The organism is Stenotrophomonas sp. Ker107b, assembly GCF_053847245.1.
In genome coordinates this window covers 535,344-590,962 of the sequence record NZ_JBSPHX010000002.1, presented here as the reverse complement: position 1 = coordinate 590,962, position 55,619 = coordinate 535,344, and the positions used below count along the sequence as shown (strand labels likewise).

Here is a 55,619-nt window from a genome sequence, read left to right as displayed (position 1 = left end):
CGCCGGCGCGGCGGGCGCGCGAGGTCAGCGTGGTGCACAGCGCGAAGGCGGCTTCCTTGTGCGGCGCGGTGATGTTGGCGCCCACGCCCCCTTCGGCGGCAAAAGCTTCCAGGGCTGCCAGGAACTCGCCCGGCGATGCCTCGATCGCACGGTAGTCCAGCGCCAGGCCTTCCTGCCGGCCGAACGTGGCATGGATGTGCGGCGACTGCGAATGCGCGATGGGCTGGCCGAATACGGCGTAACGGTCGGTCATGGGTTGTCCTGCTCCGGGCCTAGAATGGAACGCAAACCCCAACGGACGCGATGATGCGCATTCCATTGTCTCTGCTCGCGCTGAGCGCCAGTTTACTCTGCACACCCGCCGCGATGGCGCTTTCCGAATTCGGCATCGAGGGCATGGGCGTGGTCTCGACCAAGGCCAACGAAGCCCAGGCCACGATCGCGCCGGACGGCCAGCGCATCGTGTGGGCCAGCGACCGCGCCGGCGGACACGGGGGTTGGGACCTGTGGCAGGCGGTGCTGCGCGAGGGGCGCTGGCAGGACCCTGCCCCGCTCGCGCTCAACAGCGCCAACGACGAGCGCGACCCGTACTTCAGCCACGATGGCCGCTGGCTGTACTTCGCCTCCAACCGCAGCGGCGGCCAGGGCGGCTTCGATCTGTACCGTGCCCCGGTGACCGCCGACGGCACCCTCGGGACCGTGCAGGCCCTGCCGGCGCTCAACACCCGCGCCGACGAACGTGCACCTGCGCTGCGCCCGGATGGGCGCACGCTGCTGTTCTCACGCAACGGCAAGCAGACCCAGGGCGGCTTCGATCTGTATCTCGCTCCCGTGCAGGGCGAGGGATTCGGTACCGCGCAGGCCCTGCCGGCCCCGCTCAATACGGCCGCCGACGAACGTGGGGCGGCGTGGCTGGGCAATGACGGCGCACTGGCCTTCACCCGCGCAAGCGAGGGGCATTCGCAGGTCCTGCTGGCGAGCTGCGATCACGGCCAGGCGGCGGTGCCGCTGACGCTGTCGTTCAATACCGCCGACGGCCAGACCGGCGCGCCGGTGGTGGACGCGTCCAAGCCTTCGGAGATGGTCCTGGCTGGCATGGCACGCGCACCGCGTGCCGGCGGGCTGGATCTGTACCGGATCAAGGCGCCGTCAGCGCCGCGAGGTACCCGCTGCGGTTGACACTGCGGTCGCCGAAAGGCCGCCACGCGTGGCGTGGCGCTACCCGTGATCGTGCTGGCCGAGCGCTAGTGCGCCTGCAGCAGCTGCGCACGCAGCTGCTCGTACTGCGCTTCGCTGATATCGCCGTGATCCTTGCGCTGGTTCAATGCCGCCAGCTGCGCCTGCAAGGCGGGCGAAAGCTGCGCCTCACGGGCAATGCGCGCGGCGGCGGAGGGTTGCTCCGGTGCCTGCCGCGCGGCGCGGCGCACGCCACGGATCACCAGCCCGATCACCACGGCGAAGGCCAGCACACCGGCCGTCCAGGTCACCCACTGTAGCCATCCCATCGTCTGCATCATCGTCGTCCTGTATCGGGGTGGGCGCGTATTGTCAGCGCTCGCGCAGCCAACGCGCCACCTGCGGGGCGAAATAGGTCAGCACGCCATCGGCGCCGGCGCGCTTGAAGCCGATCAGCGATTCCATCACGCAGGCCCGCTCGTCCAGCCAGCCATTGGCGAAGGCGGCCTTCATCATCGCGTACTCGCCACTGACCTGATAGGCGAAGGTCGGCACGCCGAACTGCTGCTTCACCCGGCGCACCAGGTCCAGGTAGGGCATGCCCGGCTTGACCATCACCATGTCCGCGCCCTCTTCCAGGTCCAGCGCGATCTCACGCATGGCCTCGTCGCCGTTGGCCGGGTCCATCTGGTAGGTCTTCTTGTCCGCCTTGCCGAGGCCGGTGGAGCTGCCGACCGCGTCGCGGAACGGACCGTAGAACGCCGAGGCGTACTTGGCCGAGTAGGCCATGATCCGCACGTTGACGTGGCCGGCGGCATCCAGCGCACGGCGGATCGCACCGATGCGGCCATCCATCATGTCCGACGGCGAAATGATGTCCACGCCGGCTTCGGCGTGCGACAGCGACTGCTTGACCAGCGCCTCCACCGTGATGTCGTTGAGCACATAACCCTTGTCATCGATGATGCCGTCCTGGCCATGCGTGGTGTACGGATCCAGTGCGACATCGGTCATCACGCCCAGCTCGGGGAAACGCGACTTCAACGCGCGGATGGCGCGCTGTGCCAGACCGTTCTCGTCCCATGCCGCTGCCGCATCAAGCGACTTGCCGGCCGGATCGATCACCGGGAACAGGTCGATCACCGGAATGCCCAGTTCCAGCGCCTCTTCCGCCACCTTGAGCAGCTCGTCGATGGACAGCCGCTCCACGCCCGGCATCGAGGCCACCGGCGTGCGGCCGGCCAGCTCGTGCACGAACACCGGATAGATCAGGTCGTCGGTGGTCAGCGTGTTCTCGCGCATCAAACGACGCGAGAACTCGTCGTGACGCATGCGGCGGGGGCGATAGTCGGGGTGTGCCATGAGGAACTCCGGAACGGAATGCAGGAAGGAGTGCAGGAATTACTGCAGCAGGTACTGCCGCGGTTGCAGCGGCTCGGGCAGCGGCTGGACGCCCAGGCTGTCGAGCAGATCGATTTCGACGGTGCGCACCATCGCATCCAGCGGCAGGTCGTTGGATTCCAGCCCGAACGGCTCTTCCATCTCCTCGCCGAGCTGGTCCAGGCCGAAGAACGCATACGCCAGCACGGCCGAGACCACCGGCGTTGCCCAACCCAGCGAACTGGCCAGGCCGAAGGGCAGCAGCACGCAGAACAGCCACGCGCACCGGTGCAGCAGCAGCGTGTAGGCGAACGGCAGTGGCGTGGTCAGGATGCGCTCGCAACCGGCCTGGATGCTGGACAGCGCATGCAGGCGTGTTTCGAACTGCGTGTAGAGGTACGAATCAAGCTGACCGGCGCGCAGCGCCTGGGCGAGATCGGCAGCGATCATCGCCAACAGTTGATCCGGTGCATTGAGGCGCTGGCCGAACCGCGCGCGATCGGCCTCGGGTACCCACGGCAGCGCCGCCAGCGCCATGTCGCGGCCACGCAGGCGGGCGGCCAGCGCATGCGCGAAGCCGATGCACAGCCGGCACACGCGGTCGCGCAGCGCGGGATCGTCAACCAGCAGCGCCTGGCACAGGCGGGCCAGGCTGCGTGATTCATAGATCAGCTGGCCCCACAGCTTGCGGCCTTCCCACCAGCGCTCGAAGCAGGCGTTGTTGCGGAAGCTGAGGAAGATCGACAGCACCAGGCCCAGCAGCGTGAACGGTGCTACCGACACGCGCTCGATGCCCGGCGGATGCCACAGTTCGGCCAGGGCCGCGACCGCGATCGACAGCAGCAGGATCGCCACCACCTTCGGGGCCACCGCCGGAACGATGGAGCCGCGCAGGATGTAGAGCAGTTGCCAGCCGTGGGGACGAGGACGAATGATCATCGGTGCAGGGAGAGCGCCCGGACGGGCGTGGACCGCCGGCGGAGCCGGATGCGGCAGCCGGTCATTCTACGCCGATGGCACCGGGCGGCCGTGAGCTGCGACGGTCGGTCGCACCCGGGCCACGCACGGGCCGCTCAGATGGTGCCGCCACCCAGCCCGAGCCGGACGATACCCACCACCACCACGATGCCGTTGAGCACCAGCCCGGTCCAGGCCCGGCCGCGCTTGCTGGCGTGGGTGAACAGGATGCCGATGGCGGCAATCACCGCGCCCACCGCCGCGAACGGGATCAGGAACCAGTTGCCCCAGCCCAGCAGCGGGATCAGGGCCACAATCATCCAGAGCAGCGCGACGATGCCCCACAACAGACTGATCAATCCCATGCCCGGCTCCTTGAGGTGAATGCGTGGCCCACCATAGCGGTTCCCGGCGCAGGCGCAAGCGGCAGCGAGACGCCGTTGGCGGGGGCCTCACCGGGGCGGTGCTAGGGTGGGCTGGCAGGGGTTGGGACCGATTCAGTCGCCAGCGCCGATCATCCCAGCCATCACACACAGGGGTAACGCCATGAACATCCGATGCGCTGCATTGTTGGGCCTGGCGCTGCTCAGCGCCGGCTGCGCCAGCACCTCCAAGGTCATGCTCGGCCAGGCGCGTGCCCCGGTCGATCTGGCCACGGTGCAGATCTATTCCACGCCGCCGGCAGGGTCACAGGAAATCGCCCAGCTCGAATCGGCCAGTGCGGTCGGTTTCGGCACACAGGGCCAGACCGATGCCGCGGTCATGCGGCTCAAGCGTGAGGCCGCCGCCCTCGGTGCCAACGGCGTGATCCTGATGGGCGTGGGCTCCAGCGGCTCGCCAGTCGGCATGTCCGTCGGTGCGGGCAGCTACGGCTCGCACGTGGGCGGTGGCGTTGGCATCGGCATCCCGACCACGCAGAAGCGCGCGGCCGGTGTGGCCATCTGGGTCCCGAATCCGCCGCCGGCGCCGCGCCTGCCGACGCAGACGATCACGCCGCAGCGGTAACGAAGGCCGCGGTAGACCACGACCGTTGGTCGTGGCTGCTGGGATAGCGCACCGACCAACGGTCGGTGCCTACCGCAAACGCGTCAGCGCTTGGCCGCGCTTTTGTACTTCGGCACGAACACGTCGTTCACCGCCTTGGCCAGCTGGTCCGGCGGCAGCAGGCCCTGGTCGAGCAGGAAGTTGTTGAACGCCAGCCGGTCGAAACGATCACCCAGCGCCAGCTCGGTCTGCATGCGCAGTTCCAGAATGCGGGTGTAGCCGTAGAAGTAGCTGCCGGCCTGGCCGGGCATGCGCACCATGTAGCGGTCCAGTTCCTGGGTCGCCATCGCCTTGGACAGGCCGACCTCATCGATCAGCACGCGCTCGGCATTGGCACGGTCGATCTGGCCGAGGTTGAGCATCGGGTCCAGCATCGCGCGCGCGGCCCGCAGCAGGCGGAACTGCAGCGCGATCAGCTGACCGTCCAGCGGCTCGTACGGCACCATCTCCGCTTCGGCATACAGCGCCCAGCCTTCCACGTTGACCGAATTGAAGGCGAACATCGTGCGGGCCAGCGAGATGCCGCGCTCGACCATCGCGGTGAACTGCAGTTCGTGGCCCGGGCGGCCTTCATGCGCGCTCAGCGTCCAGGCGGCCGAGCCGAAGTTGAAATCGTCGTACTGCGCGGCCTTGTCGCCGGCGGCCGGGTTGCCCAGCGGCAACACGAAGGTGCCCTGCTGCCCGGTATTGCCGACCAGCGGCGCCGGCAGGAAATGCGGTGCCGGCGAGGCGGCGCTTTCCGCCGCCGAGCCGAGGCGCATCTGCATCGGGCGCTGCGGCACATCGACGATCTTTTCCTTGCGGATGATCGGGTCGATCGCATCGATCACGCCGCGGTAGTGGTGCTCGAGCTGATCGTCGGGAATCTTGTCGCCCTTGAGCGCACGCACCACCGCCACCGGGTCGGTGCTGTCGGTGACCTTCAGGCCCTTGGCCTGCACCACCAGCGGCGCCAGCTGGCGCATCGCCGAGCGGGTTTCCATGAATTCCAGCTGGGCCCGCTGCATCAGCAGCGCCGGGGCGATGTCGATGCCCACGCGCTTGAGCTGGTAGGCATACAGCGGCTCGGGCAGGCGCGCATCGGTGCGGGCCTTGGGCAGCACCTCGCGGCGGGTCCAGTCGCGGTACTCGCGCAGCTGGCTGGCAATGGTCTGCAGCGCCTGCTCGGCGCCGGCCACCTTGTACTTGCCGAACAGCTGCTCGATGCCGGTGATGTAGGTGTCCACGTTGGCCAGCGACTGCTCGACTTCGATCTTCGTCGGCTGCAGCAGGGTCTTGTCGCCCAGGCGCTCTTCATAGCGCTGACGCGACAGCGTGGTGACCGGCTGCGTGCCCGGGGCAAGCCCGGCGTAGGCCTTCAGGCGATCCAGCGCCTTGGCGCGGCGCTCGGCGGGCACCTGGTCGGACAGCAGCAGGTTGAGGCCGCTGAACACCGTCTGCGGGGTGTCGCTCCACGGCAGCAGGTACTTCTCGTTGAGTTCGCTGCCTTCGATGTTCTGGTTGGCGGCGGCGATCATGATCGCCAGGTCCTGGCGGACGTTGGGATCGCGTTCGGTGGCGAGCTTGGCCTGCAGTTCACCGCGGGCCTTGGTCATCGCCGCGCGGTAGCGGGCACCGTTGTCGGGGCCGAAATCGGCCACCTTGTCGTCATAGCCCGGCACGCCGAAGAAGCCGGTCTCTTCCGGCTGGAACGGGCCCTGCGCATCCAGCAGGATCTGCGCCAGCTGGTTGCTGCGGGTGACCCAGGCGGGCGAAGCGGCGGGCTTGGCGGCAGCCGGGGCGGCCAACGCCGGCGGGGCCGACAGCGCGGCGGGAACGGACAGGGCCAACGCAACAGCAAGGACAAGCGGCTTCATGCAGGAACTCCAGGGCAGGATGCCTGCGACCCTACGCACTTGGCGGGTCCGGGGCAATTGGCCGGAGGTCATGGCGCAGCTGGGGGCTACTCCGCCTTATCCAGAATGAGTGGGTCCGTTGGATAGGGATCACGCACCGTGGGTGCTTCATTGGGGACCCGGCGCAGATCGATGCGCACCAGTAGATCCCCAAACAGCTGATACAGCACGTGGCCCCGTGAGAAACTGGAGATGAGGTCGCCGTTGCCCAGTTCGGCAATTTCGACAGTGCTGGACATTCCCCCAGGCCCCCGCGCGCCGATGATCGTTCCTGCCCACAGTTGCCGCGACGTGGGCGAGCGCTGTACATCATGCGTGCTGACATCCGCAACATATAGAGGAACATCTTCCGGCTCTCTGACGACCAAGGACGTGCGCTCGATAATGAACACGTCGTCGAACAGATCGACCTGGATCCGATCAGACGCCAGTGCTTTGCGATCCACCTTGATCCGCCGCACCCAGTCATACATTCCGCCCGCATAGCGCTTACGCGCCTCCAGCCCGGGATCCCACCCATCAGTGGGAACGTCGATGAACGGTAGCGCCGCCCAAGTTGTTGGCGCCAGAAACACACCACATAACACAGCCATCAAGCCACTCAGGATTCGTTCCACCGGCCCACCTCGCCTTCAGCATTGCCCCAAATGGGCAGCTGCATCGAGACTAAAGACCGCGGGTGCGTGGAACCCAGCGTGGCATCACGGTATCAACGAAAACAGCAGTGATTGCGAATCCAGAAGGCAGCAACGTCAGCCTCGCCTCTCAAAGACTGAGCGACGGCGGACACTCGCCCTTGGCCCGGCACTCGGCCAGCGCGCAGCGCTCGGCGGCCTCGGCATCATCCAGCGCGGTCAGATCGATGGCGTCGTTGGCATCGGTGACCACATACAGCATCGGGTAGTCCCAGTGCTCGCCACTACGCTTGGCATTGAGGAACAGGCGGCCCTTCCCTTGTGGACCGCTCACCCCGATCACGAACTGGCTCTGCCCGTTGGAATGCATCGACCCCGCGGGCAGGTAGCCATCGCGCAGGGGCTCACCCAGCGCTTCAACCAGCTCGACGTTGCAGCGCGCGCGGCGCATGGCCTCCTGGTAGGGCGTGCTGGATTTGCTCCAGTACGCCCACTGGGACAGCGCGAACCACACCGCGCCCGCTGCCGCCGCCATGCCGACCACCACCGCCACTGGCATGGCCCAGCGCCAGTGACGGCGCCACCAACCGGTGCGCACGGTGGTACCAGGAAGTGCGGGCGGCAATGTCATCGGCAAACTCCTTGTCAGGCCGGTGGCAGCAACGGCGGATCAGGGCGCCAGGCAGCGCCCCAGGAAGTCCTCGGCCAAGCGGTAGCGGTGCAGCGCGTTGCTGCCCGACAGGCCGTGCTTGGCACCGGGATAGGTCATCAGTTCAAACGGCTGGCCGCGCTTCTGCAACGCGCTCATCAACACGGTGGAGTTGGTGAACAGCACGTTGTCATCGGCCATGCCGTGGATCAGCAGCAGCCGCGAGCGCAGGCCGTCGATATGCGCCAGCACACGCGCTTCCTCGTAGCCCTTCGGGTTGTTGCCCGGCAGGTTCATGTAGCGCTCGGTGTAGTGGGTGTCATACAGGCCCCAATCGGTCACCGGTGCACCGGCCACGCCGCAGGCATAGCTGTCAGAGGCCTTGGCCAGCAGCATCAGGGTCATGTAGCCGCCGTTGGACCAGCCCTGCACACCGATGCGCGCCGGATCAACCCAGGCCTGCTGCTTCAGCCAGGCCACGCCGCGCAGCTGGTCAGCCACTTCCACCGTGCCCTGCACGCCGTACAGCGCACCGCCGAAATCACGGCCGCGACGCGGCGTGCCGCGGTTGTCCAGCGAAAACACCACGTAGCCCTGCTGGGCCAGGTACTGGTTGAACAGGTGATCGCCACGGCCGGGCCAGCTGTTGGTGACCGTCTGCGAGGCCGGGCCGCCGTAGACGTACACCGCCACCGGGTAGCGCTTGGCCGGATCGAAACCGGTCGGCTTGATCAGGCTGTAATGCAGCTCGGTCTTGCCGTCGGCGGCGGTCAGGGTGCCGAACTCGACCGGGCGCTGCGCATCGAGATAGCGCGCGTACGGATGCGCCGGGTCGTCCAGATTGTTCTCGACCAAGGTCGCGATCTTCTCGCCGTTGGCACGGTGCAGCGCGATCTGCGGCGGCGTGGTGGTGTTGGACCAGCTGTCCACGTAGACGCTGGCGTTGCGCGCGAAGCTGGCGGTGTGCATGCCCGGGGCCTGCGACAGGCGCTGCGGCACCCCACCCTGCAGCGACACGGCGTACAGCTGGCTTTCGCGCGGGCTGTCCATGCCGGCGCGGAAGTAGACCTTGCCAGCGTCTTCGTCCACGGCCAGCAGTTCGTCCACCGGCCAATGGCCGGCGGTCAGCGCGGTGACGGTCTTGCCGTCATCGGAGATGCGGTACAGGTGCTCGAAACCACTGCGCTCGGACGACCACACAAAACCACCCTGCTTGAGGAAGCGCAGGCTGTTGTGCAGTGGCACCCAGGTCGGCGAGGTCTCGGTCACCAGCGTGCGCTGCTGGCCGCTGGCCAGTTCGGTCTGGATCAGTTCGAGCGTCTTCTGGTCGCGCGACTGGCGCTGGAAGGTCAGGTGCTTCGGGTCGCGCCAATCGACGCGGGCCAGGTAGATATCGGGGTTGCGGCCCAGGTCGATCCAGCGCGGCGTGGCGTTCCGGCGCGGCGCGATCACGGCCAGCTTCACGGTGACGTTGTGATCGCCGGCGGCCGGGTAGCGCTGCTCGATCATCTCGGTGCGGTCGGCATACATCTCGTAGCGCTTCTGCACCGGCACCGGCGATTCGTCGATGCGGGCGAAGGCGATCGCCGAGTCATCCGGCGCCCACCAGTAGCCGGTGTGGCGATCCATTTCCTCATCGGCGACGAACTCGGCCACGCCGTTGCCGATGGTGTCGCTGCCATCGCCGGTGAGCTGGATCTGCTGGCCACTGGCCAGATCGATCACCCACAGGTTGCGGGCGCGCACGAAGCTGACGAAGCCGCCCTTCGGGGAGAGCTTGGCATCGGTGGCGAAGCCTTCACCGCGGGTGAGCTGGCGCACCGCGGCCTTGCCCTGCTTGCTCAGGTCGTACAGGTACAGCTCGCCGCCGAGCGGGAACAGCAGGGTGCGCGCATCCGGCGACCACTGGTAATCAACGATGCCGGTCATCGCGGCGATGCGCTGGCGCTCGCGGCGGGCCTTCTCGGCGTCGCTCAGGGTTTCCGTGCCGGGCAGCACCACCTTGGAATCCACCAGCAGATGGGTCTGGCCGCTGGCGATGTCGTACGCCCACAGGTCCAGCTGGTTGCGGTCCGCATCCTTGCCGCGCAGGAAGCTGACCTGCGAACCGTCCGGGGCCACCTTGGGTTTCATCAGGGTCGGGCCGGACAACGGCAGCGGGCCGGTGATGGCATCCAGGGTCAATTTTTCAGCGTGGGCGATCGAGGTCGAGGCGAGCATCAGGGCGAGCGAAGCAAACAGGTGGCGCATGGAGGGTTCCGGCAGCGTCTGGGCAGTCCCCGGCCAGGAAAACGGCACGGGGAACGCTTCATCCTAACCAAAACCGCTCCGATCGTGCCGGGGATGGCGGGTATCCTGCCGCGCCAAGCCTGCCGGAAAGCCGGCCAGCGGCCGGCACGACCGGGCAAACGACCACCGCGTCAGCGCTGGCCGAACAGGTGCTTGCGCTCTTCCTCGCTGAGCGGCTTGCCGGCCTCCGGATTCACCTTCTCGCGCAGGGCATACGCGCGCTGGGTGGCCGGACGGGCGGCGATCGCGTCATGCCAGCGCTTGAGGTTCGGGAAGGCGTCAAAGTCCACCGGGAGCGTGTCGTAGGCCCCGATCCACGGGTAGCTGGCCATGTCGGCGATGCTGTAGTCATCGCCGCCGAGGTAGGCACTTTGCGCCAGGCGCTTGTCCATCACCCCGTGCAGCCGGCGCACTTCGTTGTTGTAGCGCTCGATCGCATAGGGAATCTTTTCGGGCGCGTAGACGTTGAAATGGCCCATCTGCCCGCTCATCGGGCCGAGCCCGGCCATCTGCCAGAACAGCCATTCCAGTACCGCCACGCGGCCGCGGGTGTCGGCCGGCAGGAAGCGGCCGGTCTTCTCGGCCAGGTACAGCAGGATCGCGCCGGACTCGAACACGCTTTGCGGGGCGCCGCCGTCGGTGGGCGGGTGGTCGACCAGCGCCGGCATCTTGTTGTTGGGTGAGATCGCCAGGAAGGCGGGCGTGAACTGGTCCCCGGCGCCGATGTTCACCGGCTGGATCCGGTACGGCAGCCCGGTTTCCTCCAGCATCAGCGTGACTTTGTGGCCATTGGGGGTAGGCCAGTAGTACAGATCGATCATGGCGAGGGCTCGCGAAGAGAGAATCCCGAGTCTAGTCCGTCACTCGGCTTGGCAGGGTCAAGCCGGACCGTTACGCTGCGCCGTCCCCGCAACGCAGCATTCCAGCATGAGCTCGACCTCGAAATCCCCGAACGCCCTGTCCACCCTCATCTTCGCCTCGCGCTGGCTGCAGGTGCCCCTGTACCTCGGCCTGATCCTGGCCCAGGGCGTCTATGTGTTCCTGTTCGGCAAGGAACTGTGGCACCTGCTGCACCAGGCAAACCAGATGGGCGAGCAGGAAATCATGCTGCTGGTGCTGGGCCTGATCGACGTGGTGATGATCTCCAACCTGCTGGTGATGGTGATCGTCGGGGGTTATGAAACCTTCGTCTCGCGTCTGCGCCTGGAAGGTCATCCGGACCAGCCGGAGTGGCTGAGCCACGTCAACGCCAGCGTGTTGAAGGTGAAGCTGGCGCTGTCGATCATCGGCATCTCCTCGATCCACCTGCTCAAGACCTTCATTGGTGCCGGCAACCTGGGCGCCCTGCCCGCCTGCAACAGCGAGGCGTACCTGAAGGCCGTCGCCGCCGTGGGCGATGTCATCAAGTGCTCCACGATGACCTCCGACGGTGTGATGTGGCAGACCATCATCCATGGCGCCTTCATCCTCTCGGCGATCGGCATCGCCTACACCGACAAGCTGATGAGCGGCACGCCAAGCAAGGCACTGTCTCACTGAGGCTTGCACGGCAGCGGCGGCATCGGTGAGGATGCCCCCTGCCCTGGCCGCCTGGCCCCCGGGCCGGGCGGGGTGATGCTAGATTGCACACCTGCGGGTCCGCCGTGGACGTCGGGAAACGTCCATGGCCTTCGGTCGGCCTGACCGCATCAGGCCCTACGTATCGTCGTCTTCAAAGGGGAGTTGGATGTCGCACGTCAAGACTCATGGCCCGGCGCGGCTGTTCGCGCCGATGATCCTGCTGGTGGCCCTGTCCGCCTGCTCGGGCAAGGACGAGACCGCACCGGCGACGCCGGCGGCCCCTGTGGCCCCCACTGCTGCCCCGGCCGCACCGGCGGTGTCGGCCAAGGTCCAGTCGATGGGCACCGAGGAACTGCGCGAGCTGGCCAGCAAGGCCCTGCGCGAGAACCGCATGTACGCCCCGGCCGGCGACAATGCCATCGAGTATTACCTGGCGCTGCGTGACAAGACCCCGGATGACGCCTCGGTCAAGAGCGCGCTGACCGATCTGCTGCCCTACACCCTGATCGCCGCCGAACAGAACCTGGGCCGCGAGGACTTCGGAGAGACCCAGCGGCTGGTCGCGCTGATCGAAAAGGTCGACCCGACCGCCCCGGCGCTGCCGCGTCTGAAGCAGGGCATCAGCGGCAGCATGCAGACCGCCCTCAAGCGCACCCAGGAAGAGACCGACAAGGTCAAGAAGGACGCCGAGACCCGCGCCAAGCAGCTGGTCGAACAGCAGCGCCTGGCTCAGCAACAGACCACCGAAGCCGAGGCCGCACGCCAGATCGCCGCGCAGCAGGAAGCCGCGCGCCGTGATACGCAGGATGCCGAGCGCCAGGCCACCGCCCGTCGCGAGGCCGAACAGCGCCAGCAGCAGGCGGCTGCCCAGCAGGCTGCGGCCACCCGCCAGGCCGCCGTCGCACCCAGCCTGCGCCCGGTCAGCACGCCCGCTCCACGCTACCCGGCCGACGCCCTGCGGTCGGGCACCTCGGGCGAAGTACTGGTCGAACTCACGGTCGGCACCGACGGCTCGGTAACCGCCGCCCGTGTGCTGCGCGCCACCCCGGCCCGCGTGTTCGATCGCGAAGCACTCAACGCGGTCAAGCGCTGGAAGTTCGAGCCGGTCGGTGCACCGGTCACGACGCGCCGTACGCTTGCCTTCGCGCCTGAAGGCGGCTGATCGCGGCGTAACGTTGGATGACGAAAGGCCCGGAGCGATCCGGGCCTTTTCTTTAACGGGGACGGGGGTGGTTAATAACGGGGACGGAGGTAGTTAAGCGCGCTTCTCTTACGGCTGCGTGCACCACAGGCCTAGCTCTTTTCCCTGCGTGGGTCTGCAAGGTAACGGTTCGCCATCAACGTTGCCGACCATGCCCCGTTCCGCTCGCTTGGTTCTCCCCGGCATTCCGCTTCACGTCATACAACGTGGGGTCAATCGCGCTGCACTGTTCATCGACGATGAAGACCGGCGTCACTACCTGCGCCTGTTGCGCAATGCCTGCCGCAAGCAGGCGGTTGCCATTCACGCGTTCGTGCTGATGGGCAACCACGTCCATCTTCTGATCACACCGTCTACAGCGGAGGGGCTGGCCCCAGCCATGCGGCAGTGTGGGCAGAACTACGTGCAGTACTTCAACAAGCGACATGTGCGGAGCGGTACGTTGCTGGAGGGCCGGTTCAAATCGTGCCTGGTGGATTCCGATGGTTACCTGATGATGGTGCATCGATACATCGAGCTGAATCCGGTACGGGCCGCGATGGTGGCGTTTCCAGAAGAATATCGATGGTCCAGCGTTCGGGTGTACCTCGGCCTTGAGCACAACCCGATGCTGACACCACATCCCTGTTACACCCTCCTGGGCCCTACGCCGGAAGCGCGTGCGAATGCGTACAGCGAATGGCTGCGGGCCAGCATTCAACCAGACGAACGAGAGCGGATCGTGATCTACGTCGCGCAGGAGCGCGCGTTGGGCAGCCCGCGCTTCCAAGACATGGTTGGGCGGGCATTGCAGAGGTCCGTGGTCTGCAGGCCTGCGGGAAGACCGGTCAAGGAGACGGGCGACCAGCAGACCATCGGTCAGCGCCCCGGAACCGCCTGACACCACCGAATTAACTACCTCCGTCCCTGTTATTAACTACCTCCGTCCCCGTTAAGAAGAAGGGCCCCTTGCGGAGCCCTTCGTGCATCAACCCGAAATCGCCAACCGCTCCTGGTGGTAGCGACGCACCGCCGCATACCAGAACAGCGCCGCCAGCCCGAAGCCCGCGCCGAGGTAGACCGCCCACATCTGCGGGCTGATCGCTTCGTGGCGGATGATCTTGAGCAGCATCTGGTTCTGCGCCAGGAACGGCACCGCGAACTGCCACAGCTCACTCTTGATCGGGTACACCATCAGCGCATACCCCGGCAGCATCGGCAGCAGCATCAGCCAGGTCATGTGGCTCTGGGCTTCTTTCATGCTCTTGGCGGCCGCCGAGAGGAAGGTCAGCAGCGAGGTGCCGATGAACAGCATCGGCAACATGATCAGCAGCATCTGCAGCATCGGCAGGAAGCCCATGTTGAGCTGCCGGCCTACCCCGCCGGAAGAGAGCTGCGCGCTGATCTTGAAGGCCGCCAAGGTCAGCAACAGCGACGCCACACCGACAGCGCAGGCCGCAGCGATCTTGCCGCTGACGATCGCACTGCGCGGTGCCGGAGTGGCGAGCAGCGGCTCCAGCGATTGCCGCTCACGTTCGCCGGCCGTGGTATCCATCACCAGGTAGGCGCCGCCCAGGAACGAGGTGATGGTCAGCAGGATCGGCAACAGCACCGACAGCATCATCCCGCGCTTGGCTTCGGCGGTCGCCAGGTCCTGCGCGGCAACGTCCAGCGGTCGCGCCACCTGCGCATCGATGCCACGGGCAAGAAGGCGCAGCGCACCGACCTGCTGGCTGTAGCCGCCCAGTGCCGCTTCCAGGCGGCTGCTGGGAATATCGGCAGCGCGGCGGGTGCTGTCCTTGATGATCTCGACCAGCGCCGGGCGGCCGTCGGCCCAGTCCTTGCCGAAGTCCGGGCTGATGCGCAGCGCCACATCGATCCGCTGGCTGCGGATCGCCTCGGTGAGGTCTTTCGGTGCCTCGGTCGCATTCAGACCCTGCGATGCCAGAAAACGCACCAGATTGGGGGCATGCTCGCCGCCGATCATCGGAATTTCCAGCGGCTGCTCGATCTGCGTTTTCACCCGGCTTTCGGCCAGTTTGCTCATGCCCAGGATCAATACCGGGTACAGCAACGGCCCCAGCAGCAGCGTCAGCGCGAGCGTGCGACGGTCACGGGAGAGATCGCGCAGTTCCTTGCGCATCACGGTCAACAGCGTGGCGAACGAACTCATGCGTGCAATCCTTCTTCAGTCCCGATCGCCTTGACGAAGGCATCTTCCAGGTTGCTCTCCCCGGTCTGTGCGCGCAGCTCATCGGCGCTGCCGGCGGCCATCACCGTGCCCTGCGCGATGATCACCACGTGGTCACACAGCGCCGCCACCTCCTGCATGATGTGGCTGGAGAAGATCACGCAGCGGCCTTCGTCGCGGAGCCCGCGCAGGAACCCGCGCAGCGCGCGCGTGGTCATCACGTCCAGCCCGTTGGTGGGCTCATCCAGGATCACATTGCGCGGGTCGTGCACCAGCGCGCGGGCGATCGCGGTCTTGGTGCGCTGGCCCTGCGAGAAACCTTCGGTCTGACGGTCGAGGATGTCATCCATCTCCAGCGCCGTGGCCAACACCTTGGTGCGCTCACGGATCCGCGCCGCGCTCAGGCCGTGCAGCTGGCCGAAGTAGGCGATGTTCTCGCGCGCGGTCAGGCGCTTGTAAACCCCGCGCGCGTCCGGCAGGACCGCCAACTGGCGACGCACTGCGACCGGGTCCACCGCCGCGTCGATGCCATCGACCAGCACGCGGCCCTGATCAGGTTTCATCAGCGTGTACAGCATGCGCATGGTGGTGGTCTTGCCGGCACCATTGGGACCGAGCAGGCCGGTGATGCGGCCGTCTTCGGCCTGAAAGCCCACGTTCTGGACGGCCTGGATCAGGCCGGTCTTGGTCTTGAAAGCTTTATGCAGGTTCTCGGCGACGATCATGCGCGCCTCTCCCCGGTGCGGTACGAAGTACGGTTCATGGGGCCCATCCGTTGAACGAGGTGAATGCCGGCACCGGGCTGAGGGTATCCAGGCAGGTGGCGTCGAGCGACTTGGCGTCGGCCGTGTCGATGAACTGCCCGAGGATGCGCGGCATGCAGCCGGCGTTGATCGTGCCGTGGCCCTGCCCCTTGGCGAGCAGGTGACGGCCGTTGGGCAGCTGCTTGACCACCTGCTCGGCGTAGCGCGGCGGTGTGACCGGATCGAACTGGCCCGACAGCAGCAGCACCGGCAGCGTCGAGGCGAACGGCGCGGTGAAATCCTTTGGTCGCGAACCGGCGTTCCAGGCCGGGCACGCGGCGAAGAACATGCGCGCCACTTCCGGGCCGAGCACGCGGTCGCCCTGCGCACCTTCCTGGTAGCGATCAGCATCTTCGGCGCACAGCACCGACCACTGCATGCCCCGGTTCATCTGCACGCCGAGGGTGCGGCTGGCCATCTTGCTCAGCGACATCAGCGGCGCATAACGGCCCTGTGCAGCTTCATCCAGCATGACCGGCAGCAGCGAGGACAGCTCGGGCATGTACGAGAACATGAACGCCAGGGCGGTGACCGAATCGGCGGTCAGTACGCCATGCTCTGCCTGACCGGTGCCCGGGTTGCGGTAGTCGACCTCGACCGGCGCCTTGGCCAGGGTCGCCATGACGTTGCGCAGCTGCGTGCGGGTATCCACCGGGAAGCGCTTGGCGCAGATCGGATCCTGGCGGCACTGCGCCGACTGCAGGCTGATCGCATCTTCGAAGGTGTTGGCGAAGTCACCGCCAACCACCAGATCGTTCGGCACCACCCCATCGATCACCACCGTGCGGGTGTGCTGCGGGTAGCGCGCGGCGTACTGCTGTGCCACGCGGGTGCCGTAGGAGCCCCCGACCAGGTTGACCTTGTCCACGCCCAGCGCCTTGCGCACCGCATCCAGATCACCGATGGCCTCGGTGGTGGTGTAGAAGCGGGTATCGGCGCGGCCGGTCAGCGACTGCGCGCACTGGCGGGCGTAGTCCTCGATCAGCGTGCTGCTCGGCGCCGCATTCTCGTCCAGCGGCAGTTCCTTGCCCTGTGCATCCAGGCAGCTCAGCGGATTGGACTTGCCGGTACCGCGCTGATCGATCAGGAAGATGTCGCGCTGCTTGCGCACGTCGCGCAGCGCCATGTTGATCGGCGCGGCGACCTCGGTTGCGGCCTGGCCCGGGCCACCGGCGAGGAAGAAGACGGGATCGCCTTTACCCGCGCCATCATTGCCGGCGCCCAGCCAGGCGATGTTCAAGCCGATCTTGCGACCGTCCGGTGCCGCCGGGTTCTCCGGCACCTGCAGCGTGGTGCATTGGGCTTCGACATTCGCGCTGGCCTGCGCGCTGGTCAGGGTGCAGGGCTGGAATGCCAGCGTCCCGTAGAGGCGCTCTGCCGCTTTGGGCGTCGCCTCCGGGGCAGCCTGGCAGGCAGCCAGCAGCAGGACTGCTGCGCTGGCCAAGGGACGGCAGGGAAGTCGCATGGTCGATCTCGTCCTGGAGTGAAGGGTCTCAGCATGCCATGACGACCGGGCGGCGCGGATGTGACTACACGCGTTGAGGCCGCCCTTGCGCCCGGTGCACGAAGATCTTCCTGTGGACCCGCCGAGCGGCGTCAGTCCACCAGGATCGCCGCTGCGCTGATGGTGCGGTCGCGGCCCTCGGCTTTGGCACGGTACAACGCGGTATCGGCGTCGGCGAGCAGGCGTGCGATGTCGTCACGGCCCGCATCGATGGCGAGGCCGATGCTGGCCGTGACCGGCACCAGCAGGCTCTCCACGCGGGCCGGTGATTCGCGCAGCGAACGCCGGATCCGGTCCGCACACTGCAGTGCCTGCGCGGCATCGGCTCCGGGCAACACCACAACAAACTCCTCGCCGCCATAGCGCCCGAGCAGGTGCTCGCGGTCGGCCACGCAGCCGGCCAGCACGTCGGCCACATGCCGTAGCACCGCATCGCCGGCCAGATGCCCCCAGCGATCGTTGATCTGCTTGAAGTGGTCCACGTCCAGCAGCAGCAGGGCCAGCGGCCGCGGCGTGCGGCGCACCGCCTGCAACAGGTTCGCGCCATCAGCGAGCACGGCACCGCGGTTGAGCAGGCCGGTCAATACGTCGGTGCGCGCCAGCCGCTGCAGATCGACCAGCATCCGTTCCACCAGCAGCAGCACCAAGGCGAAACAACGGGCCAGCTCCAGGATCAGGCCGGCCAGATACGTGGCGAATACCGGCGAACCGGCGCGCATGATGTCCTCGCCCGCATCCGGCGCCACCGGCAGGAACAGGCGTACCAGGTACAACAGGGCCTGCGCGGCGAACACCGCCGCTGCCAGCCGGCAGCTGGTGCGCTGGGCAGGCGGCGCGTGGCGCAGCAGCAACCACGCCATCCAGGCGTTGAGCAGCACCGCGAATACACTGAACGCATTCAGCCGGATGACCAGGCTGGGATGGACCACCAGGAAAAAGGCGATGGCGCCGAGATAGGTGGCGGCCAATGCCAGCGGCTCCCACCCGGGCAGCCGGCGGCCCAGATGGCGCGCCACGCCATACAGCATGAGGAGACCGGAAAGCGCGACGGCGAGGTTGCCGACGAGGATGCCCGCAACCTGCGGCAGATGGGGCCGCAGCGCCACCAGCGTCAGGCTGACCGAGAGCATCCACAGGCTGGCCGTCCACAGCCGCAGTGCCGGTTGCCGCCGCAGTACCAGCAGCAGCAGTGAAAAGCCCATGGCGATGCCCAGGCACAGCAGGAAGCCGAGCACGGCGATGGTGGGGAAATCCAGGGGCATCGGGTCAGCCAGGCGGAAGCGGCGCGCGGCGCATCTTACCTCCCGCCGCGCGCCGATGCCGCTGGCGGCCCTGCCCTGAGGCACGGCTGCCGGGGGACTACTTACTGCTGACGTACTTCTCGCGCCGCACCTGCGGCGTGGGCAGGCCGGCGTCTTTCAGCGCCTCGAACGTCGCATCGACCATGTCCGGGTTGCCGCACAGATAGGCGATATCGGTGGCCGGGTTCGGGGCGAATTCGGCCAGATGCTGCTGCACGTAGCCGTGGCGCACGTCCGGATGGGGGTTCTCCGGCAGCTCGCGGGACAGGCACGGCACGTAGCGGAAGCCCGGATGGGCGGCCGCGAAGGCATAGAAGTCCTCGCTGTAGAGCAGTTCGGCAGGCGTCCTGGCGCCCTGCAGCAGGACCACCTCCACCCCGCGCTCGGCCATGGCGGTCGCCAGCAGCGGCAGCATCGACCGGTACGGGGTGACCCCGGTTCCGGTGGCGATCAGCAGGTAGCGGGCGTTGTGGTCGCCCGGCTGCAGGCAGAACCGGCCGAACGGGCCGCTGGCGCTGACGTGACCCCCGATGTCCAGGCCCTCGAACAGGGCCGTGGCGGCGCCGCCGGGGACGAAACTGACCGCGATATCGACCGCGTCGCCCGCGCCGAGCGCATGATCATGAATGGTCGCCAGCGAGTAACTGCGCTTGGTGGCAGTGCCGTCGGCGTACTCGAAATGGACCTGGATGAACTGGCCGGGCTGGAAATCCAGCGGCTGGCCGTCATCACGCAGGAACTGGTAATGGCCGATGGTGGGCGCCAGCATGCGCCGGTCGACCAGTTTGAGGGGGAATTGGGCAGGCACGACGTTTCGGGACAGTGTGTAGCCGGGGCGAGCCCTCGGGGTCTTCTATAATAGCCGCTCCCCGCCCCTATCCAGCGCCAGCCCTTAGGCGCGAAGGCAAGAGCTTGGCTTCCCAGAACACTCCCGCGCCCACCGCCGCGCCCGCCCTGCGGGTGCGTGACCTCCGCAAAACCTATGACAACGGCACCCAGGCGCTGAAGGGCGTCTCCCTGGACGTGGCCCCGGGCGACTTCTTCGCCCTGCTGGGCCCCAACGGCGCCGGCAAGTCGACCCTGATCGGCATCATCAGCTCGCTGGTGAACCTCAGCGAAGGCCAGGTCGAGGTATTCGGCAGCGACCTGGTGCGCAACCGCAGCGCCACCATGCGCCTGATCGGCCTGGTCCCCCAGGAGATCAACTTCAACCTGTTTGAAAAGCCCTTCGACATCCTGGTCAACTACGCCGGCTTCTATGGCGTGGCGCGTGCCGAGGCCGAGAAGATGGCCGAAGAAGAGCTCAAGCGCGCCCACCTGTGGGAGAAGGCGCAGGTGATGAGCCGCACCCTGTCCGGCGGCATGAAGCGCCGGCTGATGATTGCCCGCGCGATGATGACCCGCCCACGCCTGCTGATCCTCGATGAGCCGACCGCCGGCGTGGACATCGAGATCCGCCGCGACATGTGGCGCGTGCTCAAGGAGATCAATGCCGCCGGCACCACGATCATTCTCACCACCCATTACCTGGAAGAAGCCGAGCACCTGTGCCGGAACCTGGCCATCATCAACCACGGCCAGATCGTCACCCAGGGCCCGATGCGCGAACTGTTGGCCAAGCTGGACGTGGAAGGCTTCCTGTTCGATATCGACGGCAGCCTGCCGGCCCAGCTGCCGGAGATCAACGGCGCGATCCTGATCGCCACCGACAGCCACACGCTGGATGTGGACATGCCGCGCGCGATGGACCTCAACCGGGTGTTTGACGCCTTGAACGCCGCCGGCATCCGGGTGCGTTCGATGCGCACCAAGAGCAACCGCCTGGAGGAGCTGTTCGTGCGCCTCACCGGCAACCAGGAGAACGTGGCATGAGCAGTACCCCGACCCCGGTCCTGACCGACGGCCAGCGCAACCGCATCGCCCTGATGACCATCGTGCGCCGTGAAGTGGCGCGCATCCTGCGTATCTGGGGCCAGACCCTGGTGCCGCCGGCGATCACCATGACGCTGTACTTCCTGATCTTCGGCGGGCTGATCGGCTCGCGCGTGGGCGAGATGGGCGGCTACAGCTACATGCAGTTCATCGTGCCGGGCCTGGTGATGATGAGCGTGATCCAGAACAGCTACGGCAACATCAGCTCCTCGTTCTTCGGCGCCAAGTTCGGCCGCCACGTGGAAGAGCTGCTGGTCAGCCCGATGCCGAACTGGGTGATCCTGTGGGGCTATGTGTCCGGTGCGGTGCTGCGCGGCCTGATGGTCGGCGTGATCGTGCTGATCATCGCCATGTTCTTCACCCCGGTGCGCATCCCGCACCCGCTGGTGACGCTGACCACGGTGCTGCTGGGCGCGACGATCTTCTCGCTGGCCGGCTTCATCAATGCGGTGTACGCCAAGAAGTTCGATGACGTGGCGATCGTGCCGACCTTCATCCTGACCCCGCTGACCTACCTGGGCGGCGTGTTCTATTCGGTGAAGCTGCTGCCGACCTGGGCCGAGGCGGCCACGCATGCCAACCCGATCTTCTACATGGTCAACGCATTCCGCTACGGCCTGCTGGGCACCAGCGACGTGCCGCTGTGGGTGGCCTACGCGCTGATGATCGGCTTCGTGGTCGCATTGACCGCGCTGGCGCTGTGGCTGCTGAAGCGTGGTGTGGGGATGCGCAGCTGATGCGCATCCTGATTCTCGGCGCGGGTGGGACCGGTGGTTACTTCGGTGGTCGCCTGGCCCAGGCCGGCGTGGACGTGACCTTCCTGGTGCGCCCGGCCCGCGCGGCGCAGCTGGCGCGCGAGGGCCTGGTGCTGCGCAGCCCGCTGGGCGATGCGACGTTCCCGGTCAAGCACGTCACCGCCGAGGCGCTGCCCGCACTGGCGAGCGCCGAGCCGTTCGATCTGGTGATACTGAGCTGCAAGGCTTACGACCTGGCCAGTTCGATAGAAGCGATCGCCCCGGCGGTCGGCCCGCGCACCACGGTGCTGCCGATCCTCAACGGGCTGCGCCATTACGCCGATCTCGATGCGCGCTTCGGCCGCGATGCGGTGCTGGGCGGGTTGTGCTTCATCAGCGCGACCAAGGCCGCCGACGGCGCGGTGGTGCACTTGGCGCCGGCGGCCAAGCTGACGTTCGGCGAGCGCGACGGCACCGGCAGCAGCGCGCGCGTGCTGGCGTTGGCGGCGGCCTGCGTACAGGCGGGCGTGGACCACGTCGCCACCGATACCATCGGCCAGGAGCAGTGGATCAAGTACACCTTCCTGACCACGCTGGCGGCGGCGACGTGCCTGATGCGCGCCGATGTCGGCACGATCGTGGCCACCGATGACGGTGCGGCGATCGTGCGCGGCCTTTACGACGAATGCGTGGCGGTTGCCGAGGCGGCTGGCGAGCCGATTCCGGCCAAGGCACGCGAGATCGCGCTGACCGCGACCACCCAGGCCGGCTCCGCCTTGAAGGCCTCGATGTTGCGCGATCTGGAGGCCGGCCAGCAGGTGGAGGCCGGGCACATCGTCGGCGACATGCTGGTGCGTGCACGCGCAGCCGGACAGGCGGCGCCGCTGCTGGCGGTGGCCTATGCGCACCTGCAGGCCTACCAGCAGCTGCGCAGCGCCTGAGCACGATGCCTACCGCGCGGCCCGCCCGCGTGCTGGTGCTGGGCCTGGGCTACAGCGGCCGGCATCTGGCCGCGCTGCTGCACGCGCACGGCGTGGCCTGCAGTGGCACGGTGCGTGATCCGGCGAGTGCGCCGGAGGATGGGCTGCTCCGCCACCGTCTGGTGGCAGGCGAACCGATCAGCGCGGACCTGTGCGAGGCAATCCGCACGGCCGAGGCCATCGTCTGCTCCGTGCCACCCGATGCGGAGGGCGACCCGGCGTTGCGCCTGCTCACCGGTGCGCTGAGTGACAGCCCTGCCCTGCGCTGGGTCGGCTATCTCTCTTCGACCGCGGTGTATGCCGACCGCGCTGGCGGCTGGGTCAACGAGACATCCACTGCCGATGCGACCGATGAGACCGCCTTGAAACGTCTGCACGCGGAACAGCAGTGGCAGGCCCTCGCGCAGGCCCGCGGCATCGCCTCGGCGGTGTTCCGGCTGCCGGGCCTGTATGGGCGCGGGCGCAATGCGCTGGTGCAGCTGGCGCAGGGCAAGGCGAGGCAGGTGGTGCGGCCGGGGCTGGTGTTCAACCGGCTGCATGTGGAGGACCTGGCCAGCGGGGTGCTCGCGGCAATGCAGCGCGCCGAAGGCCATGCGCTGTATCTGCTCAGCGATGACGAACCGGCGCCGCCACAGGACGTGGTGGCCTACGCAGCGGTGCTGAGTGGGCTGCCGCTGCCTGCCGCGCAGGCGTGGGACGCACCGGAGGTGGCCGCCTCCCTGCGCCGCTTCTACAGCAGCAACAAGCGCATCGATGGCCGCGCCACGCGCGCGGCACTGCAGTGGCAGCCGCGTTTCACCACGTACCGCGAAGGACTGGACGATGCGTGGGCCCACGGCGACGGACGCCCTGCGCTGCGGTAGCCCACGACCGGTACCTACTACCTTCTCAGGCCGCGTCAGGCAACCGGAAGAACGCGCGCGTAGCCGCCGTCGCATTGGCGGCCGTGGTCGCCACGTCTTCCCCACGATGGCGGGCCAGCTCTTCAACAATGTGCGACAGGAACATCGGCTCGTTGCGACGGTCCTTCGGCAGCGGCTTGAGCGTGCGCGGCAGCAGGTACGGTGCGTCGGTCTCGATCATCAGGCGGTTGGCCGGGATGTGCTTGACCAGCTCACGCAGATGGGCGCCGCGGCGCTCATCGCACAACCAGCCGGTGATGCCGATGTACCAGTCCTGGTCCAGGTAGTCGAACAGTTCCTGGCGCTCGCCGGTGAAGCAATGCACCACCGCCGGGCCGAGCTTGCCGTCGAAATTCTTCATCTGCGCCATGAAATCGGCATGCGCGTCGCGCTGGTGCAGGAACAGCGGCTTGCTGTTCTCGGCGGCGAGCTGCAGCTGGCGCTCGAAGGCACGGTGCTGCGCCGGGCGCGGCGAGAAATCACGGAAGTAGTCCAGCCCGCACTCGCCCACGGCGACCACCTCGGCATGGGCGTGCAGCGCGCGCATTTCCGCGTCGCATTCGTCGGTGTATTCCACCGCATGGTGCGGGTGCACGCCCGCGGTCGCGTACAGAAACCCCGGATGCTGGCGGGCCAGATCCAGCGCCATCGGCGAATGCTCGCGGCTGGCGCCGGTGATCACCATCTGCACCACCCCCGCCTCGCGCGCACGCGCCAGCACGGCGTCGCGGTCGCGATCAAAGGAATCGTGGGTGAGGTTGGCGCCGATATCGATCAGTTGCATGGGGCTGCTGCAGGACGGGAAACCCGGCCATTGTACCTGCGCCCCGGCAGGCTCAATCGGACGCCCCGCGCGCGGGTCGATCATGGCGCTCCCACCGCGTAGGCAGGCCGAACGCTGCGCAGTCGCGGCACGTCAGCGCGCCGTCGGCGGTGGCGTCGAAACGCAGGCGGCGCGCGGCATCGTCGTCGCAATCAGGGGTGTCATCGAGCAGCAGCGCGAAGCCATCCGTCCGCCGGCACAACCCCAGAATGTCCTTGCGACGGTCCAGCGTGCTGCCCGCCAATGCCTTCAGCGTGATGTAAGCCACATCGTCGGCCAGCTGCAGGCTCGGATACACCGCTTCGCGCAACGTGCCATCGGCCAGTGCGCGCTGGATCGCAGCGTCATCGCTCAACCCCACCGGCAGGTAGCGCGCCTGGATCTGCGCCCGCACGAGCACGGCCCAGTGGTTGCCATCGTAGGGTGCGTGCAGCGCCGTGTCCGCCTCGGCGGTAGCCAGCTCGGCAGCGATGGCAGCGAACGGCGCCATGGTGCCTGCGATCAACAACGACAGCACGCGTAGAGCGCAGCGCATCGGGGTATCCATGGGGTCAGGGCGGCACAGGGGAACACGCCCGCCGCGCGCTGGCAATGCGCTGCGCAGCGGACGCCGTATCCTTGTGCCATGAGCCCCCCGATTCTCCCCATCTCCACACTGCTGCCGCAGATCCTGACCACGCTGGAGCGCGGCACGCGCCTGGTGCTGGAAGCGTCACCGGGCGCCGGCAAGACCACCCAGGTGCCGCTGGCTTTGCTGGATGCGCCATGGCTGGAAGGCCGGAAGATCATCATGCTGGAGCCGCGCCGCGTGGCCGCCCGCAGCGCCGCGCAGTTCATGGCGCGTCAGCTGGGCGAGAACGTCGGTGAGACCGTCGGTTACCGCATCCGCTTCGAGAACAAGATCTCCGCTCGTACCCGTGTCGAGGTGGTGACTGAAGGCATCCTCACCCGGATGCTGCAGGACGACCCGCTGCTGGAGGGCGTGGGCGCGCTGCTGTTCGACGAATTCCACGAACGGCATCTGGCCGCTGATCTGGGCCTGGCCCTGGCGCTGGACGTGCAGTCACAGCTGCGCGAGGACCTGCGCATCGTGGTGATGTCGGCCACGCTGGATGGCGAGCGACTGGCGCAGTTTCTCGATGCGCCGCGCCTGAGCAGTGAGGGCCGCAGCTTCCCGGTCACGATCGCGCACTTCCCCGCCCGCCGCGACGAGGCACTGGAACCGCAGGCGCGGCGTGCGGTGGAGCAGGCCCTGGCCGAGCATCCCGGCGACGTGCTGGTGTTCCTGCCCGGCCAGCGCGAGATCGCGCGCGTGCAGACGGCGTTGCAGACCGTGCTCGACCCGGCCGTACAGGTGCTGCCGCTGCACGGCGAGCTGCCAGTGGACCAGCAATCGCAGGTGCTGCAGCCCGATCCCGGCGGTCGGCGCCGCGTGGTACTGGCCACCAACGTGGCCGAGTCATCGGTGACCCTGCCCGGCGTGCGGGTGGTGATCGACGCGGGTCTGGCACGCGAGCCGCGTTACGACCCCAACAGCGGTTTCGCGCGCCTGGACGTGGTGAACATCGCGCAGGCCTCGGCCGATCAGCGTGCCGGCCGTGCCGGCCGTGTCGCCGAGGGCTGGGCGTGGCGCTTGTGGCCGCAGTCGCAGCGGTTGGAGGCACAGCGTCGGCCCGAGATCGCGCAGGTGGAACTGGCCTCGCTGGCACTGGAACTGGCTGCCTGGGGCAGTGACGACCTGCGCTTCGTCGATACACCGCCGGCCGGTGCACTGGCCGCCGCGCGTGAACTGCTGCAGCGCCTGGGCGCGCTCAGCGACAGCGGCACACTGACCCCGCTGGGCCGGCGCATGCTGACCCTCGGCACACATCCGCGCCTGGCGGCGATGCTGATGGCGGCAGGCAGTGGTGTCGAGCAGGCTCTGGCCTGCGATCTGGCCGCGCTGGTGGAAGCGCGCGATCCGCTGCGCCAGGGCGGTGATGCGCTCGCCGCGCGGTGGCGGGCGCTGGCGGCGTTCCGCCAAGGGCGGGCACCCCACGACGCCAACCGCGGCGGCCTGGCCACGATCGATGCCGCCAGCAAACAGTGGCGGCGACGCCTGCGCTGTGATGCCGCGCCCCCTTCCTCAGTCGAAGCGCATCAGCTCGGCGACCTGCTCGCACATGCGTTCCCGGACCGGGTCGCCGCCCGCCACCCGACCGATCCGCTGCGCTACCTGCTGGCCAACGGCCGCAGCGCGCGCTTGTTTGATCCCAGCGACCTGCGCGGTGAGCCGTGGCTGGTTGCCGTTGAACTGCGCTATGAGGCGCGCGACGCATTGCTGCTGCGCGCCGCGCCGGTGGACGAGAACCGCCTGCGCCGTGACTTCCCGGCTCGCTTCACGCAGGAGGACGTGGTGCGCTGGGACGGGGAGAAACGTGCGCTGGTGGCACGCCGCGAAACCCGTTTCGATCGCATCGTGCTGGACAGCCGCTCGGCCGGTCGCGTGGATCCCGCGCATGCCGCGAGGGCCCTGACCGAGGCCGTGGCGGAACTCGGGCTGGAGGCACTGCCGTGGACGGACGGCCTGCGCCAGTGGCAGGCACGGGCGCTGGCCGTGCGTGCGTGGATGCCGGAGCTGGCGTTGCCGGACGTCTCCGATGCAGCGTTGATGGCGACGCTGCCGACCTGGCTGACGCCCGCGTTCAACGGCAAGACACGCCTGGATGCCCTCGACGAATCCAGCCTCGGCGAAGCGCTGAAGTCTCCGCTGCCGTGGGCGCAACGCCAGCTGATCGATCGCCACGCCCCGGTCCGCATCACCGTGCCCTCCGGCATGGAGCGCCCGATCCATTACGCAGTGGATGCCGACGGCATCAGCCCGCAGGCGCCGGTGCTGGCGGTCAAACTGCAGGAGCTGTTCGGCCTGAGCGACACCCCGCGCATCGCCGATGGCCGCATTCCGTTGACGCTGCACCTGCTGTCCCCCGGCGGCCGCCCGCTGCAGGTCACCCAGGACCTGCGCAACTTCTGGGCGAACACCTACGCCGAGGTGAAGAAGGAAATGAAGGGGCGGTATCCCCGGCATCCGTGGCCGGACGATCCGTGGACGGCGAACGCGACACACCGCGCCAAGCCGCGCGGCACGTGAGCACGCCGCCCCATTCCTCACCCGATGCGCGCATTCATGGCTGTCACCTGACCATCGCCGGGCACGTGGCTCGCGCAGCGCAAGGAACCGGCTACAGTCGTGATCCGGCCGTAGCAAATGGATAACACGCCCTACACGGCCACCGCGCGACACTGGATCAGAACCTTTAGGCAAGGACCCCCCATGAGCAGATTGACTGTGATTACCGACCGCGCCCTCGAGCGTGCCCTGGACCTCGCCAGCACCGCCGGTGACGGCCTCAAGCATGCCGGCAGCAACCTGCGTCACTTCGGGCCGCAGGCCACCGACTGGATCAAGACCGGTGCCGCCCTCGGCGCCGTCAAGACCGGCAGCAAGGTCGCCGCCAAGGTGGTGCGCCGCAATCCGGCCGTGACCATCGCCGCTGCCGCTGTCGGCGTGGGCCTGTTGGGCTACGCGCTGTACCGCAAGCAGCAGAAGAAGAAGCTCGCCAACGGTGGCGTGGTGAACGGCCAGGCGCAGCGCATCAGCGCACGCAACCGCCGCAACGAGACCGTGGTGGATGAAACCAGCGATATCGGCAGCGACGCCTGATCCGCTGACGCGTTACCGCACGTGCATCGAAACCGCCGGTCGCTACCGGCGGTTTTTTATTATCCGATCTCGCGCCATTGGCCGGGTTGAAGATCGCCGATCGCATGGGCGCCCATCGAGACACGCACCAGGCGCAACGTGGGCAGTCCGACCGCCGCGGTCATGCGTCGCACCTGCCGGTTGCGGCCTTCGCGCAGCGTGATCGCCAGCCACGCATCGGGCACCGTCTTGCGGAAACGCACCGGCGGCGTGCGCGGCCACAGCTCAGGCGACGGTTCCAGCCGTTCGACACCGGCCGGCAGCGTTGGCCCATCGTTGAGCAGCACGCCACGGCGCAGCGCCTGGACCTGCTCATCGGTCACCGTGCCTTCCACCTGCACCCAATAGGTTTTGTCAGCCTTGTGCCGCGGATCGGTCAACTGGTGTGCGAGGCCGCCATCATCAGTGAGCAACAGCAGGCCTTCGCTGTCGTAATCCAGCCGGCCAGCCGCGTACACCGCCGGTGGCAGCCCGAAACCGGCCAGCGTCGCGCGCGGCGGCTGGCTGCGGTCGGTGAACTGGCACAGCACGTTGAACGGTTTGTTGAAGGCGATCAGCATCGAGGCAACAGCGGCGGTGGGATGGCCCATTGTCCCATCCCCGTGCCGCCGCCGCGATCCGGACGGCGTCAGCCGATGACGTTCATCTTGAGCAGAAAGTAGACGAGCACCAGCACCACGCCGCAGACATTGGCGATGCGGGCTTCCCGTGCCCAGCGCCCCGTGGCGGGCGCGTTGAACGCGCTGCGTCCATCCAGCGCAGCGCCAGTGAGCAGCAGCCCAAAGCCCGCCGCCCCCATCAGGTCGTAGCCGTGCTGACCGTAAAACACGAAATCAACGATCTTGATCAGCGTCATCGCCGCAAGACCGATCAACAGCAGCTTCTTCAAGGGTGCATTCCTTTACCGTCCCTGGAACGCGCGGGCCGCAGCCCGCGCGCCGTGTCTTATGCGCGGGTCGCTTACTTGCCTGGCTTCACGAAGCGCAGGGTCATGCGGTCGCTTTCGCCGATCGCCTGGTACTTGGCCTCGTCGGCCGCGTCATGCTGGTTGGTCGGCGGCAGCGTCCACACACCGTTCGGGTAATCCTTGGTGTCGCGCGGATTGGTGTTGATCTCGCTGCTGCCGGCCAGTTCGAAACCGGCGGCCTTGGCCATCGCGATCACCTGCTGCTGGCCCACGTAACCGGTCTTGTCGTCTGCCGGTACATCGGCCTTGGCCCGGTGTTCCACCACGCCGAGCACGCCGCCCGGCTTGAGCACCGAGAAGAAGCCCTTGAACATGCCTTCGGCCTGGCCGCTGCTGCGCCAGTTGTGCACGTTGCGGAAGGTCAGCACCACGTCCGCCGAGTTGGCCGGGCCGAACACCGGGGCCTTCGGGTCATAGGCCACAACGCGGCTCTTGCCGAACACCGCGGCGTTGCCGGCGAACTTCTTGTCCAGCCCATCGCGGCTGCGCTGCTGGTAGTCGCGGCCCCGTCCCTCCGCCACGGCCATCGGATCGACCACGGCGGCGACGTACTGGCCCTTGTCGTGCAGCAGCGGCGCCAGGATTTCCGAATACCAGCCGCTGCCCGGGGTGACTTCGATGACGGTCTGCCCCGGTGCGACGCCGAAGAACGACAGCGTCTGCGCCGGATGGCGATACGCATCGCGCTTGACGTTGGCCGGATCGCGGCGGCTGTCCTGCACGGCCTTCTGCACGGCCGGGGTGATCGCGACCTGCGCGTTCGGGCCGGCGGGCTTGATCGCCATCGCGGGCGTGGCAAGCATCAGGGTGGAAACAGTGAACAGGCAGGCACAGGTCAACGAACGGGCTTTCATCGGCGAGCTTCCGGTAGCGGGATGCCGCGAGACTAGCAGCGAAGCGTGTACAGGTGTTCACAAAACGTTAGTGCGACGCAGCAATCCGGAACACTGTTTTGTGCCTGCTGCCCCAACGCTGTCACCACGCCGGCCGTATCCTGTGGAAACGATTCCCAGGGAGAACATCACCCATGACTGCTACGCGCGAACTCGGTCGTTCCGGCCTCCATGTCGCCCCCGTCGCCTTCGGCGGCAATGTCTTCGGCTGGAGTGCGGACGAGAAGACGTCCTTCGCCCTGCTCGATGCCTTCGTTGATGCCGGCTTCAACCTGGTCGACACCGCCGATGCATATTCGGCATGGGTGCCCGGCAACCAGGGCGGCGAATCGGAAACCATTCTGGGCCGCTGGTTCAAGCACAGCGGCAAGCGCGACAAGGTGGTGCTCGCGACCAAGGTCGCCAAGTGGGCCGAGCGCCCTGGCTTGTCCGCTGACAACATCACCGCCGCGGTGGAGGATTCGCTGCGCCGCCTGCAGACCGATGTGATCGATCTGTACCAGGCGCACGAAGATGATGAAGCCACCCCGCTGGAGACCACGCTGGCCGCGTTCGGCCGCCTGATCGAACAAGGCAAGGTGCGCGCGATCGGTGCCTCCAATTACAGCGCCGAGCGTCTGCGCGATGCCTTGAGGGTATCGGCCGACTACAAACTGCCGCGCTATGAAACGCTGCAGCCGGAGTACAACCTGTACGACCGCGCCGGTTATGAGGCCGGGTTGGAAGCGGTGGTGCGCGAGGCGCAGCTGGGGGTGATCAGCTACTACTCGCTGGCCAGCGGCTTCCTCAGCGGCAAGTACCGCAGCACTGCCGACGCGGGCAAGAGCAGCGCGCGCGGCCAGAGCGTGGTCGACAAGTATGTCAATCCGCGCGGCCTGCGCATCCTGGGCGCGCTGGACGATGTGGCCAGCACGCATGGTGTGAGTCCATCGCAGGTGGCGATCGCGTGGTTGATCGCGCGCCCCGGCATCACCGCACCGATCGTGAGTGCGACCAGTGTCGAGCAGTTGAAGGAGGTGCTGGCGGCCGCGAACGTCGCGTTGTCGGCGCAGGATGTTCAGCAGCTGGATGACGCCAGCGCCGAACAGGCCTGAGCCCAGAGGTCTTTGCCACGGACAGCCGCCGCAGGGCGGCTGTTTCCGTTTGGGGCGGGCGTTCCGCTCCCGGACCGGCCGAGCCCCTGATGTTATCGGCTGGCCCGGCTGTCCTCGGCGACGAGCGCATGGTGCATGCTCACCCCGGCGCGCACGCCTTCGGCGCTGGCCAGGCTGATATTGCCCACCAGCGTGGCATCGCCCGCCGCGTAGATGCCGGGCACGCTGGTCTGCTTGCCCGCGTCGACCTGGATGAGCACGCCGATCGGGCTGTCCTCCAGCGCACAGCCGAGCTGCTCGACCAGCGGTGCCGCCATGTGCTGCCGCGCGGTGACGAACAGCGCGCGCAGTTCAACCCGGCGACCATCGGCGAGCACGGCGGCACTCAGGGCCGGCGCCTCGCCTTCCAGGCCAACCACCGCCGCATGCTCGATGCTGACGCCGCGGCGCTGCAGCGCGGCCAGGTCGTCGGCCTCCAGCGTCATGCCGTGCGCGAACAGGGTGACGTCGCCCCAGTCCGCCAGCAACGCGGCCATGGTGGCGGACTTCTCATGCCCGCCCAGCAGCCCGATCGCGCCGCCGCCGATTTCGTAGCCGTGGCAGTACGGGCAGTGCACCACGCTGTGGCCCCAGCGCTCGGCCAGGCCGGGCAGTTCGGGCAGTTCGTCGCGGATGCCGGTCGCCAGCAGCAGCTTGCGCGTGGCCCAGCTGTCACCGCTTTCGGTACCGACCACGAAGCCATCCACGGTCGGTTGGGCGGTGGTGACCGTGTCACTGATCCACCGCACCGTGGGGTAGTCCAGCAGCTGGGTCTTGGCGTTGCGCAGCAGCTCGGCGCCGGCGATGCCGTCCTGGCCGAGCACGCCGTGCGAATGCGCGGCGAAGCGGTTGCGCGGCAGGCCGCTGTCGATCACCAGCACCTCGCGGCGGGCGCGCGCCAGGATCAGGGCGGCGGACAGGCCGGCGAAACTGCCGCCGACGACAATCGCATCAAAGGTCATGGGGAACTCCTGCAGCGTGGTGGGCCAGATGGCGGGCGAAGGCCTCGCCCAGGGTGGCCAGGGTGGTGTCGTGCAGGCGGGCCTCGAGCAGGGCCTGGGCCTGGCGGTAACTGTCGTCGAGCGCCTCGTTGACCACGCGCTGCACCGGGCAGCCGCGGCCGGTCTCGCGGGCGCCGGTGTGCAGCAGCGCAGGCGCGCCGATGGCCACGTACACGTCATACAGCGTGATCTGCGCCGGTTCCCGGGCCAGCTGGCTGCCGCCGCCATGGCCACGCACACTGGTGACCAGCCCGCCCTTGTGCAGAGCGGACAGCAGGCGCCGGATCACCACCGGATGGGTGGGCAGGCAGGTGGCGAGCTGCTCGGAGGTGCGCGGGCCGTCCTGGCCGACCAGATGGGCCATCACGTGCAGCGCGTCGGAGAACTGGTTGCTGGATTTCATGTAACTACGGTAGTTACATAATAGTTGCCTGTCCAGTCCTGTTTCGTTCCATGTGTGACCACTTTTCATCTACACGCCGTCATCACAACGTTTAATGGAACGGTAACCGTGATTGGCATCGCACTTCAGCCTGCTTTAGGCAGACCGATACCGCATTGCCCTTCCCCACTTTTCATTTCCCATGACGTCCTCCGCACCGGCGCATCCACGCGCCCTGAGTCTTCAGTTCAAACTGCTGGGCGCGCTGTCGCTTGGCCTGATCATCATCGTCCTCGCCGCCCTGGCCGGGCTCGGTTCGGCATGGCGCAACCTCTCCACCGAGGTCCCTCCCGAGCTTGCCCGCAAGGCACAGGCCGAGCTGCTGCAGCGCGAGTTCCGCCTGCAGGTGCAGGAGTGGAAGAACGTATTGATCCGCGGGGCGGACGACGCACAGCGCGAACGCCACCTGGCGGCATTCGATGCGGAAGGACGCCGCATCGCCGAATTGGCGGGCACACTCGCCACCAGCCGCGACGAGCAGACGCGCACGCTGGCCAGCCAGTTCGTGACCGAACATCGTGCCCTTGAGGCCCGCTACCGCGGTGCGCTGGAGGCGTTTGCCGCCAGTGGCTATGACACCCAGGCGGCCGATGCGCTGGTGCGCGGCGCTGATCGCAGCGTTGGGACGACACTGGACGCGCTGGCGACACGCGCCAACGAACGTGCCGAATTTGAAACCAATGCCACCTCCGAGCGCGCACGTGCCGCGCTGGTGGCATCGGCGATCACGACGGCGCTGGCCGCCGCGGTACTGCTGGTGGTGCTGGCGCTGTGGCTGCGACGCGCGGTGATCGCACCGGTGATCGCGGTGGAAGCGGCCGCCCGTGCCGTCGCACGCGGCGATCTGGAGCACACGGTGGTGGTCCGCAGCCGCGACGAGATCGGCCGTCTCGGCACGGCGATGAGCGAGGTGACCCAGACCCTGAAGGCCGTACTGACCGCCCAGGCAACGATGGCCCAGCGCCATGACGCCGGCCAGATCAGCTACCGCATGGATGCCGACGCGCTGCCCGGCGCCTATGGTCAGATGATCCGCGAGAACAACACCCTGGTCGCCAACCACATCCAGGTGAAGCTGCGCGCCATCGAGATCATGGGCCGCTATGCGGTCGGTGACCTGTCGCTGGACATGGAACGCCTGCCCGGCGAGAAGGCGGTGATCACCCAGGCGCTGGACACGGCCAAGGCCAACCTCGGCGCGATCAATGCCGAGATCAAGCGACTGGCCGAAGCGGCGGCGTTGGGTGATTTCAGCCTGCGTGGTGATCAAGCGCGCTACCAGCACGATTTCGGCGAGATGGTCGGCGGCCTCAACCGCCTGATGCAGACCACCGAGCAGGATCTGGGCGAGGTCTCACGCGTGCTGCAGGCGATTGCCGGCGGGAATCTCAGCGCGCGCATGCACGGCGATTTCCACGGTGTGTTCGCGCGCATGCGCGACGACATGGCCCGCACCACCGGCCAGCTGACCACCATCGTTGGCGACATCAAGCATGCGGCCCAGTCCATCCAGACGGCCGCGGGCGAGATCGCCGCGGGCAACAGCGATCTGTCGCGCCGCACCGAGCAGCAGGCAGCGAATCTGGAAGAGACCGCCGCCTCGATGGAAGAGCTGACCTCCACCGTGCGTCAGAACGCCGAGCACGCGCGACAGGCCAACCAGCTCTCGATCAGCGCCGCGTCCGTCGCTTCGCAGGGCGGTGAGGTGGTCGGCCGGGTAGTCACCACCATGAGCGCCATCCAGGGCTCGTCGCGGCAGATCGCCGAGATCATCAGCGTCATCGACGGCATCGCCTTCCAGACCAACATCCTGGCACTCAACGCCGCCGTGGAAGCGGCGCGCGCCGGGGAGCAAGGCCGTGGTTTTGCGGTGGTCGCCAGCGAAGTGCGGACGCTGGCGCAGCGTTCGGCCGGTGCGGCCAAGGAGATCAAGGCGTTGATCGATCAGTCCGTGGCCGATGTCGACAGCGGCGCAGCGCTGGTGCGGCAGGCCGGGCAGACCATGGGCGAGATCGTCGGCAGCGTGCAGCGCGTCACCGACATCATGGCCGACATTGCCGCCGCGTCGCAGGAGCAGTCGGCCGGCATCGAGCAGGTCAACCAGACGGTGGTGCAGATGGACGAGACCACGCAGCAGAACGCGGCCTTGGTGGAGGAAGCCTCCGCGGCGGCGCGCAGCATGGAAGAGCAGGCCGTCGCCTTGAATGCGGCGGTGGATGTGTTCGTGCTGGATGCCGGGCGCGGCGTGGTGAGCGGATTGGCCCGCGCGGCGTGATGCAGCCGTAGTGCCGGCCGCTGGCCGGCAATCGGATGCAGCAGATATCGCGAGGGAGCCGGCCAGCGGCCGGCACTACCGGACGTAGGGGGTGCCCACCATGGTCTCGGCCAGGTGATCCAGGAACGAGCTGATCCGCGCCGAGACCGCCGTGTTGCGGTAGTACACGGCGTGGATCGGCTGGCGGACCTCCACGGTGAGGTCGGGCAACAGCTGGACCAGAGTGCCGGCCTCGCGGTCGCGGTGGGTCATGAAGTCGGACAGGCAGACGATGCCCACCCCTTCCAGCGCGAGCCGGCGCAGCGTTTCGCCGCTGGAGACCGCCACCGCCGGGCGCACGTGCAGCAGCGCATCGGTCGCGCCGGGCAGTGGCCAGTGGTTGAGCGAATCGGGCTCGTTGAAGCCCAGCAGGGTGTGCGCGCCCAGTGCCGCCACATCGCGCGGGGTGCCGTGCTGCTGCAGGTAGGCCGGGCTGGCCATCACGCGCAGGCGGCTGTGGGCGAGCGGCCGCGCATGCAGGGTGGAATCGGCCAAGGGGCCGATCCGGATGGCCACATCGGTGCGCCGCTCCAGCAGGTCGATGTAACGCTCGCTGCTGTTGAGCTCCAGTGCCACGTCGGGATAGCGCGTGCGGTAGCTGCCCACCAGCGGGGCGATCACGTGCAGCACGAACGGCATCGCCGCATCCACGCGCAGGCGCCCGGCCGGGCGTTGGCGCCGCGCGGCGATCTGCTCTTCGGCCGCCTCCACCGAGGCCACGATCGCGCGGGCCTGGGCCAGGAAGGCATCGCCCTCCTCGGTCAGTTGCAGACGCCGCGTGGTGCGGGTCAGCAGCGTGGTGCCGAGCTTTTCTTCCAGCCGACCCAGGGCGCGGCTGACCCCGGAGGGGGTCTGGCCCAGGTGCTCGGCGGCAGCGGTGATCGACCCGCTGTCGATCACGGCGATGAAGGCCTGCATCTCATCGAGGGTGGTTTTCATGGGGGCGGCCAGGCGGAGACGCGCCATTATTGACCATGGGGCAACAGTGATTGGCGTGAAGACCGCTTTTTCCGCAAGAGTGCGGCGCGCAGACTGCGCAGCCTTACTCCCACCGGTATCCGTCCATGTCCCGTGGTATCCCCTTGGCCTTGTTGGCGTTGACGCTGGGTGCGTACGCCATCGGCACGACTGAATTCGTCATCGTCGGCCTGATCCCGACCATCGCCGCCGACCTCGGCGTCACCCTGCCCTCGGCCGGCCTGCTGGTGTCGCTGTATGCGCTTGGCGTGGCGGTCGGTGCGCCGGTGCTTACCGCGCTGACCGGCCGCGTGCCGCGCAAGACCCTGCTGGTCGCGCTGATGCTGTTGTTCACCCTTGGCAACGTGATTGCCTGGATGGCCCCGGGCTACGGCTCGCTGATCGTGGCGCGCGTGCTGACCGGCCTGGCGCACGGCGTGTTCTTCTCGATCGGCTCGATCATCGCCACCTCGGTGGTGCCCAAGGAAAAGGCCGCCAGCGCGATTGCGATCATGTTCACCGGCCTCACCGTGGCGCTGGTGACCGGCGTGCCACTGGGCACCTTCATCGGCCAGCACCTGGGGTGGCGCGCCACCTTCCTGGCCGTGGCCGCGCTGGGTGTGATCGCGCTGATCGGCAGCCTGCTGTTCGTGCCGCGTCATCTGCAGCGCAGCGCGCCGGCCACCTTTGGCCAGCAACTCGCCGTGCTCGCACAGCCACGCCTGCTGCTGGTGTATGCGATCACCGCGTTCGGCTACGGCGGCACCTTCCTGTCCTTCACCTACCTGGCCTCGATCCTGCAGGACGTCACCGGTTTCTCGGCCAACGCGGTCAGCGGCGTGCTGCTGGTGTATGGCGTGTCGGTGGCGATCGGCAACCTGTGGGGCGGCCGCCTGGCCGACCGCCGCGGCCCGATCCCGGCACTGAAGCTGATCTTCGCGTTGCTGGCTGCCGTGCTGTTCGTGCTCACCTTCACCGCCTACAACACCTGGCTGGTGCTGCTGACCGTGCTGGCGCTGGGCGCGGTGGCCTTCGGCAACGTGCCCGGGCTGCAGGTGTACGTGGTCAAGCAGGCACAGCGGTTCGCCCCGCAGGCCGTCGATGTGGCCTCGGGCCTGAACATCGCCGCGTTCAACGTCGGCATCGCGCTCGGTGCTTCGCTGGGTGGGCTGGTGGTCGAACACTTCGGCCTGATGCACACCCCGTGGCTGGGTGCGCTGGTGGTGATGGGTGCGTTTGGACTGACCGTGCTGAGTGGCAGCCTGGACCGCCGCGATGGGGTTGCCGACCGCGCCGAAGGCATCGCCGTGAGTGCGCATTGATCGATCCCGACGTCGGACCGACGGTCGGCATCACGCGACAACAGCCGACCCACGATTCGTTTCACGCAACCGCAGCCGACAAACGGTCGGCTCTACGTCGCCTTACGGTGCACGGCGTAGCCTGCACCTCACCCCCATGAAGGAGTTTCCATGAGCATTCCCGCCTTCGGCCTCGGCACCTTCCGCCTGAAGGGCCAGACCGTGATCGACTCGGTGCGCAACGCACTGGATGTCGGCTACCGCGCCATCGATACCGCGCAGATCTACGAGAACGAAGGCGAGGTCGGCCAGGCCATCGCCGAGTCCGGCGTGGCCCGCGACGATCTGTTCCTGACCACCAAGATCTGGATCGCCAACTTCCACCACGACGCGCTGCTGGAGAGTCTGCGCGAGAGCCTGCGCAAGCTGCGCACCGACCACGTCGAGCTGACCTTGATCCACTGGCCGTCGCCGAAGGATGCGGTGCCGATGGCCGAGTATCTCGGTGCATTGGCCGAGGCCAAGTCGCAGGGCCTGACCCGGCAGATCGCCATCTCCAACTTCACCATCGCCCAGACCCGCCAGGCCATCGAGATCCTCGGGGCCGATGCGATCGCCACCAACCAGATCGAAGTCCACCCCTACCTGCAGAACCGCGCATTGATCGCGTTCCTGAAGGACCAGGGCATCCACGTCACCGCGTACATGAGCCTGGCCTACGGCGAAGTGCTCAAGGAGCCGGTGATCCAGGCCATCGCCGCGCGTCATCAGGCCACCCCGGCCCAGGTCGCGCTGGCGTGGGCGTTGCAGCAGGGCTTTGCGGTCATTCCGTCCTCGACCAAGCGCGACAATCTCGCCGGCAATCTGCTGGCTGCGGAACTGCGCTTGAGCGATGAGGACATGGCGCAGATCGCCACGCTGGACCGCGGACATCGCCTGGCCAATCCGGAGGGGATCGCGCCGGCCTGGGATTGATGGACAGCGCCCGACCGCTGGTCGGGCGCGGGATGGTGCGTGCCGGCCGCCGGCCGGCACCTACCGGAGCAACCAGTCCCGCATTGCCGCGCTGACTTCGTCGGGCTTCTCCATCGGGGCCAGATGGCCACAATCGGGCAGCACCACCAGGGTTGAATCCGGCACCAGCGCATGCAGCTCCTCGCTGATCGCCAGCGGGGTGATGCGGTCGTTCGAACCGCACACGATCAACAGCGGATCGCGGTACCCGGCCAGCACGTCATGGCCATCCTCCCGGTCCAGTGCGCTCTGGCGCAGGAACACCTCCGCGCCCAGCCGCGCGGTCATGTCGCGTACGCGCTGTACCAGCACGTCATCATCCAGCCGCGAGGCATCGATGTAGCTGCGCATCAACGTGTCGCCGAAGCCGTGGAACTTTCCGGGCAGACGCACGCTTGCCTGCTGTGTCTTCCGTTGCGCGGCGCGCTCGGGCGAGTCGGCATGGACCGAGGTATCGATCAGGGCCAGCCGCAGCACCCGCTCCGGCGCGGTGCGCAGGATCTGCTGGGCGACGAAGCCGCCGAGGGAAAAACCGGCCAGGGCGAAACGTTCGGGCGCCTGCGCCAGCACGTCGTCGACCACGGCCTGCATCGTCTCGCCGCGGGTCTGGTCGCCCACGATGCACTCGGCGATATCGGACAGGTCGGCGATCTGCGCACGCCAGAGTTCAGCGTCGTTGAGCAGGCCGGGGAGCAGCAGCAGGGGGAGGCGATCGGTCATTCCGTATTGTCGCCCCGCCCACGTGCACGCGCCGTACCGCGATCGGCTCAGTGCGTTGCAGGATCGGGCGCCTGCGGCACCTGCACGTCCTGCACCGGCAGGGTCACCACCATCACCGTCGAATCGTCCGGGTCGAGCCGGGTCTTGAAGCCCAGGCTCTGGCACATCGCCAGCATGGTGCTGTTCTCGCGCAGCACCTGGCCTTCGATGATGTTCAGGCCGAGCCACTGGGCGTACTCGATCATGATCGCCATCAGCCGCCAGCCGATGCCATGGCCCTTGAGGTCGGAGCGGATCAGGATGCCGTACTCGCCACGGTCGTAGTCCGCATCAGCGTGCAGGCGCACGGCACCGAGCATGTCGCCACTGCGCGGATCGATCGCCACCAGCGCGATGGAGCGGGCATAGTCGAGCTGGGTCAGGCGCGCGATGAACTCGTGGCTGAAGTGCTTCACCGACTGGAAGAAGCGCAGGCGCAGGTCGTCATCGGTGACGCGCGCGAAGAAGGCGCGGAACAGCGCGTCGTCCTCGGGGCGGACCGGACGCACAAAGGCGGGGGCGCCGTCGGACAGGGTGATGGTGCGCTCCCACTCCTTCGGGTACGGGAATACCGCGAAGCGTGGGTGGCCGCGGCCCTTGTGCAGTTTGCGGGACGGTTCGATCGCCACGCGCGCATCGAGTGCGATCACGCCGTCGCGGTCAGCCAGCAGCGGATTGATGTCGAGCGTGCGGATCTCGGGAATGTCGGCGGCCAACTGGGCGAGCTTGACCAGGATCAGCGCGACCGCGCGTTCGTCGGCGGCCGGGACATCGCGGTAGGCCTTGAGGATGCGCGACACGCGCGTGCGCCCGATCAGTTCATGCGACAGGCGCAGGTCCAGCGGTGGCAGGGCGATCGCTTTGTCGTCGATCACTTCGACCGCGGTGCCGCCACGGCCGAACACGATCACCGGGCCGAAGGTCGGGTCGTCGGCGATACCCGCGATCAGCTCGCGCGCCTTGGGCCGCACGATGGTCGGCTGCACCAGCACGCCATCAATGCGCGCATCGGGTCGCTTTTCGTGCGCGCGCGCGATGATCGAGGTGGCCGCCGCATGCACCGATTGCAGGGTACTGAGGTTCAAGCGCACGCCGTCGACATCGGACTTGTGCGGGATGTCGGCCGAGAACACCTTGATCGCCACCGTGGCACCCTGCTCCAGCAATGGCTGGGCCAGGTCCATCGCCTCGTGGGCATCACGGGCCTGCATCACCGGCGCCGACGGAATGCCGTAGGCGCTGAGCAGCTGGTGGGTGGCGATCGGGTCCAGCCACTGCTGGCCGGCGGCAAGTGCGGCCTCCACCAGCGCGCGGGCGCCGGCGGTATCGACCACGAAATCCTCGGGCAGGCTGGGCGGGGTTTCCATCAACGCGGCCTGCGCGTCGCGGTAGCGCACCAGATGCTGGAAGCCGCGGACCGCCTCGGCTTCGGTCGGATAGGTCGGCACGCGCGCGGCATTGAGGGTGGCGGTGGCACGATCGTCGTTGCCCAGCCACACCGCGAACACCGGCTTGTCGCGATGGTGGCGCGGGCGCAGGCCGAGCGTGCGGGTCAGCGCCTGCGCGGCATCGGCCGAGGAGGTGAACGCGGTCGGCACGTTGACCACCAGCACGGCGTCGTTCTCGGTATCGGACATCAGCGCTTCGATCGCCGCGGCGTAGCGGTCGCCGTCGGCATCGACCACGATGTCGACCGGATTGCTGCGCGACCAGCCCTGCGGCAGTACCGCATCGAGCTGGGCGACGGTGGCCGGCGACAGCTCGGCCAGGCTGCCGCGCAGGGCCAGCAGCTGATCCACCGCCAGCCGCCCCACCCCGCCGCCGTTGCTCAGGATCGCCAAGCGACGCCCCGGGAAGGTGCCGAGCCGGCCCAGTGTTTCGGCCGCGGTGAACAGCTCGTCCAGCGCGCTGACGCGCAGCAGCCCCGCGCGGTTGAATGCCGCGCCATAGACCGCATCGGTGCTGGCCAGCGCCTGCACGTGGGTATCGGCATCGGGATTGATGCGGATGTGGCGGCCGGATTTGACCACCACCACCGGCTTGGCGCGCGCCGCGGCACGCGCGGCCGACATGAACTTGCGCGCATCGCGGATGTGCTCGACGTACAGCAGGATCGCGCGGGTGCGGTAATCGGTGGCGAAGTAGTCCAGCAGATCGCCGAAGTCGACATCAAGGGTGTCGCCGAGCGAAACCACGGCGGAGAAACCGACCGAGCGCGCCACACCCCACTCCACCAGGGCCGCGGCAATCGCGCTGGATTCGGAGATCAGGGCCAGATCGCCGGCTTGCGGGAAGTGCGCGGCGATGCTGGCATTCAAGCGCGCATGCGGGGCGATCACGCCCAGGCAGTGCGGGCCGAGAATGCGCAGGCCCTTGGGGCGTGCCGCCGCCTCCACCTGCGCGGCCAGCGAGCCCGGGCCTTCGCCCAGGTTGGCAGTGAGGATGATCGCCGCGCTGACACCGCGCTCGGCGGCCGTGGCCACCACCTGCGGCACGATGCTGGCCGGGGCGGTGATGACCACCAGCTCCGGCACCCAGTCCAGATCCTTGAGCCGCTTCACCGTGCGGATGCCGTCGATCTCGCTGTAACGCGGATTGATCCAGGCCACTTTGCCGGGGAAGCCGGTGCCGCGCAGATTGCGCATCACCGCGCGGCCGGCGGAGCGTTCACGTGGGCTGCCGCCGATCACGGCGACCGACTGCGGGCGGAAGACAGCTTGCAGGTGGTAGGTGCTCATGCGACCAGACAGTAACAGGGACGGAGGTGATTAATAATCACCCCCGTCCCTGTTATTAACGACCTCCGTCCCTGTTAAAGGAGGGTGCCGCGCAGGATCATCGCGGCGATGCTGAAGTAGATGACCAGGCCGGTGACGTCCACCAGCGTGGCCACGAACGGGGCCGAGGCGCTGGCCGGGTCGAAGCCCAGGCGCTTGAGGATGAAGGGCAGCATCGAGCCGGACAGCGAGCCGAACGTGACGATGCCGACCAGTGCCGCGCCGATGGTCAGTGCCAGCAGCTGCCAGTGCTCGCCGTAGTCGTGCAGGCCCAGCAGCTGCCAGGACACGATGCGGATGATCGCCAGCACGCCCAGGATCGCCCCCAGGGTGATGCCGGTCGGCACCTCGCGCAGCGCCACCTTCCACCAGTCGCGCAGGCGCAGCTCACGCAGGGCCAGGCTGCGGATCAGCAGCGAGGTCGCCTGCGAGCCGGAGTTGCCGCCCGAGCTCATGATCAGCGGGATGAACAGCGTCAGCACCACCGCGCGTGCCAGTTCGTCTTCGTAGTGCTGCATCGCGCTGGCGGTCAGCATTTCGCCGAGGAACAGCACGCTCAGCCAGCCGGCCCGCTTGCGCAGCATCTCGAAGAACCCGATCTGCATGTACGGCTTTTCCAGCGCCTCCATGCCGCCGAACTTGTGCACGTCCTCGGTGGATTCCTCGATCAGGGCATCGAGGATGTCATCCACCGTGACAATGCCCAGCACATGGTGCTGCGCGTCGACCACCGGGATCGCGAGCAGGTCATGGCGGCGGATCAGCTGCGCCACCTCTTCCTGATCGAGCTGCACATCCACCGTCACCGGCGGGTTGACCTGGGCGACGTCGAGGATGGGCTCCTCAGGCAGCCCGGTGATCAGCCGGCGCATGGTGACCACCTGCACCAGCGCCCGGGTGTGCGGGTCCAGCACGTAGATCGCGTACACGGTCTCGCGGGTGCGCTCGACCTCGCGGATGTGCTGCAGGGTGCGCCCGACCGTCCAGTCCGAGGGCACACTGACGAACTCGGTGGTCATCAGCGCGCCGGCGGTGTGCGCCGGGTAGCTCAGCAGCTGCTGGATCGCCTTGCGCGCCTCCGGGCTGAGCAGCGGGATCAGGCGCGCGCGCTCGTCCTCGTCCAGTTCGTGGACGATATCGGTGGCGCGGTCATCGGCCATCAGCCCGAGCAGGGCGGCCGCGCGGGCCACCGGCATGGCCGCTACCAGATCGCCGCCGCGGTTGAGTTCGGGCTGCTCGAGCATCTTCACCGCACGCGGCAACGGCAACGCGGCCAGCGTGTCGGCGGCGCGCGACAGGCTCAGCGTGTTGAGGAATTCCACCGCATCGGCGGTGTTGAAATTATCGAGGGGTGCGCTCAACGAGGCGGCATCGGCCACCGGGCGCAGCAGGTCTTTCTGGTTCATCGTATTCGCCTGTGGGTATCGCATTGCGCGACGCCAACGCTGGCGAACCGACCCGTGTCAGGCGGTGGCCATCGCTGGCGTCGAGCAAGGTCGACTTCTACTGTCGCTGGACATGGGTTGGGGACTCCGGAAGGGTTTACTGCCGACGGCGGACGCCAGCAGCGGCGGGCAGTCTGGACCCGGGTGTGACGCAGGTCAACCCTTGTCCGGGACGCCGTTCCGGTGGCAGTCGCCTTGTGCGCCCATGGCGGCCGCATAATGGCGCGTGGCCCCGGCCACAGGCCCCGGGCCGCCCGGGGAGGTCTTCCACCCGCACGGCACACACCCCTCATGAGCAGGTTCCTCCATGCATAGCGGCGCGCTCGAGCTGGCCCTGGTGCTGCTGCTGGCTGCGGTGATCGCGGTGCCGGTGTTCAAGAAACTCGGCCTGGGCGCGGTGCTCGGCTATCTGGCGGCCGGCGTGGTGCTCGGTCCGGATGGCCTGGGCTTCGTGCAGGACGCCGACCGCATCCTCAGCGCCGCCGAGATCGGCGTGGTGATGCTGCTGTTCGTGATCGGCCTGGAGCTGTCGCCCGCCCGCCTGAAGGTGATGCGCCGCTCGGTGTTCGGTGCCGGCGCACTGCAGGTCGCGCTGAGTGCCCTCGTGCTGGGCAGCCTGCTGATGCTGGATCACTTCCAGTGGAAGAGCGCGCTCATCGTCGGCATCGCGCTGGCGCTGTCCTCCACCGCGGTCGGGCTGCAGCTGCTTTCCGAGCACAAAGCGATCAACAGCGATTACGGCCGGCTGGGCTTTGCCATCCTGCTGTTCCAGGACCTGATCGCGATCCCGTTGCTGGCGGCGATTCCGCTGCTCGGCGGTGCGCGCAACGACACCCTGCAGTGGAACGACGTGGCCATCGCGATCGGCGCGCTGGCGGTGGTGATCCTGTGCGGCCGGCCGGTGCTGCGTCGGCTGTTCAACATCATTGCGCGCACCCGCAGCCCGGAAGTGTTCACCGCCACCGCGCTGCTGGTGGTGCTGGGCACCGCATGGTTCATGCAGGAAGCCGGCTTGAGCCCGAGCCTGGGCGCGTTCCTGGCCGGTGTGCTGTTGTCCGATTCGGAGTTCCGCCACGAGCTGGAATCGCAGATCGAGCCGTTCAAAGGCCTGCTGCTCGGGCTGTTCTTCATCGCCGTGGGCATGGGCATCGACCTGGACCGCATCGTCGCCGAGCCGATGATGATCGCCGCTGGCGTGGCGATCCTGCTGGTGGTGAAGTTCGGCCTGCTGTTCGGCATCGGCAAGCTGGCCAAGCTGCGCACGCGCCATGCGGTGCTGCTGGGCAGCGTGTTGTGGCTTGGCGGCGAATTCGCGTTCGTGGTGTTCAACGAGGCGCAGCGCGCGCATCTGCTTGGCAGTGCGAACCATGATCGGCTGGTGGCGATTGTGGGCTTGTCGATGGCGATCACGCCGCTGTTGATGATCGGCCTGATCCGCCTGCTTGGTCGTGACGAGGGCCCCAAGGCCAGTGCCCCGCCAGCGGACAAGGTCGATATCACCGATGTGCAGCCACAGGTGATGATCGCCGGCATGGGCCGCTTCGGCCAGGTGGTCGCGCGCCTGCTGACCGCGCAGAAGATCCCGTTCGTGGCGCTGGAGTCCAATCCGGATACGGTCTCGGACCTGCGCCGCTTCGGCAACAAACTCTATTACGGCGACCCGACCCGGCCGGAAATGCTGCGTGCCGCCGGCGGCGAACATATCCGCGTGTATGTGGTCACGCTGGATGATCCAGACGCCAACATGCGGGCCACGCGTTTGATCCGGCGCATGTATCCGGATGCGGTGGTGCTGGTGCGCGCGCGTAACCGCCAGCATGCGTGGCGGCTGATGGACATGTCGGCCGAACCATTCCGCGAGGTGTTCGGGACCAGCCTGGAACTGAGCGAACGGATGCTGATCGCGCTGGGCATGTCGGTGGAGAGTGCGCGCAGCCATGTGCAACGCTTCCGCGAGCACGACGAGAAGCTGCTGCGCGATCAGTACCTGGTCTACGACGACGAAGCGGCGGTGATCCAGACCTCGCGCGATGCGCGTGCGGACCTGATGCATCTGTTCGAGGCGGATGCGGAGAGTGATGGGAAGGGTGTGGATCGCGAGCGTGACGCCCCGTAGCGGCCGGCAGGCCCCTCGGCAAATGTCCGCAGGCCGGCGCCGGGGGACATTCGCCGGCAAGGGCAGCGCGGCCCAGCGCCCGACTCACCCTTCGCCGCGCCAAAAAAGGTAATCACCCTCGTCATTCTCGCGACGCGGATGAAAGAAGGCCCGAACAACTCAGCCCGGCCGCATGAGGAGACCAGAGACGGCAGCGGAATTTGTCTGAACTGCTCAGCCGTTGTCGCGCAGGAACCGGGCCATCGAAGACACGCCCGGCACCAGCGGTTCGAACTCGCCGGCAACGTCGATGAAACCGCGCATCACCGCGATCTCGCGCGGGCTGCGGTTGAGCGCGTCGCGCACATCCGGGTCGGCACCGGCACGCAGCAGGCGCTGCACCAGCAGCGGCAGCCCGTGCAGGGCTGCCAGATGCAGCGGGCCGAAACCGCGCGGATCGCGCACCTCCAGCGACACGTCTTCGTCGAGCAGGCGCTCCACCGCGGCGAGCACGATCTGCTCATCGCAGGCGGTGCCTGGTTCGGCGCGGGCACCGAGCAGCAGCAACAGCGGCGTGACCGAGCCGGCGGCGGCCTGGTCCGGTTCGGCCCCGGCCAGCAGCAGCGTGTCGAGCAGGGCGAGCAGACGCGAGCGGTCGCGCGCACTGAAGCCGTACAGTGCAGCGCAGTGCAGCGGGCCGAGCTGCTGGGCATCGCCCGCGTGTACGTTGGCACCGGCGGTGAGCAGGCGCGAAACGATGTCCGGCAGGCCCAGCGCCGAGGCCAGCATCAGCACCGTGACGCCGCCCGGCAGGCGGTACTCCAGTTCGGCACCGGCATCGAGCAGGGCCGAGACGATATCGATCTGGCGCATGCTGACCGCCGCCGACAGCGGCGTCGCACCACTGGCCGCGGCGTGCTGCGGATTGGCGCCACGGGTAAGCAGCAGGTCGACCACGGCAAGGTGCCCGCCACCGGCGGCCCGCAGCAACGCGGTGCAGCCCTGGGCGTCGACCACATCAACGCCGAAGCCGAGATCGATCAGGCGACGCACGGCATCGGCGTCACCGGTCATCGCGGCCGCCGGCAGGTCGCCGTCGCGCAGCGCGCGGCGGGGCAACGGCCACACCCGCCAGTCCAGCCAGTCGGCCAGATCGCGGCGGCCGATCGACAGGGCTACGCCCAGCGGGGTCTGGCCGTCGGCGGCGCGGGCTTCCGGTGAGGCGCCCTGCTGCACCAGCAGCTTGATCGAGCCTTCGCGCGCGAGCGCGGTGGCCAGATGCAGAGCGGTCATGCCATGGCTGTCGCGTGCTTCGCGGTCCACGCCCTGGGTAAGCAGGGCCTGCTGCAGGCGCAGCCAGCCCAGCCGCACGGCCAGCGATAGCGGCGGATCACCGGCCGGCGACGGCGCGAATGGATCCGCGCCGCGTTCCAGCAGTTCAAGCGCAAGCTGTTCCAGCCCGCGTGAGGCATGGTCGTGCTGGGCGCAGGCGCTCAGCAGACGCGCCAGACCACCGCGACCGGCCGGGGACAGGCCACGGCGCAGCAGTATCTGCAGCGCAGGCACCGCGTCGATGCCCCGCGCCAGCAGCGCGAACATCGGGGTGTCACCGCAGGCATCCAGTACCTCCGGCGCCGCGCCGTGGGCGAGCAGCCAGTCCAGCGCCTGCGGATCCAGTGCCAGTTCGGCGTCGTGCAGCAGCGCACCCAGTTCCTCCGGCGCACACAGGCGGGCCAGCGCGGCCATGCCCTCCACGTTGCCGAAGCTCAGCGCTTCGCGCAGCAGTTCCAGCGGTGGACGATCCGGCAGCGAGGGCGAGGCCGCATCGCTGTCGCCGGACATCACCAGCCCGTCGCTGACCGCGGACGGCAGCGGATAGGCGGGGTCCAGCAGCGAAACGATCGCCCAGCGCCCGGCGCCAGCAGCGATGTCCACCGCACGACGGCCCTGCGGATCGGCCACATCGACGGCGATACCCAGGTCACGCAGGCGGCGGATCAACAGCGGCGAGACGTTCTCGGCCATGCAGGCCAGCAGCACCGCGTTGCGGCCTTCGCCATCGACGGCATTGAGATCGGGGTGGTGCGGCAGCAGGTGTTCGACCACGCCGGCACGGCCACCCCGCGCGGCTTCCAGCCACGGGGTACGCGCCAGTGCGTCACGGGCTTCCAGATTGGCGCCCGCAGCGAGCAGCACGTCGATGATGTCGACATGGCCGGCCAGCGCGGCTTCGTGCAGGGCACTGCGGCGCTGGCGGTCGCGCGCATCGGCGCGGGCCTTGTGCTTGAGCAGCAGCTGCACACCGGCCGGATCATCTTCTTCGGTGCCGGCGGCAGCCAGCAGCACGGGCGTGCCCTCGGCCGGCTCGGTCCTGGCCCCACGTTCCAGCAGGAACTTGGCCAGGCGCCAGTTGCCGACCTGGCAGGCCACAGCCAACGGTGACCAGCCATCGTCGTTCAGCGCATCCACTTCGGCAGCGGCATCGCGCAGCAACGCGGCGACGCCGGGGTCGGAACTGCGCGCGGCGTGATGCAGGGGGGTATTGCCTTCGCTGTCCACTGCACGCGGGTCGGCGCCGTTGGCGAGCAGGGTCATCACCGCCTCGGGGCGGCCGTGCCAGCTGTCGCGGGTGGCGGCCAGCAGCGGGGTCATCCCGCGATGCGGCGCGTTGACGCCGACGCCGCGGGCGATCAGTTCACGCAGCAGGCGCAGGTCGGGCAGCACGGCTGCGAGCACGGCCAGGCTGCGCTGGTCGCGCCAGGCCGGATCGGGCAGCCCGTGCGGATCGGCACCGGCCTGCAGCAACTGCAGGGCGCGGTCGACCCGGCCGCTGCGCGCGGCGTCGTACAGCGCCGGCTGCTGTTCGTGCAGGCCGATGGATTCCAGCGGCGTGGGCTCGGCATACGGCTCGGCGAACGGATCCTCGCGCGCATCACGGGTCTGCGCCGGCAGCGTCGCGGTCAACGCGTCGGCCGACGCGATCGCCTGCAGCAGCAGATGCGCCAACGGCGACAGCACGACGACGGCACCGGCGATCGGCCAGCGCAGCGCCTCCGACACCAGCCCGGGCCATGCCGGCAACACCACCAGCGCACACACGAGTACCACCAGCGCGGCAACGGCCAGGCCGCGCCAGGCGGTCAGGTCACGTCCGGCCAGGGTCTGCCAATGGCGGGCCAGGCTGCCTTCGCTGCGTTCCACGTCATTCCACAACGGCCAGGTCCGCCAGACCCCGAGCAGCGCGGCGCTGACCGCCACGCTCAGGCCCAGCACGGCCGCCAGGCTGCCACTGTCATGCAGCGCTCCCAGCGGCCAGGCCACCAGCAGGGTCAACAGCAACGGGCCGAGGGACCACAACGCCAGCAGGGCCGGCACATCCTGCCGGGCCACCTGCGGCAGCGGCAGCACGGGGCGGGTCCGGCGCCACCACGACATCGCCAGCGCGAACGCCGGCTGGGCCAGCGCGGCGCATACGGCACCGGGCACGCCACCGATGGCCGCAGCCAGGGCCAGCAGCACACCGAGCGCGGCAGCGGAGGCAACGGCGCGAGGGCGTTGGGGGTCAGTCATTGCGTCGCGGCATCCGGACCGGCGTCAGCGGTGGCGGCGGCAACTGCAGATGGAAGCCGCGCTCGGTCAGGTTCTGGCGCACTTGTGCGGCATCGGCCTGGGCGAGGCGACGGTCGGGAGTCAGGGCCACTTCGAGAACGAACTGGAACGGCGCCAGCGAGGCCTTCACCGCGTCAGGGATGACCGAGAAGTCATCACGAACGGCGAGATAGACGAAGCTGTCCTGCTTGCGTTGGCTTTTATAGACGTAGGCTTGCATGCCGCAGGGCTTTGCCCAGGGTAGTGAATGACATTGATTGTGGAGGAAAGCTGGCACAGGTGAAAGCTGCGTGCACTGTCCCCTGTCGGTTTTCCGTCGCGCGACAGCATCAGGTTCATCAATGTCGCGATGTCGTTCAGCTGGGCGCCGCTGCAGTCTGCCCATGCCGCCGTGATGAATACGTCGCTTTGCACCGACCACCGCCCGAGGGGCGGTGGTCGCGCGTGCTTACTTCACCTTGGCGTAGGTGCCCTTCAGCGCCACGCCGGCCAGGATCGTGCCCGCATAGCATTCGTAGTTGGTGGTGCTCTTGAACTCGTTCTTCTTGTAGTAGCTGACGATGTCGACCACGGCGTTGGCGCCGCGCGACTTGGCGCCATCCTGCAGCGCGCGCAGCGCCGACAGGGCCACCCAGCGGCAGGCTTCGGCGTCGCTCTTGTTGGCCGCGTTGGTCTTCTTGTTGGTGACATCCTCGCCCAGGCGCTGCAGCACGCTGACTTTCTCACCGGCCAGATAGAACTTCACGCTGCCGTCGATGCCCACATTGCGGGCTTCGGCGGAATTGACCAGCTCATGCAGCGACTGCTCCACGCGGGTATCGCGGGCCTGGGCGGTGCTGGCGACAGCCAGCAGGGCGGTGGCGGCAATCAGGGCAAAACGACGCATTCAACTTTCTCCTTGTTGGGGGGACGCGAGGGGTCTACGGAAACGGCCGGCCCGCACGGCGGGCCGGAAACAGCGGTCAGTCCTGCCAGCGGCGGAAGATCAACGAGGTGTTGATGCCACCGAAGGCGAAGTTGTTGCTCATGACGTAGTCGGTCTGCAATGCGCGCCCTTCGCCGTCGATGTAATCCAGCGCGCCACAGCGCGGATCGACCTCGTGCAGGTTCAGGGTCGGGGCGAACCAGCCGTCGCGCATCATCTCGATGCTGAGCCAGGCCTCGAAGGCGCCGCAGGCCCCGAGCATGTGCCCGACGTAGCTCTTGAGCGAGCTGATCGGCATGCCCGGGCCGAACACCTGGTGGGTGGCCTGGGTTTCAGCGATGTCGCCGTGCTCGGTGGCGGTGCCGTGCGCGTTGACGTAGCCAATCCGATCGGCAGCCAGGTCAGCATCTTCCAGCGCCAGCCGCATCGCCTGGGCCATGGTGCCGGCGCTGGGCTGGGTGACGTGCTGGCCGTCGCTGTTGGTGCCGTAGCCGACCACTTCGGCCAGGATCGTGGCGCCGCGTGCCTGCGCATGCTCCAGCTCTTCCAGGATCAGCGTGCAGGCGCCCTCGCCCAGCACCAGGCCATCGCGGTGCGCATCGAACGGGCTGGGCGTGGTCTGCGGCGTATCGTTGCGCACGCTGGTGGCGAACAGGGTGTCGAACACCGCCGCGGCGGTGGCGTCGAGCTGCTCGGCACCGCCGGTGACCATCACCGTCTGCTTGCCGCTGCGGATCGCTTCATAGCCCGAACCCACGCCCTGGCTGCCCGAAGTACAGGCGCTGGAAGTCGTGTAGACGCGGCCGGACAAGCCGAAGAACACGCCGATGTTCACCGGCGAGGTATGGCTCATCATCTTCAGGTAGGTGGTGGCGCTGATGCCTTCGGTGGTGTGCTCATGGAGCATGCGGCCGAACTCGGCGGTGGCCTCGTGGCTGCCCGAGGACGAGCCATAGGCCACGCCGGCCATGCCACTGCGCAGCACCGGATGGCCGAGCAGACCGGCCGCCTCCAGCGCCAGCTCGGTGGCACGCACCGACATCACCGCCACCTTGCCCATGCTGCGGGTGGTCTTGCGGTTGTAGTTGGCGGGCAGTTCGAAATCCTCCGCCGGTGCAGCCAGGCGGGTGTTGAGGCCATCGAAGACCTCCCACTCGGGGATGTAGCGCACCGCATTGGTCCGCGCCTGCAGGCGCGCGCGGATGCTCGCCCAATCCTGCCCGAGCGGGCTGATGGCAGCGGCGCCGGTGACCACGACACGACGGTCGGGGCGGGCCATCAGACCATGCCTCCGTTGACCGAAATCACCTGGCGGGTGATGTAGCCGGCCGACTCGGAAAGCAGGAAGGACACGGCCGCAGCGACCTCCTCCGGCTGGCCCAGGCGGTTGGCGGGAATCAGCTTGAGCGCGTGCTCGACCACTTCTTCATTGACCATCTCGGTCTCGATCAGCCCGGGGGCCACGCAGTTGACGGTGATCGCGCGGCTGGCCAGCTCCAGCGCCAGCGCCTTGGTGGCGCCGATGATGCCGGCTTTGGCCGCGCTGTAGTTGGTCTGGCCGCGGTTGCCGACCAGGCCGGACACCGAGGACAAGGTCACGATGCGGCCCGGTTTGCGCCGGCGCACCAGCGGCATCACCAGGGGGTGCAGCACGTTGTAGAAGCTGTCCAGGTTGGTGTGGATGACCGCATCCCAGTCCTCCGCGGGCATCGCCGGGAAGGCACCGTCGCGGGCGATGCCGGCGTTGCAGACCACCCCGTAATACGTGCCGTGCTCGGCGATGTCCGCTTCCAGCGCAGTGCGCGCGGCATCGCGGTCGCTCACGTCGAACATCAGCACCCGGGCCTGCCGGCCCAGCGCCTGGATCTCGGTCACCACGGCCTGCGCGTCCTCGATGCGGCTGCGGCAATGCACCACCACGTCGAAGCCGTCGCGCGCGCAACGCAGCGCCACGGCACGGCCGATGCCACGGCTGGCGCCGGTCACCAGCACGGTCAAATTCCCTGTCATGCCTCTCCACTCTCCAGATAGGCCGCTGCATCCGTGGGTTGGAACACGGAAACGTTGGCAACTGCCACTTCGATATCGCCCGCCAGGATCCGGCAGGCGAACATGCCCAGGCCATTCTCGCCCAACAGCTCGCAGTTCGCCTCCACCCGCAGGCAGCTGCCGGCGGCAAAGTATGGCTGGTGGGCGGTGTAACGACGGCTGCCGAGCAGGAAGCCGATCGAGGGTTCCGCACCGGCCTGCCAGGCGCGGCACCCGGCCCAGGCGGCGATCGCCTGGGCCATGTATTCGACCCCGACCCAGGCGGGCACGCCGTCGGGGGTGCAGAACAGACCCTGCGTCGGGACGTCCACCTCGACCGCGATGGACTCGTCCTGGCAGGCCACCACGCGGTGGATCAGGCGCATGCTGTCGCGGTGCGGAAGCACGGCGTCGATGTCGGGGGGCAGCGGCATGCTCATCCCTTGGCCAGTGCCAGCACGGCATTGCTGCCGCCGAAGGCGAACGAGTGGCTGAGCACGTGCCGCAGCGGCTGCACGGCGCGCGTCCCCGGTGCCACCAGCGCCAGTGCCGGCAAGGCGTCATCGGCCTGCCCGTCCCACCAGTGGGTGGGCAACTGCTGGTCGGGGTTGTCGGCCAGTGTCATCCAGCACAGCGCCGCTTCGATCGCGCCCGACGCACCCAGCGTGTGCCCGGTCAGCGGCTTGGTCGAGCTGGCCGGCACCTGCGTACCGAGCACGGCGGCGACCGCCTGGCTTTCCATCGCATCGTTGTGGCCGGTGGCGGTGCCGTGCAGGTTCACGTAGTCGATCTGCGCGGCCGTCAGGCCGGCCCGGTCCAGCGCCTGCTGCATCGCATCGATCGCCCCGCGTGCCTGCGGATCCGGCGCGGACATGTGGTGCGCATCGGAGGATTCCCCCCAGCCGGAGAGCCGCACCGGGCCCGGCTCACGGGTCATCAGGAACAGCGCCGCGCCCTCGCCGATGTTGATGCCATTGCGGTTGACGGAGAACGGATTGCAGCGCGCCGCCGAGACCGACTCCAATGCGCTGAAACCCGCCACGGTGAACCGGCACATCGAATCGGCGCCACCGGCCACCACGGCATCGACCGCGCCGGCCTGCAGCAGGCGCGCGGCCGACATCAGCGCCTTGGCACTGGACGAACAGGCGGTGGAGATCGTCCACGCCGGGCCCGTGCTGCCGATCCGCTCGCGCACGAAGCGCGCGGCGGTGCCCATTTCCTGCTGGGCGTAATGGAAATCGACCGGCCACACACCATCGCGGTGATGCGTACGCAGTGCGTTCTCCGATTCGCCGATGCCCGAAGTGCTGGTGCCGATGATCACCGCCACACGCGCGGCACCAAAGCGCGCCACGGCAGCAGCCACGCCCTCTCTGATCTGCTCCAGCGCCGCGTCCAGCAGGCCGTTGTTGCGGCCACGCAGGGCCACCGGCAGGGCGGACAGGTCCGACAGCGGCGCATGCACTTCGCCCAGCGCCAGCGTGCGCCCGGGGAGGATCGCAGCGTTGTCGCGCAGGCCGCCGGGCTGCGCCGCGAACAGGCCGTCGCGCACCTGGGCGCGGTCGGCACCCAGCGCGCAGATCACGCCCAGCTCGTTCAGATAGACCGCGCTGCTGCTCACTCTTGGCCCTGCCCCATGTCCATCGATTCGATCACCAGTTCATAGCCCTCGGCCAGGTTGCGCAGCCGCACACGGCCATCGGGCAGCGTGTCGCGCACCAGCCAAGGCGTGCCGTCCTGTGCCAGGCTGCGCACGCCATCGGTCTCCTGCAGGGTCCAGCCGGCGGGCAGCGCGGCGCGGATCGCCGCCGCCGGCCACAACGCGAACTGCAGGTCGTCCAGCACGCGTTCGCCGCGCACCTGCGGTGGCAGCCATGGCGCACGGGTCTGCTCCAGGTGCTGCCCGTCCCAGACCATGCGCACGCCGGTCTGGCCCATCGCCTGTACAGCCAGCCGCACCTGCTCGGCGTCCACTTCCAGCAGCGCATCCAGCTCGCGCTGGTGGCTGCCGAAGCGGAACTGCAGGCGCTGCTGCAGCTGCACCGGTTGCGGCAATGCCGACGGTGCCAGCTGCAGCGTGGGCAGCTGCACCAGCGGTGTGGGCATGCGGGTACTGGCACACGCGGCCAGCAGCAGGCTCAGCAACAGGGTCAGGATCAGGCGCTGCACAGTTCCTCCAGCACGCGCAGGCGCCGGCCCGTGGCATCGGCGACATACGGGTTCTGCGTATCCCAGGCGTAGCCGGCCAGGATCGAGGAGATCATGCGGCGCACCTCCGGCTGCGGATCGGGATGGTAGATGATCTTCTGGAAGCCACCGGCGTACCAGGCTTCGACAAAACGACGGAAGGTCTTCACCCCGGCACGCAGCGGCACCGAGAACGCCTGCTCCCAATCCACCGTCTCACCGGCATGCTCGCGCGCCAGGCACTCGCTGGCCAGCTGCGCCGACTTGAAGGCAATCGTCACGCCCGACGAAAATACCGGGTCCAGGAACTCGCCGGCATTGCCCAGCAGCGCATAGCCCTCGCCCCACAATGAGGAGACGTTGGCCGAATACCCGGTGATGGTGCGCACCGGCAGCACCGCCCATTCGGCGTTCCTGAGCAGGCGGGTCAGGTTCGGGTCTTCGCCGACGATGGCCTGCAGCTTCTCCAGATCGGTACCGGCGTAGCGCTCGAAGAAGCTCGGCTCGGCGACCACGCCCAGCGAGCAGCAGCCATTGGAGAACGGAATCGTCCAGTACCACACGTCCACGTGCTCGGGATGGGTGGTGATCAGGATCTTGTTGCGGTCAAACCCCGCGCCGGCCGGAATGTGGTCGCGCACGTGGCAGAAGATCGCGCCGCGCACCGGGAAGTTCGACGGCGACTCCAGCTTCAGCAGACGCGGCAGCAGCCGGGCGAAACCGCTGGCGTCGAGGATGAAACCGGCCTCGATGGTGTACTCGCTGCCATCCGGGCGGCGCACCTGCACCTGTGCCGGGCGGCCGGGCTGCACCGAGAGCACTTCATCGCCGAAGCGCAGCGTGGCGCCCATGCGCTCGGCACCGCGCGCCAGCACATCATCGAAGTCGGCGCGCTGCACCTGGTAGGTGGTGCCCCAGCCCGGCGAGAACTTGTCGCGGAAATCGAACTCGGTGGTCGCTTCGCCGCGCACGAACGCGGCACCGTTCTTGTACTGGAACCCGGCCTGCACCACGTCCTGCAGCAGCCCGGCGGCCTCGATGTACTCCATGCTCTGCGGCAGCAGGCTCTCGCCGATCGAGAAGCGCGGGAACTGCTGGCGCTCCAGGATCAGCACCTGGCGGCCCTGCTGGCGCAGCATCGCAGCGGCCACGGAACCGGCCGGACCGGCGCCGATGACCAGGATTTCAGTACGTTCCACGTGCGGGTTCATCGGTACATCCTTGATCAGATCAGGTGAGGAAAACGCGGTCGCTCAGTGCGGGGCGTCGTGCGGCGGGGGGCGGAACAGCGGCGAAATCAGCCAGACCAGGCCGATGCCGAACAGCAGGGTCAAGCCGAACGCGCGCAACGCCGGCGTGGCCGACAGCCCGAGCAGCCCGAATGACAACCAGGTACTGGCCGCGCCAACGCACACGGCCAACCAGGCACTGGCATCGCCGCGGTGCTCGATCAGGAAGATGCCGTAGTCGATGCCCATGCCAAGCAGCAGCATGAGCGCGAGCACGTTGAACAGCTGCAGCGGTTGCCCGAACAGCCCCAGCAGAGCCAGCGTCAGCGCACCGGCAACCAGGGTCGGGGCGAGCACGCGCCAGGCCTGCCCGCGGTAGCGCCAGTACAGCACCGCGAACACCAGCGCGATACCGATCAGCAGCAGCCCGCTCATCAGCTTGCGGTAGTGCTTGAGCAGCTGCGAGAAATCGGCGGTACGGTCGACCCAGCGCACGCCATCGATGCCCTTGGCCTGTGCTTCCAGCAGGGCCAGTGCATCGGCGCGGGAAAGGTCATCGACCATCACCACCGACGCCACGCCCTGCCCGACCGTGCCCAGCCACAGGTGGCGGAACGGCATCGCCGCCGGCGATGCGAGGAAGGCTTCGGCCTGCAGATCCTGCGCGGCATAGGCGGGGCGCAGCAGCGGCTCACCCACGGCCTCACCGACCTGGGCCAGCACCTGCGGCTCGACCTTGGCCGTCAGCGCGGCATCGGCCTGCTGGCGCTTCTGCGAAGGCAACCAGTCGCTGATCGCGCGGTAGCCGCCGATCTGCTTGTCTGCTTCCAGCACGCGCAGGCGGTCGATCAGCGCTTCTTCGC

The 55,619-nt window shown here is 68.0% G+C and carries 52 protein-coding genes (2 of these 52 cut by a window edge); 16 read left to right on the top strand and 36 right to left on the bottom strand.

Translation table 11 applies throughout. The features are described 5' to 3' along the window. A protein-coding gene (aroE, locus tag ACWV8V_RS12540; protein WP_259262009.1) for a shikimate dehydrogenase crosses the window boundary here: on the bottom strand, positions 1–253 show its 5' portion. 593 nt of this gene lie to the left of the window's left edge; the window shows 253 of its 846 coding nt (coding positions 1–253); it begins with the start codon at positions 251–253; its stop codon lies off the left edge, out of view. Positions 254–306: 53 nt separating this feature from the next. On the opposite strand from aroE, the gene ACWV8V_RS12535 reads away from it, so the two are divergent. After that, positions 307–1,179, top strand: a complete 873-nt coding sequence (locus ACWV8V_RS12535) for a TolB-like protein (RefSeq protein WP_455899859.1) — start codon at positions 307–309, stop codon at positions 1,177–1,179. Positions 1,180–1,244: 65 nt separating this feature from the next. Here ACWV8V_RS12535 and ACWV8V_RS12530 read toward each other — a convergent pair whose 3' ends face one another. From ACWV8V_RS12530 to ACWV8V_RS12515, 4 genes are all read right to left on the bottom strand, one after another. Beyond that, positions 1,245–1,517 carry an SHOCT domain-containing protein gene (locus ACWV8V_RS12530; RefSeq protein WP_455899858.1) on the bottom strand — a complete coding sequence of 91 codons (273 nt, stop codon included), beginning with the start codon at positions 1,515–1,517 and terminating at the stop codon, positions 1,245–1,247. Positions 1,518–1,548: 31 nt separating this feature from the next. Then, positions 1,549–2,538 (bottom strand): porphobilinogen synthase, encoded by a 990-nt coding sequence (hemB, locus tag ACWV8V_RS12525; RefSeq protein ID WP_259262006.1) that lies wholly within the window; start codon positions 2,536–2,538, stop codon positions 1,549–1,551. Between the two features lie 39 nt (positions 2,539–2,577). Then, positions 2,578–3,495 (bottom strand): bestrophin family protein, encoded by a 918-nt coding sequence (locus tag ACWV8V_RS12520; protein ID WP_259262005.1) that lies wholly within the window; start codon positions 3,493–3,495, stop codon positions 2,578–2,580. Positions 3,496–3,629: 134 nt separating this feature from the next. After that, positions 3,630–3,878, bottom strand: a complete 249-nt coding sequence (locus ACWV8V_RS12515; protein WP_455899857.1) for a hypothetical protein — start codon at positions 3,876–3,878, stop codon at positions 3,630–3,632. 181 nt (positions 3,879–4,059) lie between these two features. Here ACWV8V_RS12515 and ACWV8V_RS12510 point away from each other — a divergent pair, with 181 nt between their 5' ends. Next, complete coding sequence (locus ACWV8V_RS12510) at positions 4,060–4,518, top strand: hypothetical protein (protein ID WP_455899856.1); 459 nt, start codon at positions 4,060–4,062, stop codon at positions 4,516–4,518. Positions 4,519–4,601: 83 nt separating this feature from the next. Here the strand turns inward: ACWV8V_RS12510 and ACWV8V_RS12505 are convergent, their stop codons facing one another. The 5 genes from ACWV8V_RS12505 to ACWV8V_RS12485 form a co-directional block, all read right to left on the bottom strand. Next, entirely contained in the window at positions 4,602–6,413 is a 1,812-nt protein-coding gene (locus ACWV8V_RS12505) for a DUF885 domain-containing protein (protein ID WP_259262004.1), read from the bottom strand. Positions 6,414–6,499: 86 nt separating this feature from the next. Beyond that, a complete protein-coding gene (locus tag ACWV8V_RS12500) occupies positions 6,500–7,069 on the bottom strand; it encodes a hypothetical protein (RefSeq protein WP_259262003.1) in 570 nt (189 codons plus the stop codon). A 148-nt stretch (positions 7,070–7,217) separates the two neighbouring features. Further along, positions 7,218–7,718, bottom strand: coding sequence for a cytochrome c oxidase assembly factor Coa1 family protein (locus tag ACWV8V_RS12495; protein ID WP_346463386.1), 501 nt, complete (start codon positions 7,716–7,718; stop codon positions 7,218–7,220). Between the two features lie 39 nt (positions 7,719–7,757). Next, the gene (locus ACWV8V_RS12490) at positions 7,758–9,986 is read right to left on the bottom strand and encodes a DPP IV N-terminal domain-containing protein (protein WP_455899855.1); all 2,229 of its coding nucleotides are present in this window, start codon (positions 9,984–9,986) and stop codon (positions 7,758–7,760) included. A gap of 170 nt (positions 9,987–10,156) precedes the next feature. Then, entirely contained in the window at positions 10,157–10,846 is a 690-nt protein-coding gene (locus ACWV8V_RS12485; RefSeq protein WP_455899854.1) for a glutathione binding-like protein, read from the bottom strand. 106 nt (positions 10,847–10,952) lie between these two features. Between ACWV8V_RS12485 and ACWV8V_RS12480 the strand changes: the two genes are divergently transcribed. The 3 genes from ACWV8V_RS12480 to ACWV8V_RS12470 all read left to right on the top strand — a co-directional run bounded on the left by ACWV8V_RS12480 (position 10,953) and on the right by ACWV8V_RS12470 (position 13,666). Next, on the top strand, positions 10,953–11,564 hold the full coding sequence (locus ACWV8V_RS12480) for a TIGR00645 family protein (RefSeq protein WP_121040802.1): 612 nt from the start codon (positions 10,953–10,955) through the stop codon (positions 11,562–11,564). 187 nt (positions 11,565–11,751) lie between these two features. Next, positions 11,752–12,747: an energy transducer TonB gene (locus tag ACWV8V_RS12475; RefSeq protein WP_259261999.1), complete on the top strand. Its 996-nt coding sequence runs from the start codon at positions 11,752–11,754 to the stop codon at positions 12,745–12,747. A gap of 190 nt (positions 12,748–12,937) precedes the next feature. Beyond that, a complete protein-coding gene (locus ACWV8V_RS12470) occupies positions 12,938–13,666 on the top strand; it encodes a transposase (RefSeq protein ID WP_455899853.1) in 729 nt (242 codons plus the stop codon). Between the two features lie 87 nt (positions 13,667–13,753). Here ACWV8V_RS12470 and ACWV8V_RS12465 read toward each other — a convergent pair whose 3' ends face one another. From ACWV8V_RS12465 to ACWV8V_RS12445, 5 genes are all read right to left on the bottom strand, one after another. Then, positions 13,754–14,938 (bottom strand): ABC transporter permease, encoded by a 1,185-nt coding sequence (locus ACWV8V_RS12465; protein WP_121040808.1) that lies wholly within the window; start codon positions 14,936–14,938, stop codon positions 13,754–13,756. After that, positions 14,935–15,681, bottom strand: a complete 747-nt coding sequence (locus ACWV8V_RS12460) for an ABC transporter ATP-binding protein (RefSeq protein WP_259261997.1) — start codon at positions 15,679–15,681, stop codon at positions 14,935–14,937. The genes ACWV8V_RS12465 and ACWV8V_RS12460 overlap by 4 nt, the downstream gene beginning before the upstream one ends. Positions 15,682–15,715: 34 nt before the next feature. Beyond that, positions 15,716–17,224 (bottom strand): alpha/beta hydrolase, encoded by a 1,509-nt coding sequence (locus ACWV8V_RS12455; protein WP_455899852.1) that lies wholly within the window; start codon positions 17,222–17,224, stop codon positions 15,716–15,718. 131 nt (positions 17,225–17,355) lie between these two features. After that, positions 17,356–18,525 carry a diguanylate cyclase gene (locus ACWV8V_RS12450; RefSeq protein WP_455899851.1) on the bottom strand — a complete coding sequence of 390 codons (1,170 nt, stop codon included), beginning with the start codon at positions 18,523–18,525 and terminating at the stop codon, positions 17,356–17,358. 97 nt (positions 18,526–18,622) lie between these two features. Further along, on the bottom strand, positions 18,623–19,372 hold the full coding sequence (locus tag ACWV8V_RS12445) for a ferredoxin--NADP reductase (protein WP_346467618.1): 750 nt from the start codon (positions 19,370–19,372) through the stop codon (positions 18,623–18,625). 104 nt (positions 19,373–19,476) lie between these two features. Here ACWV8V_RS12445 and ACWV8V_RS12440 point away from each other — a divergent pair, with 104 nt between their 5' ends. Genes ACWV8V_RS12440 through ACWV8V_RS12425 form a run of 4 tightly spaced genes read left to right on the top strand, consistent with a single transcriptional unit; the run spans position 19,477 to position 23,073 of the window. Next, entirely contained in the window at positions 19,477–20,436 is a 960-nt protein-coding gene (locus tag ACWV8V_RS12440; RefSeq protein WP_455899850.1) for an ABC transporter ATP-binding protein, read from the top strand. Continuing rightward, positions 20,433–21,233 (top strand): ABC transporter permease, encoded by an 801-nt coding sequence (locus ACWV8V_RS12435; RefSeq protein ID WP_019185458.1) that lies wholly within the window; start codon positions 20,433–20,435, stop codon positions 21,231–21,233. The genes ACWV8V_RS12440 and ACWV8V_RS12435 overlap by 4 nt, the downstream gene beginning before the upstream one ends. Further along, the gene (panE, locus tag ACWV8V_RS12430; RefSeq protein WP_455899849.1) at positions 21,233–22,171 is read left to right on the top strand and encodes a 2-dehydropantoate 2-reductase; all 939 of its coding nucleotides are present in this window, start codon (positions 21,233–21,235) and stop codon (positions 22,169–22,171) included. The genes ACWV8V_RS12435 and panE overlap by 1 nt, the downstream gene beginning before the upstream one ends. 5 nt (positions 22,172–22,176) lie before the next feature. Continuing rightward, positions 22,177–23,073: an NAD-dependent epimerase/dehydratase family protein gene (locus tag ACWV8V_RS12425; protein ID WP_455899848.1), complete on the top strand. Its 897-nt coding sequence runs from the start codon at positions 22,177–22,179 to the stop codon at positions 23,071–23,073. 25 nt (positions 23,074–23,098) lie between these two features. Here the strand turns inward: ACWV8V_RS12425 and ACWV8V_RS12420 are convergent, their stop codons facing one another. After that, complete coding sequence (locus tag ACWV8V_RS12420) at positions 23,099–23,896, bottom strand: TatD family hydrolase (protein ID WP_455899847.1); 798 nt, start codon at positions 23,894–23,896, stop codon at positions 23,099–23,101. A 52-nt stretch (positions 23,897–23,948) separates the two neighbouring features. After that, positions 23,949–24,470: a hypothetical protein gene (locus tag ACWV8V_RS12415; protein WP_455899846.1), complete on the bottom strand. Its 522-nt coding sequence runs from the start codon at positions 24,468–24,470 to the stop codon at positions 23,949–23,951. A gap of 90 nt (positions 24,471–24,560) precedes the next feature. Here ACWV8V_RS12415 and hrpB point away from each other — a divergent pair, with 90 nt between their 5' ends. Together hrpB and ACWV8V_RS12405 are read left to right on the top strand one after the other, a co-directional pair. Further along, entirely contained in the window at positions 24,561–27,065 is a 2,505-nt protein-coding gene (gene hrpB, locus ACWV8V_RS12410) for an ATP-dependent helicase HrpB (RefSeq protein WP_455899845.1), read from the top strand. A 183-nt stretch (positions 27,066–27,248) separates the two neighbouring features. After that, positions 27,249–27,638: a hypothetical protein gene (locus ACWV8V_RS12405; RefSeq protein WP_123729857.1), complete on the top strand. Its 390-nt coding sequence runs from the start codon at positions 27,249–27,251 to the stop codon at positions 27,636–27,638. Positions 27,639–27,697: 59 nt separating this feature from the next. Here ACWV8V_RS12405 and ACWV8V_RS12400 read toward each other — a convergent pair whose 3' ends face one another. The 3 genes from ACWV8V_RS12400 to ACWV8V_RS12390 all read right to left on the bottom strand — a co-directional run bounded on the left by ACWV8V_RS12400 (position 27,698) and on the right by ACWV8V_RS12390 (position 29,498). Then, positions 27,698–28,237, bottom strand: a complete 540-nt coding sequence (locus ACWV8V_RS12400; RefSeq protein ID WP_123730829.1) for a pseudouridine synthase — start codon at positions 28,235–28,237, stop codon at positions 27,698–27,700. Positions 28,238–28,305: 68 nt separating this feature from the next. Then, positions 28,306–28,566 (bottom strand): hypothetical protein, encoded by a 261-nt coding sequence (locus ACWV8V_RS12395; protein WP_123729856.1) that lies wholly within the window; start codon positions 28,564–28,566, stop codon positions 28,306–28,308. A 71-nt stretch (positions 28,567–28,637) separates the two neighbouring features. Continuing rightward, positions 28,638–29,498 carry a class I SAM-dependent methyltransferase gene (locus ACWV8V_RS12390; protein ID WP_123729855.1) on the bottom strand — a complete coding sequence of 287 codons (861 nt, stop codon included), beginning with the start codon at positions 29,496–29,498 and terminating at the stop codon, positions 28,638–28,640. A 173-nt stretch (positions 29,499–29,671) separates the two neighbouring features. Here ACWV8V_RS12390 and ACWV8V_RS12385 point away from each other — a divergent pair, with 173 nt between their 5' ends. Then, a complete protein-coding gene (locus tag ACWV8V_RS12385; RefSeq protein ID WP_455899844.1) occupies positions 29,672–30,631 on the top strand; it encodes an aldo/keto reductase in 960 nt (319 codons plus the stop codon). A 92-nt stretch (positions 30,632–30,723) separates the two neighbouring features. Here ACWV8V_RS12385 and ACWV8V_RS12380 read toward each other — a convergent pair whose 3' ends face one another. Together ACWV8V_RS12380 and ACWV8V_RS12375 are read right to left on the bottom strand one after the other, a co-directional pair. After that, complete coding sequence (locus ACWV8V_RS12380; RefSeq protein ID WP_259261985.1) at positions 30,724–31,632, bottom strand: NAD(P)/FAD-dependent oxidoreductase; 909 nt, start codon at positions 31,630–31,632, stop codon at positions 30,724–30,726. Then, positions 31,622–32,074 (bottom strand): Rrf2 family transcriptional regulator, encoded by a 453-nt coding sequence (locus ACWV8V_RS12375; protein ID WP_259261984.1) that lies wholly within the window; start codon positions 32,072–32,074, stop codon positions 31,622–31,624. Before ACWV8V_RS12375 ends, ACWV8V_RS12380 begins: the two co-directional genes overlap by 11 nt. Before the next feature lie 181 nt (positions 32,075–32,255). On the opposite strand from ACWV8V_RS12375, the gene ACWV8V_RS12370 reads away from it, so the two are divergent. Next, complete coding sequence (locus tag ACWV8V_RS12370; protein WP_455899843.1) at positions 32,256–34,388, top strand: methyl-accepting chemotaxis protein; 2,133 nt, start codon at positions 32,256–32,258, stop codon at positions 34,386–34,388. A gap of 75 nt (positions 34,389–34,463) precedes the next feature. On the opposite strand, the gene ACWV8V_RS12365 is transcribed toward ACWV8V_RS12370, so the two are convergent. After that, a complete protein-coding gene (locus ACWV8V_RS12365) occupies positions 34,464–35,366 on the bottom strand; it encodes a LysR substrate-binding domain-containing protein (RefSeq protein ID WP_455899842.1) in 903 nt (300 codons plus the stop codon). A gap of 125 nt (positions 35,367–35,491) precedes the next feature. Between ACWV8V_RS12365 and ACWV8V_RS12360 the strand changes: the two genes are divergently transcribed. Continuing rightward, a complete protein-coding gene (locus ACWV8V_RS12360) occupies positions 35,492–36,706 on the top strand; it encodes an MFS transporter (protein ID WP_455899841.1) in 1,215 nt (404 codons plus the stop codon). Positions 36,707–36,856: 150 nt separating this feature from the next. Next, positions 36,857–37,660, top strand: a complete 804-nt coding sequence (dkgB, locus tag ACWV8V_RS12355) for a 2,5-didehydrogluconate reductase DkgB (protein WP_455899840.1) — start codon at positions 36,857–36,859, stop codon at positions 37,658–37,660. Between the two features lie 60 nt (positions 37,661–37,720). Here the strand turns inward: dkgB and ACWV8V_RS12350 are convergent, their stop codons facing one another. The 3 genes from ACWV8V_RS12350 to mgtE all read right to left on the bottom strand — a co-directional run bounded on the left by ACWV8V_RS12350 (position 37,721) and on the right by mgtE (position 42,641). Continuing rightward, positions 37,721–38,419, bottom strand: a complete 699-nt coding sequence (locus ACWV8V_RS12350) for an alpha/beta fold hydrolase (protein WP_455899839.1) — start codon at positions 38,417–38,419, stop codon at positions 37,721–37,723. Between the two features lie 47 nt (positions 38,420–38,466). Next, positions 38,467–41,196 (bottom strand): bifunctional acetate--CoA ligase family protein/GNAT family N-acetyltransferase, encoded by a 2,730-nt coding sequence (locus ACWV8V_RS12345; RefSeq protein WP_259261978.1) that lies wholly within the window; start codon positions 41,194–41,196, stop codon positions 38,467–38,469. 74 nt (positions 41,197–41,270) lie between these two features. Next, the gene (mgtE, locus tag ACWV8V_RS12340) at positions 41,271–42,641 is read right to left on the bottom strand and encodes a magnesium transporter (protein ID WP_121040852.1); all 1,371 of its coding nucleotides are present in this window, start codon (positions 42,639–42,641) and stop codon (positions 41,271–41,273) included. Between the two features lie 346 nt (positions 42,642–42,987). Here mgtE and ACWV8V_RS12335 point away from each other — a divergent pair, with 346 nt between their 5' ends. Beyond that, entirely contained in the window at positions 42,988–44,796 is a 1,809-nt protein-coding gene (locus ACWV8V_RS12335) for a monovalent cation:proton antiporter-2 (CPA2) family protein (RefSeq protein ID WP_259261977.1), read from the top strand. A 213-nt stretch (positions 44,797–45,009) separates the two neighbouring features. Here the strand turns inward: ACWV8V_RS12335 and ACWV8V_RS12330 are convergent, their stop codons facing one another. The 10 genes from ACWV8V_RS12330 to ACWV8V_RS12285 all read right to left on the bottom strand — a co-directional run. Next, a complete protein-coding gene (locus ACWV8V_RS12330) occupies positions 45,010–48,345 on the bottom strand; it encodes an ankyrin repeat domain-containing protein (protein ID WP_259261976.1) in 3,336 nt (1,111 codons plus the stop codon). After that, positions 48,338–48,604 (bottom strand): YcgL domain-containing protein, encoded by a 267-nt coding sequence (locus ACWV8V_RS12325; protein ID WP_123729843.1) that lies wholly within the window; start codon positions 48,602–48,604, stop codon positions 48,338–48,340. Before ACWV8V_RS12325 ends, ACWV8V_RS12330 begins: the two co-directional genes overlap by 8 nt. A 228-nt stretch (positions 48,605–48,832) precedes the next feature. Continuing rightward, positions 48,833–49,270, bottom strand: coding sequence for an excinuclease ATPase subunit (locus ACWV8V_RS12320; protein ID WP_265308622.1), 438 nt, complete (start codon positions 49,268–49,270; stop codon positions 48,833–48,835). Positions 49,271–49,346: 76 nt separating this feature from the next. Continuing rightward, positions 49,347–50,588 carry a beta-ketoacyl-ACP synthase gene (locus tag ACWV8V_RS12315; protein WP_259261974.1) on the bottom strand — a complete coding sequence of 414 codons (1,242 nt, stop codon included), beginning with the start codon at positions 50,586–50,588 and terminating at the stop codon, positions 49,347–49,349. Further along, positions 50,588–51,319 (bottom strand): 3-ketoacyl-ACP reductase FabG2, encoded by a 732-nt coding sequence (locus tag ACWV8V_RS12310; protein ID WP_121040865.1) that lies wholly within the window; start codon positions 51,317–51,319, stop codon positions 50,588–50,590. The genes ACWV8V_RS12315 and ACWV8V_RS12310 overlap by 1 nt, the downstream gene beginning before the upstream one ends. Then, entirely contained in the window at positions 51,316–51,771 is a 456-nt protein-coding gene (locus ACWV8V_RS12305; RefSeq protein ID WP_259261973.1) for a hotdog family protein, read from the bottom strand. The genes ACWV8V_RS12310 and ACWV8V_RS12305 overlap by 4 nt, the downstream gene beginning before the upstream one ends. A gap of 2 nt (positions 51,772–51,773) precedes the next feature. Beyond that, on the bottom strand, positions 51,774–52,961 hold the full coding sequence (locus ACWV8V_RS12300) for a beta-ketoacyl-ACP synthase (protein WP_259261972.1): 1,188 nt from the start codon (positions 52,959–52,961) through the stop codon (positions 51,774–51,776). Beyond that, positions 52,958–53,509 carry a DUF3261 domain-containing protein gene (locus ACWV8V_RS12295; protein ID WP_259261971.1) on the bottom strand — a complete coding sequence of 184 codons (552 nt, stop codon included), beginning with the start codon at positions 53,507–53,509 and terminating at the stop codon, positions 52,958–52,960. The genes ACWV8V_RS12300 and ACWV8V_RS12295 overlap by 4 nt, the downstream gene beginning before the upstream one ends. After that, positions 53,497–54,738 (bottom strand): NAD(P)/FAD-dependent oxidoreductase, encoded by a 1,242-nt coding sequence (locus tag ACWV8V_RS12290; RefSeq protein ID WP_123729838.1) that lies wholly within the window; start codon positions 54,736–54,738, stop codon positions 53,497–53,499. Before ACWV8V_RS12290 ends, ACWV8V_RS12295 begins: the two co-directional genes overlap by 13 nt. Before the next feature lie 42 nt (positions 54,739–54,780). Further along, a protein-coding gene (locus ACWV8V_RS12285) for an MMPL family transporter (protein WP_259261970.1) crosses the window boundary here: on the bottom strand, positions 54,781–55,619 show its end. It continues 1,507 nt past the right edge of the window; 839 of the gene's 2,346 nt are visible here — the last part of the coding sequence; its start codon lies off the right edge, out of view; the stop codon is at positions 54,781–54,783.

Bases quoted from the DNA above. Each gene is read 5' to 3' on its own strand.
- ACWV8V_RS12535 (WP_455899859.1), top strand. From the start codon at position 307: ATGCGCATTCCATTGTCTCTGCTCGCGCTGAGCGCCAGTTTACTCTGC.
- ACWV8V_RS12530 (WP_455899858.1), bottom strand. From the start codon at position 1,517: ATGATGCAGACGATGGGATGGCTACAGTGGGTGACCTGGACGGCCGGT.
- hemB (WP_259262006.1), bottom strand. From the start codon at position 2,538: ATGGCACACCCCGACTATCGCCCCCGCCGCATGCGTCACGACGAGTTC.
- ACWV8V_RS12520 (WP_259262005.1), bottom strand. From the start codon at position 3,495: ATGATCATTCGTCCTCGTCCCCACGGCTGGCAACTGCTCTACATCCTG.
- ACWV8V_RS12515 (WP_455899857.1), bottom strand. From the start codon at position 3,878: ATGGGATTGATCAGTCTGTTGTGGGGCATCGTCGCGCTGCTCTGGATG.
- ACWV8V_RS12510 (WP_455899856.1), top strand. From the start codon at position 4,060: ATGAACATCCGATGCGCTGCATTGTTGGGCCTGGCGCTGCTCAGCGCC.
- ACWV8V_RS12505 (WP_259262004.1), bottom strand. From the start codon at position 6,413: ATGAAGCCGCTTGTCCTTGCTGTTGCGTTGGCCCTGTCCGTTCCCGCC.
- ACWV8V_RS12495 (WP_346463386.1), bottom strand. From the start codon at position 7,718: ATGACATTGCCGCCCGCACTTCCTGGTACCACCGTGCGCACCGGTTGG.
- ACWV8V_RS12490 (WP_455899855.1), bottom strand. From the start codon at position 9,986: ATGCGCCACCTGTTTGCTTCGCTCGCCCTGATGCTCGCCTCGACCTCG.
- ACWV8V_RS12485 (WP_455899854.1), bottom strand. From the start codon at position 10,846: ATGATCGATCTGTACTACTGGCCTACCCCCAATGGCCACAAAGTCACG.
- ACWV8V_RS12480 (WP_121040802.1), top strand. From the start codon at position 10,953: ATGAGCTCGACCTCGAAATCCCCGAACGCCCTGTCCACCCTCATCTTC.
- ACWV8V_RS12475 (WP_259261999.1), top strand. From the start codon at position 11,752: ATGTCGCACGTCAAGACTCATGGCCCGGCGCGGCTGTTCGCGCCGATG.
- ACWV8V_RS12470 (WP_455899853.1), top strand. From the start codon at position 12,938: ATGCCCCGTTCCGCTCGCTTGGTTCTCCCCGGCATTCCGCTTCACGTC.
- ACWV8V_RS12465 (WP_121040808.1), bottom strand. From the start codon at position 14,938: ATGAGTTCGTTCGCCACGCTGTTGACCGTGATGCGCAAGGAACTGCGC.
- ACWV8V_RS12460 (WP_259261997.1), bottom strand. From the start codon at position 15,681: ATGATCGTCGCCGAGAACCTGCATAAAGCTTTCAAGACCAAGACCGGC.
- ACWV8V_RS12455 (WP_455899852.1), bottom strand. From the start codon at position 17,224: ATGCGACTTCCCTGCCGTCCCTTGGCCAGCGCAGCAGTCCTGCTGCTG.
- ACWV8V_RS12450 (WP_455899851.1), bottom strand. From the start codon at position 18,525: ATGCCCCTGGATTTCCCCACCATCGCCGTGCTCGGCTTCCTGCTGTGC.
- ACWV8V_RS12435 (WP_019185458.1), top strand. From the start codon at position 20,433: ATGAGCAGTACCCCGACCCCGGTCCTGACCGACGGCCAGCGCAACCGC.
- panE (WP_455899849.1), top strand. From the start codon at position 21,233: ATGCGCATCCTGATTCTCGGCGCGGGTGGGACCGGTGGTTACTTCGGT.
- ACWV8V_RS12425 (WP_455899848.1), top strand. From the start codon at position 22,177: ATGCCTACCGCGCGGCCCGCCCGCGTGCTGGTGCTGGGCCTGGGCTAC.
- ACWV8V_RS12420 (WP_455899847.1), bottom strand. From the start codon at position 23,896: ATGCAACTGATCGATATCGGCGCCAACCTCACCCACGATTCCTTTGAT.
- ACWV8V_RS12415 (WP_455899846.1), bottom strand. From the start codon at position 24,470: ATGCGCTGCGCTCTACGCGTGCTGTCGTTGTTGATCGCAGGCACCATG.
- hrpB (WP_455899845.1), top strand. From the start codon at position 24,561: ATGAGCCCCCCGATTCTCCCCATCTCCACACTGCTGCCGCAGATCCTG.
- ACWV8V_RS12405 (WP_123729857.1), top strand. From the start codon at position 27,249: ATGAGCAGATTGACTGTGATTACCGACCGCGCCCTCGAGCGTGCCCTG.
- ACWV8V_RS12400 (WP_123730829.1), bottom strand. From the start codon at position 28,237: ATGCTGATCGCCTTCAACAAACCGTTCAACGTGCTGTGCCAGTTCACC.
- ACWV8V_RS12390 (WP_123729855.1), bottom strand. From the start codon at position 29,498: ATGAAAGCCCGTTCGTTGACCTGTGCCTGCCTGTTCACTGTTTCCACC.
- ACWV8V_RS12385 (WP_455899844.1), top strand. From the start codon at position 29,672: ATGACTGCTACGCGCGAACTCGGTCGTTCCGGCCTCCATGTCGCCCCC.
- ACWV8V_RS12380 (WP_259261985.1), bottom strand. From the start codon at position 31,632: ATGACCTTTGATGCGATTGTCGTCGGCGGCAGTTTCGCCGGCCTGTCC.
- ACWV8V_RS12375 (WP_259261984.1), bottom strand. From the start codon at position 32,074: ATGAAATCCAGCAACCAGTTCTCCGACGCGCTGCACGTGATGGCCCAT.
- ACWV8V_RS12370 (WP_455899843.1), top strand. From the start codon at position 32,256: ATGACGTCCTCCGCACCGGCGCATCCACGCGCCCTGAGTCTTCAGTTC.
- ACWV8V_RS12365 (WP_455899842.1), bottom strand. From the start codon at position 35,366: ATGAAAACCACCCTCGATGAGATGCAGGCCTTCATCGCCGTGATCGAC.
- ACWV8V_RS12360 (WP_455899841.1), top strand. From the start codon at position 35,492: ATGTCCCGTGGTATCCCCTTGGCCTTGTTGGCGTTGACGCTGGGTGCG.
- dkgB (WP_455899840.1), top strand. From the start codon at position 36,857: ATGAGCATTCCCGCCTTCGGCCTCGGCACCTTCCGCCTGAAGGGCCAG.
- ACWV8V_RS12350 (WP_455899839.1), bottom strand. From the start codon at position 38,419: ATGACCGATCGCCTCCCCCTGCTGCTGCTCCCCGGCCTGCTCAACGAC.
- ACWV8V_RS12345 (WP_259261978.1), bottom strand. From the start codon at position 41,196: ATGAGCACCTACCACCTGCAAGCTGTCTTCCGCCCGCAGTCGGTCGCC.
- mgtE (WP_121040852.1), bottom strand. From the start codon at position 42,641: ATGAACCAGAAAGACCTGCTGCGCCCGGTGGCCGATGCCGCCTCGTTG.
- ACWV8V_RS12335 (WP_259261977.1), top strand. From the start codon at position 42,988: ATGCATAGCGGCGCGCTCGAGCTGGCCCTGGTGCTGCTGCTGGCTGCG.
- ACWV8V_RS12330 (WP_259261976.1), bottom strand. From the start codon at position 48,345: ATGACTGACCCCCAACGCCCTCGCGCCGTTGCCTCCGCTGCCGCGCTC.
- ACWV8V_RS12325 (WP_123729843.1), bottom strand. From the start codon at position 48,604: ATGCAAGCCTACGTCTATAAAAGCCAACGCAAGCAGGACAGCTTCGTC.
- ACWV8V_RS12320 (WP_265308622.1), bottom strand. From the start codon at position 49,270: ATGCGTCGTTTTGCCCTGATTGCCGCCACCGCCCTGCTGGCTGTCGCC.
- ACWV8V_RS12315 (WP_259261974.1), bottom strand. From the start codon at position 50,588: ATGGCCCGCCCCGACCGTCGTGTCGTGGTCACCGGCGCCGCTGCCATC.
- ACWV8V_RS12310 (WP_121040865.1), bottom strand. From the start codon at position 51,319: ATGACAGGGAATTTGACCGTGCTGGTGACCGGCGCCAGCCGTGGCATC.
- ACWV8V_RS12305 (WP_259261973.1), bottom strand. From the start codon at position 51,771: ATGCCGCTGCCCCCCGACATCGACGCCGTGCTTCCGCACCGCGACAGC.
- ACWV8V_RS12290 (WP_123729838.1), bottom strand. From the start codon at position 54,738: ATGAACCCGCACGTGGAACGTACTGAAATCCTGGTCATCGGCGCCGGT.